A 57,671-nucleotide genomic window follows, 5' to 3' on the forward strand; every position below is an offset into this window, starting at 1 on the left:
ATTGTGTAATGAATTAGAAAAGACAATCGGTATAAGACTGCAGCTTAGTGAAATATTTGCTTTATCTACACCAAAACGTATTGCAGAAAGAATTGGAAGCTTACAACAGGATCGTTTTTCGGAAATACCGAAAATAGCTGAAGCAGAGTTCTATCCTATGAGTTCTGTTCAAAAGCGACTTTATCTTCTCAATGAGATAGTAGGTCCTAGTACTTCCTATAACATTTCGAATGTCATAAAATACGAAAACACTCTGGATAAAGAGCAGTTACAGGGAGCATTAGATAAGCTCTTAGAGAGAGAAGAAGTATTAAGAACCAGCTTCCATCTTATTAATGGAGAGCCAGTTCAAGTGATTCAACCAGATGCGAGAGTAGTATTGGAATACAAAGAAGCAGATACACTAGATATTCAAGATGAATATGATCGTTTTGTTTGCCCATTTAATTTATTCAAAGCACCTTTGATGCGGGTTAAGTTATTACAGACACCACAAGCTTCATACTTGATGCTGGATATTCATCATATTGTTTCTGATGGAGAAAGTCTGCCTATTATGATGAACTGGATAAGCGAGTTATATGAAGGAAATACTTTACCAATCCCAAGGCTTCATTATAAAGATTTCTCTGCTTGGCAAATGACTCAGGATATTACGAAGCAGGCGGCATATTGGAAAAACGAGTTCTTAGGCGAAATTCCAATACTTAATTTGAATACAGATTTCCAACGTCCTAAGAAAAAGAGCTTCAATGGTGCCGACGTAAAAACTAAGATTGAAGAACCAGTTTTTATGGAAATAAAAGAATTAGCGAAGAAGCATGGTGCTACGGAATTCATGACTATGTTATCAACCTTTATGATTCTATTGAGCAAATACAGTCAACAGGAAGAAATTGTAGTCGGAACTCCTGTATCAGGTAGAACCCACGTTGATACACAAGAAATGCTGGGGATGTTTGTAAACTCCTTGGCTATCAAAGGAAAAGTGAAACAAGAGGAGAGTTTTGAACAAGTATTGCTTGGAGTAAAAGAAAAATGTCTTCGTGCGTACGATAATCAGGACTTTCAATATGAAGACTTGGTTGAGGCAGTAGATGTAAAGAGAGATTTATCAAGAAATCCATTATTTGATGTAATGTTCATGATGCCAGAGAGTGAAATTATGTCTGGTTCAAAGAGCATTGTGAGTGGAACATGGGTACCAATGGAAGGAAAAGTAGCTAAGTTTGATCTGAATTTAATGGTAATACACACATCAGAGGGTTATGTGGTCAACTTAGAGTATTCTACAGATTTATTTAAACAGGAAACGATAAAGCAAATGCTGGATGATTATGTTTTATTACTATCAGAAGTTATAAAACATCCAGAAGAGCGTTTGCAAGAGCTACTTAAGAAAGAGGATGTTAAGAAAGAGGAGAAAGATTCGACCCAAGCAGAGCTTGATCATCGTGCCAATCATCTGGCACAGCAAGTTTCAGATTTGATGCGGGCATTGCAGCAAAGAGATCAAGCTTATTGGAAGGCAAAAGTAGACAATTTCCCGCATGCACCTCAGTTACCACTTCTTCCAAATGGGAATGCTGTAAACAACGCAACAGTAAAACGTTTAGAAACGAGAATTGCTGCGACAGACTGGGCGATTGTGAGAAACAAGGCTTTGGATAACAAAATTGCACCATCTGCGTTATTGTGCACAATATATGCGGAAGTTCTATTTAAATGGAGCAATCAATCCAATATGGCACTTAGCTTAAATCTGTTTAGTAATCAGCCTTTTCATCAAGATGGAATGTCTCTGATGGGGGATTTCGTATCGAAATTGTTGTTAGATATCGATTTATCATCTCATAGACCATTTTGGGAAAGAACTACTGAGATTCAGAATCGGTTATTTGAAGCGTTAGACCACAGATTTTACAGTGGGGTTGATTTCCTGCGTGATCTGGCTGAACACCGTGGTCAAGAAGGTCAAGCTATAATGCCAATTGTATTTACGAGTATGCTTCGTGACGAAGTAGATTTTTTCAATGCCAATATAGGTAGTAGGGGAGAATTGAAATACGGAATAAATCAGACCCCTGAAGTGTTTTTGGACTTCCAAGTTGCGGAAAGCGACGGACAATTAATTGTGACTTGGGATTATGCAAAAGATTTGTTTGATGAAGACATGATCAGTGCTATGTTTGAAACGTATCAACTTCGATTACAGCAAGTTATAGACAATAAACTTTCATCTATGCCGCTGCCTGTAACACAGTATCAACTACTGCTTGATTACAATCGTACACAAGGAGATTATGAAGGGGATTTACTGCAAAGATTAATAGACCAGCAATGCCAGAAGACTCCCGATGCTATTGCAGTCAAATTAGGACAGGATACATTGACCTATGGCGAGTTGGCGAGAAAATCCAATCAGGTCGCTCGTTATTTAGCAGAACAAAACTATGCGCTCAATTCTTATATTGGAGGTTGGGCAGAGAGACGAATTGAGACCATTGTAAATATGGTAGCTATTTTAAAAGCCGGCCATGCTTATATTCCTGTTAATCCGGAACATCCTGAGGAAAGAATAAAATATATCGTGGAACATAGTGATATCAAGCTCATGATTCATCCGGATTTATATGAAACAGAGAACCTTTCCACCTATAACGATGGCGCCTTAGAACTGTTAGAAGGCTGCCAGCAGGATAGAGCCTATGCTATCTATACGTCAGGAAGCACTGGACATCCTAAGGGTGTTGTGATCACCCATGAAGCAGTAGTGAATACATTATTAGATATTAATGAGAAATTCCAAGTAAATAGCGAAGATAAAATCATTGCCCTATCATCGATGAGCTTTGATTTATCCGTCTATGATATTTTTGGAGCACTCATTAGCGGAGCTCAGTTAGTATTAATTCCAGATCTTTTAGATATGGCCAGTATTCATCAGATCATGATCGAAGAAGAAATCACGATATGGAATTCGGTTCCGGCAATTATGGATATGTATCTAGAAAGCACAAAGCAAGACACGGTGCATAGCACTTCAGCAGAGCGCTTACGTATGGTGATGCTAAGTGGAGACTGGATTTCTCTTGGTTTGCCAGCGAAAATCAAAACAAGAATGCCAAAAGCACAAGTCATCGGGTTGGGTGGAGCAACGGAAGGCTCTATATGGTCCATATATTTCCCAATCACAGAAGTGAAGCCAGAGTGGAAAAGTATCCCTTACGGCTATCCGCTGAAAAATCAACAAATTTACGTACTGGATGAATGTGGGGAAGAATGCCCAGTAGGCGTACCAGGAGAACTGCATATTGGTGGAAAAGGAGTCGCCGTAGGTTATCTCAATGAAGAAGAGAAGACGAAGGCCGCCTTTATCAACCATAGATTAGGTTATCTGTACAAAACAGGTGATTATGGTGTCATGCGTCCGGAAGGATATGTAGACTTCCTGGGAAGAAAAGATAGTCAAGTTAAGATACGTGGACATCGTGTCGAACTAGGAGAAATAGAACACTGTATCAATCATTTGCCACATATTCACCAGTCCGTCGTCGCTGATTACAGTGATTCACATGGAGAGAAGCAATTGTGTGGGTATATTGTTGCAGATGAGACCGTAGAATTGGCAGAAATAAAAAGAGAGTTAGCCAAACATCTGCCTGATTATATGATCCCGGCACAATTCATACAGGTAGATGAGATTCCACTATCTGCAAATGGTAAAGTAGATCGTAAATTATTGCCGAACCCGGAACAGTTTATTGAAGAAACTAAGATGATAAGGGGTTATGAGGCACCAAAGACCCAGACGGAAAAATTGGTAGTAGAGGCATTTGAACATGTACTTGGTATGGAAAGAGTAAGTGTAAATGACAATTTCTTTGATTTGGGTGGATACTCGCTTAATGTAATCCGGCTGTGTAATGAATTAGAGAAGAGCACAGGGGTAAGGTTACCACTTAGAGAAATTTTTGATTTAGTTACACCAAAAAATATTGCAGAACAAATAAAAAACTCAAAGGAGAATACGTTTGAAGAAATACCAGAAATAGCAGAAGCAGAAAGCTATTCTATAAGTTCAGCTCAAAAGAGACTTTATCTTTTGGACCAACTAACAGGCCCTGGTATAACTTATAATATTCCTTTAGTAATCAAGCTTAAAGTTAAACCAGACAATGAGCGACTTCAGAGGGCATTGGATCAATTAGTAGAGCATGAGGAAATTTTAAGGACAAGTTTCCATATCGTGAATGGTGAACCAATTCAAAAAATTTCTTCAGATGCAAGAATTGTGCTGGAGCACAGTGAAGTAAAGACAGCAGATTCACAGTATATCCAAGATGAATATAATACTTTCGTCCAACCATTTGACCTGTCAAAATCACCACTAATGCGTGCAAAAATACTGAATACTCCAAGTGATTCATATTTATTCCTGGATATTCACCATATTTTATGTGATGCAGGAAGCATGCCAGTTATGCTTTACAAAATACAAGAGTTATATGAAGGAAGAGAATTGTTAACACCACGAGTACAGTATAAAGACTTTTCTGCTTGGCAAAATGCTAGAGATATCACAGAACAGGCAGCGTACTGGAAGAAAGAATTCTCCGGTGATATACCAGTCCTGGATTTAATCATGGATTATCCACGCCCTCATAAACAAAGCTTTAGAGGTGCTAATTTCCGAACACAGGTAGAAGAAAAAACGAGTATTAAAGTAAAAGAGTTAGCGAAGAAGTATGGTGCAACGGAGTTTATGGTGTTGTTATCCACCTTTTTCTCTATGTTAGGAAAATACAGTCGACAGGAAGAAATTATAGTAGGAACGCCAATATCGGGCCGAAACCATACGGATACCCAAAATATGTTGGGCATGTTTGTAAACACTCTGGCAATCAAAGGGAATGTGTGCGCTGATGATACATTTGAGGATGTATTATTACGTACAAAAGAGAAATGTTTACAGGCATACGATAACAAGGATTATCAGTTCGAGGATTTAGTTGAAGCAGTGGGAGTAAAGAGAGATTTCTCAAGAAACCCAGTATTTGATGTGATGTTTGTATTGCAGGACGATGAGAGAGAGAGTTATTCGGATCGTATTCATATTGGAACAAGGGAATCCGTTGAAGGTAGTATTTCTAAATTTGATCTTACCTTAACCATGATAAGTGATTCAGAAGGCTATAAGATTGATTTTGAATATTCTACAGACTTATTCAAACCAGAAACGATCGAGTACATGGCAAAACACTTCTTAACATTAATTGAAGGAGTTTTAATGTCTCCGGAAAAGAAGCTGCAGGAGATTGCCATGGTAGATCTGTACGAAGAAGCAAAAATATTGGATGAGTTCAATATGACGGATGCAGAATTCCCTCAAAATATGACGATTGTGCAGTTACTTGAAGAGCAGGCCGCCAGAATACCTAATAGTATAGCCATCACATTTAATGGACAACAGATGACCTATGCACAATTAAATGAACGGGCGAATGCTCTGGCAAGAAAGCTTCGAGAGGACTATAACATTCAACCCAATGACTTTGTGGTGATCTCAACAGAGAAGTGTTTGGAGATGGTGGTGGGTATATACGCTATTTTAAAGGCTGGAGCAGCTTACGTACCGGTTGATCCATCTTATCCAGAGGAAAGAATTAATTATATCATTAATGACTGTAAACCAAAGGTCGTATTATGCAGTACAAAAGAACCTGAAGTTGACATTCCTGTCATGCATCTTCATGATGAGGCAAATTATCAAATGGAATGCAGTAACCTTGTTCATGTAAATCACTCAAGTGATTTGATGTATGTTATTTATACCTCAGGTACGACGGGCCGGCCAAAAGGTGTTATGGTTCAGCATGTAAATGTAGTGCGATTACTCAAGAATGACAAGTTTAAGCTTGATTTATATGAAAATGATATTTGGGTTCAATTCCATTCTTATTGTTTTGATGTTTCGGTTTGGGAAATATTCGGAAGTCTATTGAATGGAGCAAAGCTTGTAATACCTTCTGAGGATACAGTAAAAGATGGATATGCCTTCGGAGAGCTGCTCCAAAAAGAAGCGGTAACCATCTTATGCCAGGTACCTTCACCATTCTATGCGTTGATCGATGCAACGACAGGACAAACCATAAATAGTTTACGATATGTTATTTTTGCAGGGGAGGCACTTTATCCAGCACATTTGAAGAAATGGCATGAGAACAATAGACATTGTCGTCTGGTTAATATGTACGGGCCAACAGAAACCACGGTATACGCTACTTATCGCGATATTGATGCTGAAGCCATCGAGAGAGGAATTAGCGATATAGGAATGCCACTTCCAACATTAAAGATTTATATATTAAATGGAAATGAACTTTGTGGAATTGGAGTTCCGGGTGAGGTATGTATAACAGGTGAGGGTGTATCTCAAGGATATTTAAATCGACAAGACCTGACAGACGAGAAGTTTGTACACAACCCATTTGGATCCGGAAAGATGTATCGGACAGGTGATTTGGCACGTTGGTTACCTAACGGAAACATTGAATATATTGGACGGATGGATGACCAAGCAAAAATCAGAGGATATCGTATTGAACCACGAGAAGTAGAAAGCCGTTTATTGGAGCTTGAAGGCATAAATGAAGCTGTAGTCATAGTGCGAGAAGACAAAAGGAATGAGAAATTCCTGTGTGCCTATGTAATAACTGAGACAGAAATAGAAGAAAAGGACGTTAAGATCAAGTTAAGTAAAGTATTACCAGATTACATGGTGCCTGCACATATTATTTCGGTTGATGCGATTCCACTTACAAGTAATGGGAAACTTGACAAAGCCTCATTACCACAGCCGCAGTATAAGTCAAAGGAATATATTGCACCACGAAACGAATATGAAACTCTGATCGTGCAGGCATTTGAGAACATTCTAGATATTGAAAAAGTCAGTGTAACTGATAGCTTCTTTGATCTAGGGGGATCGTCACTGAAAGCAGTGCTCTTGTGCAATGAATTGGAGAAGGCCATAGGAGTAAGATTGTCAATTAGAGATGTTTTTACTTTTGGTACGCCCGAGCAGATAGCGGGAAATATCGAGTCGATTGAGAGCGAGATGTTTGTGGCAATGGAACAAGCTTCAGCAGCTGAATACTACCCTACAAGTTCAGCTCAGAAACGACTCTATCTTCTGGACGAGATGACCGGACCTAATATTAACTACAACGTATCGGACGTTTATGCTTATGAAGAACCGCTAGATAAAGAAAGATTACAGAAGGCTTTGGATAAGCTGTTAAAGCAAGAAGAAATCTTGCGAACTAGTTTCCATGTTGTGGACGGTGAGCCTATTCAAACGATTTCTCCAGACGCAAGGGTTTTAATAGACTACAGCGAAGTGGACGAAATAGATATACAAACAGAATACGATAAATTTATACAACCGTTTGTTTTATCCGAAGCACCGTTGATGCGTGTGAAATTAATGAAGACAACAACGGCCTCCTATCTATTTGTTGATATTCATCACATTATATGTGATGGAGAAAGCCTGCCAGTTATACTGCAACAAGTGAACGAATTTTATGAAAATGATGAAACTGATCATGAATAAGAGGAGAACTTATGAATAAAAATTCTAACCGTGTTCAATATAAAGATTTCAGTGTATGGCAGAATTTTTATGACATCTCAAAACAGGAAGAGTATTGGAAGAGGGAATTCGCTGGTGAAATTGCTAGGGTGGATTTGAAGACGGATTTCCTCCGTCCTCAAATCCAGTCTTTCAGGGGAGACAATGTTGTAGCAAAGGTAAAGGAGCCATTAAGCTCAGGGGTTAAAAATCTAGCCCTAAAGCATGGTGCTACTGAATTTATGGTTACCCTATCTGTGTTCATTTTATTATTAGCCAAATATAGTCGCCAAAAGGATATTATTGTAGGAACTACCGTGTCAGGCCGAGTTCATGCAGATACTAAGGGTATGTTGGGGATGTTTGTCAATACTCTGGTGATCAAGGGAGAAGTTAGTCCGGATGAGACCTTTGAGCATTTGATATTAGCTGTGAAGGAGAAGTGTCTGCAGGCTTATGATAACCAAGAATACCAATTTGAAGATTTAGTTGAAGCCGTAGAGAAGAAAAGAGATCTCTCAAGAAATCCAATTTTTGATTTTATGTTCGGATTAAAAGAAAAGAAAAAACCGACGGAAATGCAAGGCCTATTGGGCGGAAAAAGTGCATTCATTAAAAGAAATGTCTCAAAGTTTGACTTATCCGTTCTGGTTGAATGTATGCCAGAAGGGTATGAGATAGATTTTGAGTATTGCACAGATTTATTCAAACAAGAAACGATTGAATATATGGCAAGGCATTATGTAACGCTGCTTGAGGAAGCCATAACACATCCAGGCAAAAAACTTAAAGATCTGCATATGCTTGATCTCAGAGAACAAGAGAAGATCTTGGTTGATTTCAATGCAACGAATGTAGAATACTCTCGAGAACAAACAGCTGTCAGCTTATTTGAGAATCAGGTAGAGAAAACAGCAGGAAATATTGCACTTAAATTTGATGATAATAAGATGACATATGCCGAGCTGAATGAAAGAGCAAATCAGTTGGCGCGAACTCTTCGGGATTTAGGAGTGGCTCCAAACGATCTAGTGGCTCTAGTGACAGAACGCAGCATGGAAATGATTGTAGGGATATTAGCCATCATCAAGGCAGGGGGAGCTTATGTACCCATCAATCCTGAATATCCAGATAATAGAATTCACTATATGCTGGAGGACAGTAGTCCAAAGATTGTATTGACGTATAAGAATAAGCTGCCAGGGAAGGTAGAGATACCAGTATTAGATTTAGAAGATGAGAATAATTATGCTAATGAAACGGACAATCTTTTGCACGTTAACAGGTCTAATGATTTAGTGTATTGTATCTACACCTCGGGTACAACTGGAAATCCTAAAGGAGTTTTAATTGAACATCGAAATGTGGTCAATATGTGGGTCACATATCAGGAGACATTTGCACTAAGCGACAAGGATACGGTGCTGCAATTTGCAAATATATCTTTTGACCAAGCGGTGGGAGATATCTTCCCTGCACTATGCAATGGTGCGGCATTATGCATTGTACCAAAACATTTAACCTATGATATGGAGCAACTACAAAAATATATCGATCGAAATAATGTTACAACAGCTTCATTGACACCTAAGTTAATAGACGGGTTGTGTGTTGACGCATTACCGACGCTTCGTTTGCTGGAGTCAGGTGGAGAGGCAGGTAGTCTAGAAAGCTTAAAAAAATGGGCGGAAAGAGTAGAAGTGCTTAACACATATGGGCCTACGGAGTCTACTGTAAATGCAACTAGTTTTAGAGTGAATACAGACTCTACTTCAATTTCCATTGGACGTCCGATTGCAAATACAAAGGTATATCTTCTAAATGAAATGGAGCTATGCGGGATTGGAATACCTGGTGAGTTGTGTATTGCAGGAGATGGTTTAGCAAGAGGTTATTTAAATCAGCCAGAATTGACAGATAAGAAGTTTATTAAGAATCCCTTCGGTGAAGGAAAACTGTACCGTACAGGAGATTTAGCACGTTGGCAGCCAGATGGAAATATAGAGTATTTAGGTCGAATAGATGAACAAGTGAAAGTCCGTGGTTACAGGATAGAGTTAGGTGAAATTGAAAGTGTATTAAGAAAGCAGAGTAATATTGCAGATGCTGTCGTTATTGTAAAAGAAGTTGGAAATGATGATATTCTCTGTGCATATCTCATTGCAGAAAAGGGGCAGGAACTAAGTATACCCCAAATTAAAGAAGCGGTAAGAGAAGAAGTAACAGAGTATATGATTCCTGCCTTTATGATCCAGATCGATGAATTTCCAATAACCATAAATGGGAAGCTGGATAAAACTAGGCTGCCAGAGCCAGATATGTTAGAAAGTTTGAACTACGTACCACCAAGTAATAAGACGGAGCAGGCAATCGTAGATGTATTTGGGGAAATTCTAGGAATATCTCCAGTCGGCATAGAGGATAGTTTCTTTGAACTGGGAGGACATTCGTTAAAAGCGACGGCAGCCATTAATGCCATCGAGAAGAAGACAGGGATTCGTTTGCCAGTCAAAGATATATTTAGTTCACCAACTCCTGTCATGTTGGCGAGAAAGATTGAGGCCGCGGGAGAAGGCGAATATAGTCCAATACCACAAGCAGAACAGAGAGAAGCTTATCCAGCATCCTCTACACAGAAACGATTGTTTATTCTGGATCAGATGGAAGGCAACAGTACTGCATATAACATGGCGTCAGCGCTAGAAGTAACGGGTAACCTTGATTTAGAAAAAATACAACAAGCCATAGATCGTCTGATTAAGCGTCATGAGTCGCTGCGAACAAGTTTTGTAATGACCGAAGAAGGAGCATATCAAGTCATTGCAGACGAGGTATTCTACCAAGTGGAATATGAAGAGACCGACAGCTACAGTGACGCTGACAGGGAACAATTTGTACGCCCGTTTGACATCGGAACAGCACCGCTCATGCGTTTTAAAGTAGTCAAAGAAAGAAATCAGAACAACTATATTTTACTATTTGATATGCACCATATTATTTCCGATCATCAGACGCTAAATATATTAATCGAAGATTTCTCACGATTGTATAACGGTGAAGAATTACAACCACTTGAAATCCAATACAAGGATTATAGTGAATGGATGCGTGGCAGAAACCTGGAGAGTCAGAGAAACTATTGGAAAGAAGTATTCAAAGAAGAGGCACCGGTTTTGGATTTGGTGACGGACTATCCACGTCCCAAAATCCAAAGTTACAAAGGAGCCCAAGTGTCTGTTCAGCTTAGCCAAGAGCAGAAAGCTGGCATTCAAAATATAAATAAACAACAGGGAACGACAGATTACATGACCTTACTGGCTGTATTTATGATAGAACTGCATAAATACAGCAGGCAACAAGATATCGTGGTAGGAACACCCATCTCAGGCCGAGTGCATCAGGACACCGAGACAATAGCCGGCATGTTTGTCAATACGCTGGCAATGAGAGGGTATCCAAGGGCTGAAAAAACGTTCTTAGAATTTTTAAGCGAGATCAAAGAGTTGGCATTGAATGCATATGAGAATCAAGAATACCCGTTTGAAGAATTGGTAGAGGAAGTAGAAGTACGCCGTGATCTGTCACGCAATCCGCTGTTTGACGTGATGTTTACCATGCAGAATAACGAGGAAATCCATCTTACGATGGGCGAAGCACAGGTAGAGATGCTGGGCATTCCTTTCATTGATGCCAAATTTGATTTGGATTTACAAGCTACAGCGTATGAAGAGGGGTACGCTTTAGATCTGGTATATTGCAGTGATTTATTTACCGAGACTTCAGCACAGGTCATACTGGAGCATTTTAAGGTGTTGCTGGACAGGGTGATTGCTAACCCTGAAATGAAATTGTCTGAACTCCACATGGTCAGTGAGGAAGAACAACAAAGAATACTAACGGTTTTCAATAATACCCATACGGAGTATACACAGCATCATACGGCAGTGGAACGATTCGAGAAACATGCGGAACAGACACCCGAGAAGACGGTAATCGAATACGAAACGGGAGTACTTCGTTATGGAGAAGTCAACCGCAAGGCCAATGCATTGGCATGGGAACTGATTTCGTTAGGTATTCAGCCCAATGATCGAGTGGCCATCATGACTACCCTGGAAGCGGAAACGATCATTGGCATTTTGGGCGTGCTAAAGAGTGGAGCCGCCTATGTCCCGATTGATCCAGCAACACCGAAGGAACGAATAGAGCATATCTTAAACGATGCAGCACCCAAGGTCATTTTAACAAGAGAGAAGACTATGGAAACGGAAGTCCCATTCATCTCGATGAATCTTGAAGATCTGGGTGAGAAGGAGACAAATCCAGCGTGTGCTGTTGAAAAAAGTGACATAGCCTATGTGATTTACACATCAGGAACGACAGGAAAGCCCAAAGGTGTGGCGGTGACACGAGGCAATCTGGATCATTACTTGTCGTATGCAGATCAAGAATACCAGAAGGAAGCTTGTACGACGGTATTAATTACAAGCTTAAGTTTCGACCTTTCCGTAACGTCCTTGTTCTTACCGCTGATTAGTGGTGGATCTCTTCTATTAAAGGGAGGAGACGCGGAGGAAAGGCTGCGTGCAGCATTCAAAGATAACAGGGTAACCTTCCTTAAACTTACCCCTTCCCATCTAAAAATGCTGGAAACCTATGCAGACGGCGTAGATGTCCCAAATTTAGAAGCGCTAATTGTCGGTGGAGAGGAGTTCACCACAGATACGGCGTGGAAAACGCAGAAGCTATTAGGAGACAGGGTCAAGATTCATAACGAATATGGCCCTACAGAGACTACCGTAGGATGCTGTGACTATGTCTATTCCAGCGAAAAAGATAAGGGTTTAAGTGTAGGAATCGGACATCCCATTGCCAATATGCAGCTCTATATACTGAATGAGATGGAGTTATGTGGTGTAGGCGTTCCTGGTGAGCTATGCATCGCAGGAGACGGAGTAGCCAAAGGCTATCTAAACCAGCCTGAATTAACAGCGGAGAAGTTTATCGACAATCCATATGGCGAAGGGAAGTTATACCGCTCTGGAGATTTGGCGAGATGGCTGCCTAACGGAGAGATGGAATACCTGGGAAGAATAGATGAACAGGTTAAAATCCGAGGATATCGGATCGAGTTGTACGAGATCGAGAGCGTTCTAAGGAATCAGCCGGGTATATCAAATGCGGCAGTCATTGCGTTGGAAACGAGAGGTGGCAAGAGCTTATGCGCATACCTAGTAGCGACAGACGGAACTCAGCAACTGGACATTTCTAAAATCAGGGGTGGGCTGAGAAAAGAACTGCCGGATTATATGATACCAGCATTCATGATGCAGATTGAGACAATACCACTGAACCAGAACGGGAAGCTGGACAGGAAAGCATTGCCTGAACCGGATGTTTTGGCGGGACGTGAATATATAGCACCTAGAACTAAAAAAGAGCAAGCAGTAGTCGAGGTATACGAAGAGATTCTGGGCGTGTCACCCATCAGCATTGAAGACAGCTTCTTTGAACTGGGAGGAGACTCAATCAAAGCAATTAGGGTGGTTTCAAAGTTGCGGCAACAAGGCTATGAACTTTCTGTTGCGGATTTAATGAATCAACAGACAGCAAGGCTGATCTGTGAAAATATGAAGGTGAGCAAAGTAAGTCAAGTGTATGAACAAGGAGAAGTCAATGGGGAAATTCCATTAATTCCGATACAACATGAATTTTTCAGCAAGAATCATGCGGTTTCAGGTCATTTCAATCAAGCGTTAATGTTAAAAAGTAAGGAAAGGTTTTATGTACCTTACTTGAAAGAGGCAATTGCTGAGGTCGTTAAACATCATGATGTGCTGAGGAATGTGTACCACGGACAGCGTCAAATCACGCTACCGATAGAAAAAAGCAAGTTGTACGACTGGTACGAGAATGATTATACCAACACAGAAGATGTAGCGAAAGAGATAAAGTGTGCAAGTAACAAAATACAGGCAAGCATAGATCTTGCGGAAGGCCCTCTGGTGAAAATAGGGTTGTTCCATACAGATAGTAGTGATCATTTACTGATCTGTGTACACCATCTGGTAATAGATGGAGTGTCATGGAGGATTATACTGGCAGATTTGTTTACCGGATATCGGCAGATGCAGGAAACGGGGAAAATCACATTGCCAAAGAAAACTGCTTCGTTCAAAGACTGGGCGGAGGCTCTGACGCAATATGCTGAGAGTGAAACACTCTTGGATGAGGCTGAATATTGGGGGAATATAGCAAAAAAATCGGAGAACACCGAGGCACTGAGCATTGGAACAGCGAGTGGCCGATACAAAACCAAAGTAGTGGAAATTAATTCTGAAACGACGAGGAAGTTGCTGTTTGAAGCAGGGAAGACATACGGAACAGAAATAAATGACTTACTATTGGCATCACTGGCAGTTGCGGTAAATCGATGGAAAAACACGAAACAGATAACCATAGAAATGGAAGGGCACGGTAGAGAGGCAATAGATAAAGAGATAGCCATAGACCGCACGGTTGGATGGTTTACGAGTGTATATTATGTGGTCTTGAAGACAGGGGCAACGGTAGAAGAAACAATCATTGAGACAAAAGAAGCCTTGCGTCAGGTTCCAAACCACGGACTTGGATATGGGGTATTGAAACATCTGGGTAACAAGGAAATACTTAGTATGAGTGCGGAAATAATGTTCAATTATCTCGGAGCACTGGATAACGAACTTGATAGCTATGAAGGTATATCAATGTCGGAAATGTCATTAGGCCGAAATATATCTGAAAAAAATTCAGAAAAAACAGGACTGTCTCTGAATGGAGCTATTTTGAATGGGCGATTAAGATTTGATTTGACATATGATATGGGACTGTATGCAGAAGAAGACGTTCAGGCATTTGTGTTGGCTTATGAAAGAGCGATTACGGATGTTGTCGAGACGAGTTTATCAAAACAAGGTGTGGTAAAAACACCATCGGATTATGGAATACCCGATATGTCATATAGGGAATTGAAAGGACTTGCGGTGACTGGTGAAATTGAAAAAATATACGGAATGACGCCACTACAGGAAGGAATTTTATTCCATAAATTGGTTGATAAAAGTGCGACAAGCTATGTGCTGCAGACAGTACTTAATATCCATAAAAATCTCAATATGGAAAATATGAGGACAAGTCTTGATATTCTAGCAGGAAAATATGAGGTATTGCGGACGAAAATATTGACAGATAGGGCTGAAAGGCCTTTGCAGGTAGTCGTACGGGATCGGCCCATAGAACTCCGTGAAATCAATGTTTACAGTCTGGAAGAAAAAGAAGTGTTAAAGAAGGCGGATATCGCACGCGGGTTTGATTTAACAGAAGATAGCTTACTGCGGCTTACAGTTTTGCGTATGGGGGAAAACCAATGTACGCTTTTGTGGACAAAACATCACATCATTATGGATGGATGGTGTACGTCACTACTGTTTCGGGACTTTATCAAGTATTACGAGCTGATAAACGGTGGTGCCAGCAGGGTACAGATGGAAAAGCTGTTGGAAGCAGAAAAGAAACAAATTTTACCATACAGCGAGTATATCAGATGGTTTGAGAAACAAAACAAAAAAGAAGCTCTTATGTATTGGAACAGGTTGCTGGAAGATTACAACTCCGTGATAACAGTCCCACCGTTGGGAATCGAGAATAATCAAGAAGCTGAATCTCGACTTGAGGAATTGGCGGTGTCGGGAGAAACAACAAAGGCGATAGAGAAAATGGCTAGTCAACTGAATGTAACGGTAAGTACTGTGGTTGAGGCGGCATGGGGGCTGTTGTTACAGAAATATAATGGAAGCAGAGACGTTGTTTTTGGTAAGGTTGTCTCGGGAAGGAACGCTAATCTACTAGGGATTGATCAAGCGGTAGGGTTGTTCATTAATACAATTCCTTCGCGTATAACGAGTAAGGATGGGCAAACAGTGAGCGAACTACTCAAGGGGATGCAGGCACAGGCAATCGAGAGCATGAAATACGAGTACAGTTCACTGACAGAAATGCAGAGCAGTAGTAGGATTGGAAACAATTTGATACAAACGCTGTTTGTATTCGAGAATTATTATGTTGACAAATCGGCATATGACGGAATATCTGGATTTAATATAGAACTGGAAAGTGAAAGGGAGGAGGTCAATTATGATATATCCATGACTGCGTTTATACAGGGAACTTTACAACTTGCTGTAATGTATAATTCGGGGAAATATGCATTAGACGAGGTAAGATGCCTTCTTGTTCGGATGTCGACTTTGCTTAAAATAATGGCAGCTAACCCCGAAATGAAATTGTCTGATTTAAACATGGTCAGTGAGGAAGAACAACAAAGAATATTAACCGCTTTCAATGATACACATACGGAGTATGCACAGAATCATACGGTAGTAGAGTTATTCGAGACACATACAGAACAGACACCCGAGAAGACGGTAATCGAATACGAAACGGGAGTACTTAGTTATGGAGAAGTAAATCGAAAGGCAAATGCATTGGCATGGGAACTGATTTCGTTAGGTGTCCAGCCCAATGATAGAGTTGCCATCATGACTTCACTGGAAGTGGAAACGATTATTGGAATTTTAGGCGTGCTAAAGAGTGGAGCCTCCTATGTACCGATTGATCCAGCGTTTCCGAAGGAACGAATAGAGCATATCCTTAACGATGCAGCACCCAAAGTCATATTAACAAGAGAGAAGAATCTGGAAACAGAAATCCCATTCATCTCTATGAATCTTGAAGATCTGGGTGAGAAGGAGAAAAATCCAGAGCGTGCCGTTGAAAAAGACGACATAGCCTATGTGATTTACACATCAGGAACTACAGGAAAGCCCAAAGGAGTGGCGGTTACACGAGGTAACTTGGATCATTACCTGTCATATGCGAATAAAGAGTACCTGAAAGAAGCTTGTACGACGGTATTAATTACAAGCTTAAGTTTCGACCTCTCAATAACTTCCTTGTATTTACCGCTTATCAGTGGTGGATGTCTTCTACTAAAGGGAGGAGACACGGAGGAAAGGTTAAGGGCAGCATTAAAAGATAACAGGGTAACCTTCCTGAAGCTTACCCCTTCTCATTTAAAGATGCTGGAAACCTATGCAGACGGCGTAGATGTACCGAATTTAGAAACACTGATTGTCGGTGGAGAAGAGTTAACAACAGATACTGCATGGAAAACGCAGAAGCTATTGGGAGACAGCGTAAAGATTCATAACGAATATGGCCCTACAGAGACTACCGTAGGATGCTGTGACTATGTCTATTCCAGCGAAAAAGATAAGGGTTTAAGTGTAGGAATCGGACATCCCATTGCCAATATACAGCTATATATACTGAATGAGATGGAGTTATGTGGCGTAGGGATTCCTGGTGAGCTATGCATCGCAGGAGACGGAGTAGCCAAAGGATATCTAAACCAGCCTGAATTAACAGCGCAGAAGTTTATCGACAATCCCTATGGAGAGGGGAAGTTATACCGCTCCGGAGATTTGGCGAGATGGCTGCCTAACGGGGATATAGAATACCTGGGAAGAATAGATGAGCAGGTTAAAATCCGAGGATATCGGATAGAGTTGTACGAGATAGAGAGCGTTCTAAGGAATCAGCCGGGTATATCAAATGCGGCAGTCATTGCGTTGGAAGCGAGAGGTGGCAAGAGCTTATGCGCATACCTAGTAGCGACAGACGGAACTCAGCAACTGGACATTTCTAAAATCAGGGATGGGCTGAGAAAAGAACTGCCGGATTATATGATACCAGCATTCATGATGCAGATTGAGACAATACCACTGAACCAGAACGGGAAGCTGAACAGGAAAGCATTGCCTGAACCGGATGTTTTGGCGGGACGTGAATATATAGCACCTAGAACTAAAAAAGAGCAAGCAGTAGTCGAGGTATACGAAGAGATTCTGGGCGTGTCACCCATCAGCATTGAAGACAGCTTCTTTGAACTGGGAGGAGACTCAATCAAAGCAATTAGGGTGGTTTCAAAGTTGCGGCAACAAGGCTATGAACTTTCTGTTGCGGATTTAATGAATCAACAGACAGCAAGGCTGATCTGTGAAAATATTAAGGAAGTAGCAAGAACTTCAGCGGATGTAACATATACCGATAATAATTGGCTTGAGGATAACCGTGACAGTGATTTGAGGATCGCCATCCAGAAGGAATTGAATCATTATGGAAACAATTATCTTAAAGCACGTTGTTTTTCAAATTGCCAATTACTAGCGGGTCAGGAAGTGTTTTTACGTCAAGATACTGAGGCTATCACTAACATAATAAGCATAGAAAGCAGTGCGAGAAGTGTTTATTTAGCAATAAAGAAGATAATTTCCATGCATGGTGCATTAAGAACAAAGCTCAATCAGAAAATGCGTTATTTAGAAGAATACGAATATACTGATGATTGGGAAATTCCAATTATGAAAGGTAGTTTAGGGTTATTATCTGTTGAAAATCTCCAAAAAATTGTTAATGAATTAGATTTTCTGGCAGATGGCAAGCTATTATCTAGATTTTTGATTTGTGAAATAGATGAGAATAATTGCTTGGTACTTAGTGCGATTCATCATCTTGTATGGGACGGATTTTCGCAAGATTTGTTACAGACTATGATTTATGAAGCTTTAACGAACAGATTTAACACGCAAAAAGAGTATTCTTATATAAATTATTGCAAAATAATTCAAAATCAAGTTAAGAGTTTAGAAATCTCTGGGGAGCAAGAGATGGAGATTGAAAAATATCTTGAAGTTGCTAAGAAGGCATCTAGGTTGAACTCTCGAAGAGATTCTAAAATAGTTACAAAAATTGATATAAAACTAAATGATTTACAAATCCAGAAATTTAACGAATATCCCAATGAAACAGCAATGGAATTCTTATCAGGGCTTATGTACAGTGATTTATTTGAAAAATTACCTAGAATACCATTTGCCATTATGGAACATAACAGAAACGATCTAAACAAGAAAATGTTGGGATTGTCTTTAAATTTGGATTATTTGATATTTGATATTAATACCAAAACGCAAGCGCAAGTTCTATTAGCATTAGGCAAAAATAGTGTTGATAAACGTGCAATTACAGAGAAGCTGTTGCTCATATCGCAAAAGTATGGTGTTGATTACATGATAAATCTAATTCCAATCATTAACTATCAAGGAATACTTCATAAATATGCAAGTAAAGATAGCATATTATCAGAGGAGATTTCTTTAGAAACAATGGTTGTAGATGGTGAAGACCTCGGAGTTGGAATGCACTTTTACACTCATAACGATATTCTGAGTGCCCGTGTTTCGGGTATTACAATTGAAGAAGAGCTCCTTAAGGATGTCATGAAGAATATTTAATGATGCCGGATCATGTGCTTATGCTCGTGGCGACCCCATCCAAAATATCTGAAAGGGGAAAGTACGCTATATATTCGAGAGCAATAAGCACATGATCTAGCAATAAACAATTGGAGTGTTAATTAAACATGCTCTAATTGAAATTAGAAACAAGAAGAGGGCTTATAGTATGAATGAAAAAATTTCAAAAAGCATATACAAAAAGAATATAGGCTTATTTATTTTGTCCTGCTTACTTGGTATCATGACATCTATTCTGTTTATTGCATTGGCAATTATACTACAAAAGTTTATTGATTATTCTATTAATAAAGATATTGACAATATCATTAAGGTGACTACTGTTTCCGTTATTTTATTGCCTTTAGGTGCAGTGGGAATGTATGTGGGGTATGCTGTTAAAAATTTATATACAAAAAGGGCAACGTTAAACCTGAAAAATACCCTTGTTGAAAATATTTTGCGGTTAGATATGAGAAGTTTCAACAAGGAGAGTAATGGAACCTACATATCACGATTGTCAAATGATATAACGATAATTCAAAACGATTATATAAAAGGGACCGTGGAAATATTTGTTCAGCTAGCTATGCTTGTAGGTGGAGTGCTTGCGATGTTTATCATTAATTCATTCCTTGCATTGAGTATATTACTCACTTGTATCATTCCACTTGCAGTTTCGAGTATATTTAATAATCGTATGCAAAAAGCACAAGGTGAAGTGGCTGAGCAAAATAAAAATTATGTATCTTTCATTAAAGATATATTGTCTGGAAATCAGGTTGTTAAGAGCTTTAACATCGAAAAGGAGATTTTTGAAAGGGCAAAGGCAAAGGCGAACAAGCAGGAAAAAGCAAAAATGGTATACGAAAATCTGTTGTCACTCATTATGTCACTTACTGATATTTCAACTTTTCTTGTTGCTGTAGTCATATTTATTGTGGGTACTCAGCAGCTAATGAAAGGAGAAATTACAGTAGGAGAGATTATGGCTTTTATTCAATTGTTAAATTGCGTAACAGTTCCCATTAATAGACTCATAACCGGTTTTACCAAAAGGCAGGCCAGTCGGGCTTTATTAATGAATTTCAATAAAATTGGAGAGGCAAAAACGGATCAAACTCAAAGAATTGATATCCCTAAATTCAGTAATAAAATTTCTCTAAATGGGCTTTCGTTAAGCGTAGATGGGAAAAAAATTTTAGATGATATTAATTTTGAATTTGAATATGGAAAGTCTTATGCCATTGTAGGAACAAGTGGGAGTGGAAAGACAACCTTATTAAAGATGTTGACTGGGTTTTATGATGGGTATGAAGGAAATATCAGGTATGACGGGGTTGATCTTGAGAAAATAAGTGATCAGTCCATTTTCCAAAATGTTAGTTTTATTCATCAGGACTGTTTTATCTTTGATGATACGATTGAACAAAATATTAAATTGTTTCGTGAATGTGACACAGATGAGTTTGAGCAAGTAATAAAGAAGAGTATGTTACAGAAATTGATTCATGACAGAGGCGGCTTTGATGTATTATGTGGAGAAAATGGAATCCATTTTTCAGGTGGGGAAAAACAGAGAATTTCTATAGCAAGAGCACTCCTGAGAAAATCACCTATATTACTTATGGACGAGGCGACTTCAGCGTTGGACAATCAAACAGCTAGTGACCTTGAGTGTATGTTAAGTGAAATGCAGGGCATTACGAGAATTTCCATTACTCATAGGCTGGATGAATCAATTCTTAGTGGATATGATGAAATTGTCTTATTGAATAATGGGAAAATTGAAGAACACGGCACGTATCATAAATTAATGGAAGCCAAACAAAGATTTTATGCATTGAGTATGTTGAGTAGACATAATAATGATCTTTTAATAGAGAAAGGTATAACTAGTCTTGTATTTTAAATCTTGTATAAGATGAAAGGGGTGTCGTACGGATGGAGCAAATCGCAGTTGTTGGGTGTGGCGGAATGATCGGTGAAGTCATCTGTAAGAACTTATGTAAAGACTTTATTGTTAAGGGCGGACAGCGGCGTGAACCTACAGCATTAATGAACCTTAATAATTTTAACTACCAATTCCTGGATGTTTCTGACTGGGAGAACTTGATTGCGTTCTGTACTGATTGTACGGTTGTCATTAATTGTGCAGGGCCTGAATTTATAATTAAAGATAGAGTTGCTCAGGCAGCTATGGAAGTAGGAGCAAAATATGTCGATGCTTCCAATGCTTTATTATTGAGTCAGGAGCAAATAGAGCTTAAAGCTAACGGTGTAAATTACATAGGAGCTGGTTTTTGTCCTGGAATTACAGGTCTGCTATTAAAACGAGTAATAAATCATTTATTAGACGAAACGAAGTATGTGAATTGTTATATTGGTGGTGCGGAACATTATACGAAAACTTCTATCTCAGATATATTAATGAGTGGCCATAGTGTAATTGGAAAAACAGATTCTTATTGGAGTGATCATTGTGTTAAAACGGAAAATATAAATATGATGAAGAAAGAATTTGTACCTGAAGTGGATGTCCCTGTCTATAAGAAACCGTATTTAAGTCAAGAGATCATTGATATTCTGGAAGTTAGTTCGGTACAAGAACTCCACTGGTACAATATAGCAGCAAATGATAATATTTTTCGTTTAGCAATGCAATTTTATCAAATGCAACTTGAGTCTTCGGTTGAAGAAGCCCTGAAAAAACTAGACATTAGTTTAGAGGAGCAACCTAAAGAGGAATGGATAGCTTTAGTCATTGATGCTACAGGAGTGAAAAATGGAAAGGATGTTAGGTGCAGATTGAATTTACAAATGGAAACGAGTTCAGAGTTAACGGGTACAGTGGCTGCTGAAATCGCCCGACAAGTTATTTCAAGTAATAGACCTAATGGTACCTACTGGGCTTATGAAGTACTTCCTATAGATTTTATGAATCAATATGTTTTTTCTAATAAGCATGATTTTTATGAGGAAAAGTATGTTGAAATAAAGAAATGATATGACTAGGTTACATGGCGTACATCCGATATTTATTGGATAGGGGGAGGACATTATAAAAAAGCTTTTACTTAAGAGATTACCGTTGATTTCACTTGGAGTTATAGCTTACATACTGACAAAATACGCGCAGAACCATCAGGATTGGGCGGAAAAATACAGTAGGTCTGTATATCCGTTATTGTCAAAAATAGTAGGATTTGTACCTTCTTGGGTCAAGTTTTCTGTTAGTGAATGGCTCGTCGTGTTGGTTGTGTTACTTTTTCTATTTTATATCGTTTATTATGTGCGCAAGGTTATCATGAGTAAAGGTGTACGTAGGATGGTAGTTTATCGTGGTGCTCTAGGAATAGTTACGATCTGTAGCGTGATATATTTTTGTTATACTATTTTGGGTGGAATAAACTATCACAGATATTCTTTTTTGTCTTATACCGAATATAAAGAAGAGAACTACAGCAAGGAGGAACTGGTCAAATTGAGTAAGTCGCTTGCCGTTGAAATGGAATTGGCAAGGGAAAAGTTAGCGGACACTGATCTTTTGGCTCAAGTACCAGAGGCTTTTGATTATTATGCACAACACGCAGTGTTCTCGATGCAAATGTTATCAAAGGAATATCCTATTTTGGAGCATTCTTTATACTCAACACCAAAACCAGTTGTGATGTCAAAGCTAATGTCGCATGCAGGGATAAATGGTATCTTTGTCCCTTTTACTTATGAATCCAATATCAATGTTAATGTGCCCGTTTTCTTGGTGCCTGCTACTATGGCACATGAATTGGCACATCAGAGTGGTTTCATGCATGAGGATGAGGCAAATTTTATAGCATATCTGGCATGTAAGCAGCAGGATGATCCAATGATACTTTACAGTGGTTTTTTTCTAGCATTTGATTATTCTATATCTGAGCTAAAGAAAGTGGATCCAGATCAGGCGTCTGATATAATGTCCAGTCTGTCCAAGGCGGTGCAGCATGATATAGAACAAAATGAGCAGTACCGGGATAAGTATGAGGGTGTTATTTCAAGTATTTCAAGAAATGTAAATGATGTATATCTGAAGGCAAATAATCAGACAGACGGTTTGAATAGCTATAGTGATATGGTGAATTTGTTGCTGGCAGAGCAGCGAGAGATAGAGAAGTACAATTAAATGTATCTTGAATACTTATAGGTTTATATAGTAATGATAGTGGGCCCAAGTTGAACATAGGAGTGAGTGAAATAAATAAAATAAAAGTATTTCCTATTCCATATGCTGGAGCGTCGGTAAATGCATATTATGAATGGAAAAAACTACTGCCGGATAGATATGAATTGTGTATATGTGAATTGGCTGGAAGAGGAACTCGATTCACAGAGCCTTGTTACCAGTCTGTTGGTGAAGCAAGTGAAGATATCGCCAAAAGAATAAGTGAACAATTAGAATATGACGATGAATATGTTATATTTGGACACAGCATGGGAGCCTTATTGACTTATGAGATATATTATAAACTTAAGCAAATGGGAACTAAGGAACCAAGGCATCTGTTTTTTTCTGGGCGAGATGCTCCACATATTTTTGAAAAGAGAGAAGACATTGAAAATATGACTAATGAAACTTTCTTGACAAAGGTGGAACAATATGGGGGAATACCAGAGGAGTTTTATACAAAAGAGATTATGGATATGTTTCTTCCGATTTTGCGAGCAGATTTTATAATTTTGGACAATTATAAGTTTCAGCCCAAAGCAGAAAAAGTAAGTTGTGGAGTAAGCGTTTTTTATGCGGATAGCGATTTTTCGACTCATATCAATGAAATGCATAAATGGAGTGAAGTTGTTGAAGGAAACGTGAAATTTCATAAGTTTAAAGGAGAACATTTTTTTTTGAATCGGTATCCTAATGATATTGTAAATACTATTGTTAAAGATACAGAGACTCAAAATATTTACCAGGCCACCCACCTGGATCGCCTGGAAATACGGGGGTAATCTCCCCCATTAATTCTATTTTGAATTAATTCAAATGAGAGAAACGTTAAAGTCTCAAGTAGTGGTGTAAAAAAGAACTGTGCCTTTTGACAAGGGAAGCCACGGTATGATTCTACTAAAGTGACGCGACTCAACTTTAGAAGGAGGATCAAAACCGTGGCTTCTATAGATAGAATCTCACTTTTGGAGCTGTTACGCAAGAGCGGAAATGAAGGCAATGTCGATTTTTTAAGAGAAGCAATGCAAGTGCTGGTGCAACCCCAGATGGAGGCGGAAGTAGTCCAAGACATTGGGGCAGAACGCTATGAGCGGAATACAGAACGTGTGAATCAGCGTAATGCATACCGCGAACGCCGGTGGGATACACGGGTGGGGACACTGGATTTGAAAATTCCTAAGCTTCGTAAAGGCAGTTACTTCCCATCCTTGTTGGAACCCCGTAAACGAGCAGAGAAGGCATTGTTGGCTGTGGTCCAGGAAGCGTATGAGCATGGCGTTAGCACACGCAAAGTGGATGATTTGGCCGAGGCAATGGGGATGAAAGGGATTAGCAAAAGCAAGGTCTCCCGGATCTGCAAGGAGCTAGATGAGACCGTATTGGCATTCAAAAATCGCCCTTTGGAGGGTGGTACCCGTATGTTTGGTTTGACGCTACGTTTCCCAAAGTACGGGAAGGTGGCAGAGTATACGGCATGGCATGGGTTGTAGCCATTGGCATTCGGGAAACGGGTGAGCGTGAAGAAGCCGTGAGTCTGCCATTCGCCTATTAGGAGCAATCCTGATGGAACAACAGATGAGTGGACGGTTTCACGCCGCTATTTCAGCCTGTAATCTGTGGCGAAGGTTACCGGGAAGGAATGGATTGTCAACATTAAATCAGACAGCTTTTTTAAGGGCTGCTTGGCGATACTGAACAGGCGTCATGTATCCCAGAGATCCATGAATTCGATGCTTGTTAAACCAGTTGACGTAGTCGTATAATTCCAACTGCAGGTGATCAAGGTTCTGGAACTCCATCTGATGGATAAACTCCGTTTTCATGACCTTGTACGTAGCCTCCGCCACAGCGTTGTCATAAGGACACCCCTTCGCGCTTAACGACCTACCGATCTCAAAGGTTTCCAGAAGCTCGTCCATCTTCTGGTTTTTAAACTCACTACCACGATCCGTATGAAACCACTTGATTTGGCTCAGGTCGCCTTCTACCGTAGCAAAGGCGCGTGAAACCAGAGCAGCGTCCTTATGTGGACCTGCACTATGGCCAATGATCTCTCGATTGAATAGATCAATGAGGACGCAAACGTAGTGCCAACGGTGCCCAACCTTCACATACGTCAGATCGCTAACGACGAAGCGCTTAGCTTCAGCCTGATCAAACTCACGATCTAACACATTCGCCGTTTCCGCCTCATTACAGGCCGTTTTGTGCGGCTTAAACTGGGCAATGGTGTGTAGGTGGAAACAAGGCCCTGCTCGCGCATGATTCGGCCAATACGTCGTCTGGACACGATGAATCCTTGTTCCTGGAGCTTGGTTTTGATCTTTCGTGTACCGTTGGCCTTTCGATTCTTATGGAAGATATCCACAATCATATTTGTTAACACATCTTCATTCGGTCTTTCTTTGGCTTCATAATAGTACGTACTTCTTGCGATTTGCAGGACGTTACACAATGCTGATACCGAGTATTTATCAAGGTTATTCCGAACGATAGCTACTTTCGTCCCATGATCAGCGCTGCTTGCTTTAGGATATCTACCTCCATCTTCAGACGCTGGTTCTCTTTTCGTAACGCGATCAGCTCGTTTTCTTCTGCTGAACGATTATCCTTTTCCTTAAAAGAACCCGTTGTCTGAGCTTGGTTGATCCAGCGGTCCAAAGCAGACGCTGTGAGGCCGTATTCCTCCACAATAGCTGCTCTGGATTTCCCGTTTTCATAGAGTTGCACCATTTGCTTTTTAAATTCGGCAGTGAAGGTTCGCCGTTGTTGTTTTGGCATTGTAGAGATCCGCTCCTTAGTATGATAGGTTTATTCTACATGCCCTTATTTTTTCTGTCCAACTAAGTGTAGCCGATCCAATGTACAACTGGGGATCTACATGCATCTATTCCCTTAAAGTAGCAATCGATTAAGGTAATTGATCTGCATTGGCATTTATAAAACAGGCTCTTGCTTTTTTTTTCAATTATTTCTATCAGGAGATCTCTTTCTTTCTTAGACTTACGGCAGTATATCAACTTAATTCGAAACAAAAAAAGAAAAATAATAGTGAAATTCATGGCCGGAAGTGCTTACAATTGACTTTTAGTATAAGTATAACGGAGGATATAGTAATGGAAGAACAATTATTAAGACAAATTGAAAGTATTGTTAAAAACAAAAAAAATACATTTGAAAGTGAAGTGACAGATATTTTAGAATCTATTACTTTTATTAAAATTATTGTAGCGATCGAAAAAACATGTGGTTTTGAATTTGATGATGATATGTTGCTATTATCGGAATTCCCTACTATTGGGTCATTAATAAATTATGTAGTCTCTAAAGTTGAGAGTTTAAACGTACAGATTAAAAATGTGTAAATTATATTTTGCTAGTGTAACAGATAGAATAGATAATCCAAAGTTTGAATTAATGCAAACGTTTGTGTCTAATGAAAAACAAGAAAAAATTAAACGTTATAGGTTTGATATAGATAAAAAATTAAGTCTATATGCCGAATTGCTTACAAGAACTATAATATGCCGTAATATGGATATTGAGAACAAAGATATTGTTTTTGATATAACTTACTATGGTAAACCTATGTTAAGAAGTGTTTCTAAATTTGAATTTAATATATCTCATACGAGAAATGCTATTGCTGTAGCTATTTCAGACTATCCAATAGGAGTAGATATAGAATTAATAAAAAATGCAGAGCTAAATATAGCAGAAAGATTTTTCAACAATAATGAGATTTCATATATTACTGAGAACACTTCTTATCAGGATAAGCGATTTTATGAAATTTGGACCAAAAAGGAAGCCTACATAAAGTGTATTGGAAAGGGATTATCAATGAACTTAAACTCTTTTAATTCATTAGATCATAAGATTCCCTCTTATTTTTACAATGTTAATCGAGCAGAATATGTGATTTCTGTTTGCAATGGTATGCGAGAAATCGAATTAATTGAATTATCAGAGCGAGATATAGAAGACCAGTCTTTATCTGTTTTATTATAAGGGGCTTGTTTGTAATGGCTCAATCATTTTTTCTTTAGTTTTATGTAAAGCCACACGTGTTGATTAACCAAAATTATACAGTATTTATTTGGTTTATTTGCCGATGGAATGCTAGTATTTCTGTCAAATAAATTCTCCAATCAAACGGCAGAGTATCACAAAGAAACAGGCGTGTGAAACCTGCGAATGACAACGGTTTGATATGTTTTTTCTTACTACCTTTTACGTGAAGAAATTTTAGTAAAACGTAGGCAATCATAGCTGCGAACAACTGATTGAACACCGCATTTGATGTTGTGCCAAATAGCACGGGAACGTTCAAATTCTGCTTAATCCAGCGGAAAAAGGACTCGATGGCCAACGCGATTTGTACATGGCGGCGATTTCTTCAGCTGTCACGTTCATCAAACTGGTCACGACACGCATGTCTTTCCCTTCGTAGTCGGTAAATTGCACGACACGATGGCGTTTTTTCGTCTGTTTTTGTGGCGTACCGATTGTGCACGTGAAATCAGCTGTCACATTTGAATCCGTGGGACGTGTGCCTTTTAGTGATTTCTTGCGATTCAATTGAACATTGTCTTTTAATCGGATAACAAAATGTTGCTTTTCTTTTTCAGTCACGTAGCGATCCACTTTATCAATTGAAAAATACGCGCGATCACAAACGAGAATAAAGCGTTTATCCTCAAGGCTTACGCCGATGGGACCGTCATGTTTGAGCCCTGTTGTTTCAACGATTTGAAGAGGCATCACTGTTTCGTTTGTGAAGCTGACATGCAGTTTTATGCCCGAACGTTCGCCGTGATAAACGGCCCATGGTAAACGTGTTTTACCGACAGTAATAGTCGTCGAATCAATTGAAAGAAGCGTTCTCGGCATCTTTAGCGTTCGACGTGTAGCTCGATTTAACTTGCCAACAATAACTTCGAAAATACGTTTCATAATGGCGTAATCTAGCGCTTTCATGTGTTTTGACAAGGATGAATGATCGACGGAAATGAGTCCAACACTCGGACCAACATCGGCTGCGTGACGCAAGCTTTTCCATTCATTTGTCGCAGCACTAATCAAATAAGAAATAACAGTAGAAACCGTGCATTTTCGGGCTGTATCGGTGTGGTTGAACTCCATTAAAATCGCCTGGAGCTCTGCTTCTGAAAAAAAGTTTTGAATCAATGTGTGGGACGTGGTATTCTTGTTCATGAGAGATTCCTCGTTTCGTCAATGTTGGTGTGGTAACTTACATTGTACAAGAGGAATCTCTCTTTTGCATTCATTTTTTGGTAGAATTTAGATAATCAACAGACGTGTTATTATATAAATCTAAAAAGATTTTGGTTTAGATTTTCTTGTCCCAATCAAGTTCCAAAAATAAAAATTTAGACTTTCTTTTCTTTGTACAGTTTGAATGTGTTTTGAAATATTATATTTAAAATAAATTTTATCAGTCGGAGAATCCTTCAATGATTGTTACTTAATTTTGCTTAATTATAAAAGTAATATTCAATAATTGTTTTAGGTAGGTTTTAGTAAGGAGAATTATGAAAAAAATTAAGAAAAAACATTGGAAATAATAAGCTTTCAGTTTTATTAATTATGAAAAATCACAATAGAAGAAAGGGTATCACCTTGTGGTGATACCCTTTTTGGTTGTGGGGGGCGGGATTAGTAGTAAATGAAATTTATATCGGTGATTATTCAAATATATCGACTTTCCGGCAAAAAACGACAACTATCGCAAATATTCTTTTTAGTTTCATAGACGGATAACTTGAATAATTATTTGATAATGGTTATCATTTAGGGAGTCTTTTTAATTTTGGAAAATGGAGGGAAGATATGCTACGTAAATTTTTTTCTTACTATAAACCGTATAAAGGTTTATTTATACTCGACTTTTCTTGCGCAGTTGTCGCGGGGTTACTAGAACTTGGCTTCCCGCTTATCGTAAATCAATTTATTGATAAGTTATTGCCAGGACAAAACTGGACGCTTATTTTATGGGCTTGTTTCGGTTTACTTGCAGTGTATATTTTAAATGCAGGCTTACAATATGTCGTTACATATTGGGGACATATGCTTGGTGTTAACATTGAAACGGATATGAGGCAGAAATTATTTGATCACATTCAAAAGCTATCATTCAGATTTTTTGACAATAATAAAACAGGTCATTTAATTTCACGTCTTACAAACGACTTAATGGAAATTGGGGAAATTGCTCACCATGGGCCAGAAGATTTATTTATCGCTGTTATGACTTTAGTTGGGGCCTTCTCATTTATGATGATGATCAACTGGAAGTTAGCGTTATTAACGTTCTTCGTCATTCCATTCCTATTATGGTTGGCACTTTACTTCAATAAAAAAATGACAGGTACGTTTAGACGTCTATTCTCAGACGTTGCTGATTTCAATGCATGTATTGAGAACAACGTTGGCGGTATCCGTGTTGTACAAGCATTCGGAAATGAAAAGTTTGAGAAAGAGCAATTTGCTGTAAACAATGCTCGTTTCCGTACAACGAAATTAATGGCGTATAAAATTATGGCGTTAAATTCATCGATTAGTTATATGCTCATGCGTCTCGTAACACTCTTCGTCTTAATATGCGGTACATGGTTTGTTCTGCAAGGTGAATTAACGTACGGTGGATTTATCGGATTCGTTCTATTAACGAATATTTTCTTCCGCCCAATTGAAAAAATTAATGCGGTAATCGAAAGCTATCCGAAAGGAATCGCTGGTTTTAAGAGGTATGTAGAGCTTCTTGAAACAGAGCCAGATATTGTAGACTCTAAAGATGCGATGGAAGTTAAACATGTACATGGTGATATTCAATATAGGAACATTACATTCGGATATGAAAATAAAGAACCGATTTTAAATGATATTAGTTTGAAAATACATGCAGGTGAAACAGTTGCTTTCGTAGGACCATCAGGAGCTGGAAAAACGACGTTATGTAGTCTATTACCACGTTTTTATGAACAATCGTCTGGATCGATTCAAATTGATGGTATTGATACAAAAGATATGACGTTATCTTCACTTCGTAAGCAAATTGGAATTGTGCAGCAAGATGTGTTCTTATTCTCAGGAACGATTCGTGAAAATATCGCTTACGGAAACTTAAAGGCGTCAGAAGCTGAAATTTGGCAGGCAGTAAAACGTGCGCAGTTAGAAGACTTAATTTACTCACAACCAGACGGTTTAGATACCGTTATCGGTGAGCGTGGTGTGAAACTTTCTGGTGGACAGAAGCAACGTCTAGCGATTGCTCGTATGTTCTTGAAAAACCCGCCAATTTTAATATTAGATGAAGCGACTTCCGCATTAGATACAGAGACGGAACTTGCGATTCAAAAATCACTTGCTGAACTATCTGTCGGCCGTACAACATTAGTTATCGCTCACAGACTTGCAACGATTAAAAATGCAGATCGTATCGTCGTTGTAAATAAAGATGGTATTGCAGAACAAGGTTCACATGATGAATTAATTGAGCAAGGCGGAGGATACAGCAGGTTATACGAAGCACAGTTCAGTTCGTAAATATAATTTCTACTGAATTAGCACATCATATAAGTAGATGGAAATCTCATATGGGAGGCTATAAAGTATGATTGTAACAACAACGTCTACAATTCAAGGAAAAGAAATTATTGAGTACATTGATATCGTCAATGGAGAAGCGATTATGGGCGCGAATATCGTTCGTGACCTTTTTGCCTCTGTCCGTGACGTTGTCGGCGGTCGTGCGGGTGCTTATGAAAGTAAATTGAAAGAAGCACGCGACATCGCAATGGAAGAGATGAAAACTTTCGCAAGACAAAAAAATGCAAATGCAATTGTTGGTATTGACGTGGATTACGAAGTAGTTCGCGAAGGGATGCTAATGGTTGCAGTGAGCGGGACTGCTGTTCGTATATAAAGTAAAAGGCCGTGCTGATGCACGGCTTTTTGTATGCTATGTCGAAGTTTCAATATTTCTTGGGAAATGCGGAAGGTCCCGTCGATATATAGGGAAGACATTAGAGTGCTTCTTTACATTTCCAGATTTGAACTAATACTGTTTCGTATTCTTGTTCGAGAGATGTGATGTCATCGTTTTTGTCAAACTTATTTCTATTTACTATTTTTGAAGTTATTATTATACAATTGTGCTTTTGCTAGCGCCTCAGCATCGTTTTTGATTTCATCCAATCCATTCGCATCTCCAATAACATAACCTTCAAATGATGAACCAACAAAATCAAAGATATATTGAAACTGGGAGATAAGCGGTAATGCTTTCAGCTTTGGATTGTCTCCGCCAACGATGACAACGTACATTTTTTTGCCTTTCATTTTTTCTTTGAAATGAAGGGATGTATCGCGTAAGCTTTGTGACCAGCGATCGACGAAGTTTTTCATATGACAGCTCATTCCATACCAGTATAGCGGTGTAGCAAAGATAATTGTGTCGTGCTCTAACATACGCTCGATTAACTGCTCGTAGTCATCATTTACAGGTTGGAATCCTTCTGCATCATGGCGCTGATCTATGATTGGGTGGACGATATGATCACGCAAGTAAATTTGTTCTGTTTCAATTCCATTAATCACCATATGTGTTAAAGCTTCTGTATTTCCGTTTTGTCTTGAACTGCCATGTATAACAAACATGTAATCATCCCTTTTCTTTTGCTTGTTTTAGGAGTGAAACGTGTTTTTGCAAATTCGTTTGAATGCTGGAAAGTAATGAGATTTGCTTCGTTACTTCATTGAGTTTATCTTCATAAAGCGTAAGGATACTGCTGCAAGGATTTTCGTACAGGTGCGGCTCTATTTCGAGGCAGCGCAGCATCCTTGCCGTCTCTGCTAAATTTAAGCCAATTTGTAAGTACATTTGAATAAGCTCCACTTTTTCGATGGCACTTTCATCAAAGTCACGGTAGCCATTTGCGAGGCGCTTAAAAGGGAGTAATCCCTTTTCTTCATAATGTCTTAGTGATCTTTCGCTAACCCCGGTTTCTTTTGATAACTCTCCAATTCGCAATGTGTTTCACTCCTTTTACATGTATTGTAAACCTTCACACTAATGTGAAGGTCAATGCTGTTTTTTCGCAAAAGAGTCTACATGATTTAAAAACACTTGAATAGCTTTAGACGGGATGAAGTATTTGCCGCGCACGATGGAGAATGGACGGATGAGTTGTTCATTTGGAACTTCGACGTGGAATAGCTCTTTTGCCAGTAACTCTTTCCGTACAGTCCAATCAGAAAGTATAGCGATGCCAAGCCCGGCACTAACTGCTTCTTTCACGCTTTGGATACTACTGAATGTAAAGAAGCGCTTCAATTTTAAATGGTGTTGATGAATAAAGCGGTCACTATAAGCACGTGTTCCAGAACCACTTTCTCTTAATACCCATACTTGATCTTGGAGTGTGCTTTCATTTATTTCATTTGTGCGGAGCAGTGGATGATTTGGCGGGACGACGAGCTTCATTTCATCTTGCATAAACGTTTCAACGTCCACGTCGGCGTATACGACTTGCCCTTCCACTAAGCCGATATCGATTTGATTAGAGCGAAGGCTTTGCAAAACGTCTTCTGTATTTGAGATAAAGGTATGAACTTCAACGTGTGGATTTTCATTCGCATAGTTAGCCAGTATTTTTGGAAGTAAGTATTCGCCAATTGTAAAACTAGCACCGATGCGAAGAGTTCCTGTTACAACGTTATGTAGCTCGTTAATTTCTTGCTTAGCATCTTCATAAAGAGAGAGCATTTGTTTTGCATGTATATATAATATGTTTCCAGCCTCCGTCACTTGGACGTGCTTTGGGGAGCGCTGAATAAGAGTAGTGCCAAATTCGTTTTCTAAGTTGCGTATGTGCATACTTACGCCAGGCTGTGAAAGGTTTAATAATTCTGCTGCACGGGAGAAATGCTTCTGTTCAACGACAGTAACAAATATTTTTAAAATGTCTACGTTCATGTAATGGGCTCCTTTCTTTTTCTATCATCTTATCATAAGTATTTCTGATGATAGAGATTCAATATTGATATTAAACTTATTATAGAAACTCTCTTATAATGTAAGTAGAAAGAACATGCATGTTCCAATACGATTATTGGAGTGGTACAAAGTGGAACAAACACTTGTTATACAAAAGAAGAAGGGCTTTGGATTTTCACAAGGAATTGGGATTACATTATTAATCGCAATTGCTGCGAAATATTTAGCAGAGCTTCCATTTTTAAATATTATGGGACAATTAGTGATTGCTATTCTAATTGGGATGGTTTGGCGTGCGGCAATTGGAGTTCCTCATGATGCGATTGCCGGAACGAACTTTGCGAGTAAGAAGTTGCTGCGCTTTGGGATTATCTTACTTGGAATGCGGTTAAATCTTGTTGATATTGCGAAGGCAGGGCCGAAAGTATTGGTCATCGCTGCCGTTGTTATTACATTTACGATTTTCGTTGTATATGGGCTAACGAAAGTATTTAAGGTAGAAAAGAAACTCGGAATTTTAACAGCGTGCGGAACAGCAATTTGCGGCGCGGCTGCGGTCGTGGCAATTGCACCGCAAGTGAAAGCGAAGGATGAAGAAACGGCAGTTGGGGCAGCAATTATTGCAATTTTAGGTACAATATTTACACTTATTTATACGCTATTATACCCAGTGCTTGGCTTCTCACCGTACGGTTACGGTGTATTCTCAGGTGCGACGCTGCACGAAATAGCTCATGTCATCGCAGCTGCGGCGCCAGGAGGAAGTACGGCTGTAGACATCGCAGTTATCGTGAAATTAACGCGCGTTGCAATGCTTGTGCCAGTAGCGATTTTAATTGGATTATGGTTTGGTAAGAGTGAAGGCAGCGAGGAAAAAAAATCGTGGCGTGACCTTCCAATTCCGTGGTTCATCTTCGGATTTTTAGCGATGAGTGCAGTGCATTCGCTCGGGGTTATACCAGAAGTTGTTGCCGGATATATTGTTGTCATTGCTTACATGCTTATTGCAATGGCGATGGCGGGTCTTGGTTTAAATGTAGAGTTTAAAACGTTCCGTAAGTTAGGAAGTAAGGCATTCGTGGCGGGGCTGATCGGCTCGGTTTTCCTTTCTATTCTTGGATACGTTCTTGTATATGTATTAGGATTTATGTAGTAGGACGAAGAAGCTGTTCCAAAAGATATTTTGGGACAGATTTTTTTATGTTTATAGTGCTACGGGTGTCGATATATTAAAAAAATAGGTGATATAAATTGAATTATGCTTGTACTTTGTTAGAGAAGGTGATCAGTGAAACGTTTTTCGAAAGTAAAGATATCTTTACTTATAACTGGAAAATATTTATAATTAAAGTAAAGATATCTTTACTTTCGAAGGTGGAGCCTATGGGTGTGAAAAATAAAATAAAAGAGTTAAGAAAGCAACATCATATAACGCAAGTTGAAATGGCAAAGGCGATGCAGGTGACGCGGCAGACGATTGTGGCGATTGAAAACCATCATTATAACCCGAGTCTAGAGTTATCCCTAAAAATCGCCAAATATTTTGGGGTGAAGGTGGAGGAAATATTTACCCTAGAGTAAGGGGAGAAAAAATGGAAGATACTAAAAAGTTATTTATCGGTGCGACTTTTGGATTGTTTTTGGGAGACATTGTAGTTCATATTATGAATCCGGCTATACCAATTTTACCGCTCGTAGTGAGTAACGTTTTAGCAATTGTATTTTTGATAGTGTATTCGTATTACAAAAAGCGTAAGTACAAAAAAGAAGAACTTCCAGATATAGATGAGCGAGTAAATGAAAACATAAAAAAGTATGTAAATGTCTCATTTGTATTCGCGTTTCTATTGCTTATTGTTTATATTGTTGCGAGTAAAGCAATAGGTAGAGCTGTTATACCAGTGCAAGAAATATTTATGATATGTAGTTCCTTATTTGCGGGTAGTCTCATCATAGGAGTCATGATAGGAAAACGGGCATAGAGATAGGAGGAATGAAAAATGCAAGATGAGTTTGAGAGATTTCAGTCAGATAAAGCGTTTAAATATGTAGGGTTATTTTTTACGATTAGTTTAGCGATATGGAGTTTATATAATTTAATTGTTGATGGAAATGCTGGTATGCCGTTTGTTTTATTTGTACTAGGGCAGTGGGTGTATTTTCTTGTGAACTATTGGCCGAAGTGGAAATATAGAAATCAAAAAGAGGTCGATCATGTATGAGTAAGCAAGATGTTATACGGTTCATAGGAAGTTTGTTTTTAGCGGGTCTTGTTTTAAATGTGAGTTTAATGATTTTAAGCATTTCGTGGGGAACTATTTTTATATCGAATGTAGCACTAATCATTTTATATAGTATTGCGGAATATAGAGAACAGAAGCGTTTGAAAGAAGAGGGAGTACCGTCGATTGATGAGCGAGTTGTGAACAAGATGAAGTCATATTTTACGATTAGTATTACAAGCTTCGTGTTCTTGTTCATTATGTATCTTTGTGTAAATAAGTATGTAGATAGGCAAGCAGTACATGTAAATGAGTTATTATATATTGCTATTTTTGGTTTATTAATAAGTATGGCATCGACGAGTGTGTTAGCAACAAGGAATAGATAGAAAAAGGGGAACTGGGATGGGATTACCGGTGTTATGTGTCGCTACGGCTATTTTTGCTTTGTTTTGGGGAATGCAGAACTTCTCTCGTTATCCAGTGCCAAGCATTTGTATTATGCTCGGTACTGTAGGTTTATCATATTATTTATTAGTTTCAGCTCATTATCATAAAACAGCAACGAGTGTTGTCGTTGGAGCACTTATTTTATTTTGTGGGCGCGCTATACAAAAGGGATTATTTCCGTAAAAGCTGTTTATACAAAGAGTATAAATAGCTTTTTGTATTTTTTTTACAAAGGTCTTGAAAGTTACGTAACGTCATCTTTTATAATGAAGGGGAAGAGGTGATGGTAGTGATTTCAATACAACAATTGACGAAAGAGACAGGGGTAACAGTACGTACATTACGTTATTATGATCAAATAGATTTATTAAAGCCAAGCGGGAAAACGGAGGGTGGACATCGGTTATATAGTGAAACTGATGTCATTCGACTACAACAAATTTTGTTTTTAAAGGAAATGGGATTTTCATTAAAAGAGGCTGCGAATATGTTAGTAAAAGGTGAGCTTAACTTAAAGGATTCTCTTGAAAAACAACTTCGATTTGTACAGGAAGAACAAAAGAAATTTAATCGAATGGAGCGTGTTTTACAAGCTGTTGTTTATTCGGTAGATGTGGAGGGAGAACTTGATTGGAAAGTTATGTTTGAACTCATTCAGCTTTCAAAACAGTCGTCTCGTATACGTGAAATATTTCAAAATGAAGTATTTTCAAAGGGAGAACAAAAATTGCTTTATAACTTGCCAAATATGAGTGAAGAAGATCCGAATGTTTTAGAATGGGTAGATTTATTAAAGCAATTACGTACTTTTATGAAAAACGGCAAAGAAGCCGCGAGTGATGAGGTACAAGGGGCAACGAAGAGATTAATGCAGAAGTGTTTAGAAATGGCCAATGGTGATGAAGCGTTTTTAGATAAGTTATGGGAAGTTAGAAAATCGAAGGAAGATTCACAGAAAATGAGCATGTATCCAATTGAAGAAGAACTTTTATTATATATGGATGAAGCTTTTCGTATATATGATGAAAAGGAGAGGGATAAATGAGTATACTTGCAGAATATCGTTGGTACTTTTTAATTGGGGCAGAAATTGTATTTTGGTTATCGGCTATCGGTTTCTTTTTACTTCGTTACGGATTCCGTTTGAAAAAGGCAAGTTTTATTATGGGGATTGTACTCCTCGTAAATGAAGTGTTTATTTTAACTTTAGGGATAGTGGACTATTATCAAACAGGGAAGTTCTCTAATTTTCAAATCATTACTGTAATTATTTTATTGTATGCAGTTTTCTACGGGAAAAAGGATTTGAAGAAGCTTGATATATTTGCGCAAAAGCTAGTTGCGAAATGGCGGAATGAACCAGCGCCTATTATTGAAGAACATATAGAATTAACAGGTATGGCCTATGCGAAGCAAGAAATAAAAAGTTGGATATTGCATCTTGTTTTATTCGTTGTTGTGCATATTTTCTTTTTCTTTCTGTACGGTTTTGTCCCGTTTGAACAATGGCGTAATTGGTTAGAAACGGGGATTATTTTAAATAAAACAGCTAATCGCGTTAGTCAAGTTTGGGCGATTATACTTTTAGTGGATACAGTTATTTCGTTTTCATATGTTCTTTTCCCGAAGAAGGAGAAAGGAAAAGAGAAGCTACTTTCGTAGAGAAAAGTAGCTTTTTCTAGTATACCAATAGTTTGTATAGGAGAGGGTAACAATAGGAAAAACAGGTTTTATATGCTTATTTCTCTTTAGTTTAGTAGCATGCTCACAACCTAACATTACAATTGATAAGAAGAATGATGTTGTTGTAAAGGGAACAGAAATTTCTAATCTAGATAAATTTGAAAAGTTCGTTTTGAATGTGGAACAAGGGGAAGTTGATAAAATAAGAATTGTACATTATACACATGAAGGTGATCCAGTTTTTCAAACGTTAGAGTATAGTGGGGCAGATATAATTCGTATATTAGATAATAGGCAAGATCGATTTGCTGGTAATCATACAGATATAGATGAAGATAGCTGTAAAAGGATTGTTAAAGAGCAGCGTGAATTACAAACGGCTTATAGGTTAATAGACTGTGTGAATGAAAATGGGCGCAATGGATATGATTTATTATATGTACCTAAAAAATAGAGTTAGTAGAGGAAGGAAGTTTTGGCTCCTTCCTTTTTCTATGTATATATTGTCGAAAGTTTTACCGAATATCTGTTCGTTTTCTTGGTTTTTTTATGAGCATTCGTGGTAAAATGGGAATACAGATTTTTTACGAGGAGGTCGGTTTTGTTTGGAACATCAATTTGAAATTATCTCAGCGTATTCCCCGCAAGGTGATCAGCCGGTAGCTATAGAGAAGCTTGTAGAGGGAATTAATAGTGGAAAGAAAAAGCAAGTGTTGCTTGGAGCGACAGGAACGGGTAAGACATTTACGATTTCAAATGTCATTAAAGAGGTGCAGAAGCCAACACTTGTCATGGCTCATAATAAAACGTTAGCAGGACAGTTATATAGTGAGCTGAAAGATTTTTTTCCGAATAATGCAGTTGAATATTTTGTTAGTTATTACGATTATTATCAGCCAGAAGCGTATGTGCCGCAAACAGATACGTTTATTGAAAAAGATGCGCAGATTAATGATGAAATCGATAAATTGCGTCACTCAGCGACATCTGCACTATTTGAACGGGATGATGTAATTATTGTTGCGAGTGTTTCGTGTATATATGGTTTAGGTTCTCCAGAAGAATACCGCGAGTTAGTTGTTTCACTTAGAGTTGGTATGGAAAAGGACCGCAATCAATTGCTTCGTGAACTTGTTGATGTACAGTATGGACGTAATGACATTGATTTCAAGCGTGGTACATTCCGTGTGCGCGGAGATGTAGTTGAAATCTTCCCAGCATCACTTGATGAGCATTGTATTCGAATTGAATTTTTCGGCGATGAAATCGATCGTATTCGCGAAGTAAATGCGTTAACAGGTGAAGTATTAGCAGAACGTGATCATGTAGCAATCTTCCCAGCATCTCACTTCGTTACACGTGAGGAAAAAATGAAGGTCGCTATTGAAAATATCGAAAAAGAATTAGAAGAGCGTTTAAAGGAATTAAATGATAATGGCAAGTTGTTAGAAGCGCAGCGTATAGAGCAACGTACACGTTATGATTTAGAAATGATGCGCGAGATGGGCTTTTGTTCAGGGATTGAAAACTATTCCCGTCATTTAACACTTCGTCCAGCGGGTGCAACGCCGTATACGTTATTAGACTATTTCCCGAAAGATTTCTTAATCGTTATGGATGAGTCGCACGTATCAGTACCGCAAGTAAGAGCGATGTATAACGGGGACCAAGCACGTAAACAAGTGCTTGTAGATCATGGATTCCGTCTGCCATCAGCTTTAGATAATAGACCGCTTACGTTTGATGAGTTTGAAGGGAAAACGAATCAAGTTATTTACGTTTCAGCAACGCCAGGACCGTACGAGTTAGAGCAGGCACCGGAAGTAATAGAACAAATTATTCGTCCAACAGGGCTTTTAGATCCACCAATTGATATACGACCAATTGAAGGGCAAATTGATGATTTATTAGGAGAAATTCAAGATCGCATTGCAAAAAATGAACGTGTATTAATTACGACTTTAACGAAGAAGATGTCAGAGGATTTAACAGACTACTTAAAAGATGTAGGAATTAAAGTGAACTATCTTCACTCTGAAATTAAAACGTTAGAACGTATTGAAATTATCCGTGATCTTCGCCTTGGTAAGTTTGACGTACTTGTCGGTATTAACTTATTACGAGAAGGATTAGATATTCCAGAAGTATCACTTGTAGCTATTTTAGATGCTGATAAGGAAGGGTTCTTGCGTTCAGAGCGTTCATTAATTCAAACAATCGGTCGTGCAGCACGTAATGAAAACGGCCGCGTTATTATGTATGCAGATCGTATAACAAGATCAATGGGAATTGCAATTGAAGAAACGCAGCGTCGTCGTACTATACAAGAAGCTTACAATAAAGAGCATGGTATTACGCCGAAAACGATTCAAAAAGGCGTGCGTGATGTTATCCGTGCAACGACAGCTGCTGAAGAGCCGGAAATGTATGAAGCGGCACCAGCTAAGAAGATGACGAAAAAAGAGCGTGAAAAGACAATTGCGAAGATGGAAGCAGAGATGAAAGAAGCAGCAAAAGCGTTAGATTTCGAGCGTGCAGCTGAATTAAGAGATTTACTATTAGAATTAAAAGCGGAAGGGTGAACAGAGTGAGCATAAGCAAGGATTTTATTGTCGTAAAAGGTGCTAGAGCACATAACTTAAAAAATATTGATGTAACCATTCCGAGAAATCAGCTTGTTGTTGTGACGGGATTGTCTGGTTCAGGGAAATCATCATTAGCGTTTGATACGATTTATGCAGAAGGGCAGCGCAGATACGTAGAATCGTTATCTGCGTATGCGCGTCAGTTTTTAGGACAAATGGATAAGCCGGATGTAGATACGATTGAAGGATTGTCACCAGCGATTTCAATCGATCAAAAAACAACGAGTCGTAATCCACGTTCAACAGTCGGAACGGTCACGGAGATTTATGATTATTTACGTTTATTATTTGCGCGAATTGGTACGCCAATTTGTCCGAATCATGGTATTGAAATTACGTCACAAACAGTAGAACAGATGGTAGACCGTGTACTTGAATATCCTGAACGTACGAAATTACAAGTGTTAGCTCCTATCGTTTCTGGGCGTAAAGGTGCACATGTGAAAGTGCTTGAAGATATTAAGAAGCAAGGGTATGTTCGTGTACGTGTTGATGGTGAAATGTTAGATGTATCTGAAGATATTGCGTTAGATAAAAATAAGAAGCATTCCATTGAAGTTGTAATTGATCGTATTGTTGTAAAAGAAGGAATTGCAAGCCGTCTTGCGGATTCTCTTGAAAGTGCATTAAAGCTTGGCGGGGGCCGAGTGTTAATTGATGTAATGGGAGAAGAGGAACTTCTATTTAGTGAACATCATGCTTGTCCGCATTGTGGCTTTTCAATCGGAGAATTAGAGCCGCGCATGTTCTCATTCAACAGTCCATTCGGGGCGTGTCCTTCTTGTGATGGACTTGGTTCAAAGTTAGAGGTAGATTTAGAACTTGTCATTCCGAATTGGGATTTATCATTAAATGAACATGCGATTGCGCCTTGGGAGCCGACAAGCTCACAATATTACCCACAGCTTTTACAATCTGTATGTAATCATTACGGCGTTGATATGGATATGCCTGTGAAAGATATACCGAAAGATTTATTTGATAAAGTGTTGTACGGAAGCGGTGAAGAGAAAGTTTATTTCCGCTATGTAAATGAATTTGGTCAAGTAAAGGAAAATGAGATTTTATTTGAAGGTGTTATTCCAAATATCGAACGTCGTTATCGTGAAACGAGTTCTGATTATGTTCGTGAGCAAATGGAGAAATATATGGCAGAGCAAGCTTGTCCGAAGTGTAAAGGTGGACGCTTAAAGCCAGAGAGTTTAGCTGTTTTCGTTGGTGATAAAACGATTGCTGATGTAACGAAGTATTCTGTTCAAGAAGTACAGGAATTCTTCTCGAATGTGGAGCTAACGGAGAAGCAACAAAAAATTGCTCATTTAATTTTAAGAGAAATCCAGGAGCGCGTTGGGTTCTTAGTGAACGTCGGTTTAGATTATTTAACGTTAAGTCGTGCCGCAGGAACTTTATCAGGTGGTGAGGCGCAGCGTATTCGTTTAGCGACGCAAATCGGTTCTCGTCTGACTGGCGTACTTTACATTCTTGATGAGCCTTCTATCGGTTTACATCAGCGCGATAACGATCGTCTTATTCGTACGTTGCAAGAGATGCGTGATTTAGGGAATACGTTAATTGTCGTTGAACATGATGAAGATACGATGATGGCTGCTGATTATTTACTTGATATCGGACCTGGTGCAGGTATTCACGGTGGTCAAGTTGTATCAGCGGGGACGCCAGCTGAAGTGATGCAAGATGATAATTCGCTAACAGGGAAGTATTTAAGCGGTAAAGAGTTTATTCCGGTTCCACTTGAAAGACGTAAAGGTGACGGACGTAAAGTGGAAATTATCGGTGCAAAAGAGAATAACTTAAAGAATGCAAAGATGTCATTCCCGCTTGGTACGTTTGTAGCGATAACGGGTGTATCTGGTTCCGGTAAAAGTACGATGATTAATGAAGTACTATATAAATCATTAGCACAAAAGTTATATAAAGCGAAAGCGAAGCCAGGTACTCATAAAGAAATTAAAGGTCTTGAGCATTTAGATAAAGTAATCGATATCGATCAATCGCCAATCGGGCGTACACCACGTTCTAATCCAGCGACGTATACAGGTGTATTCGATGATATTCGTGATGTGTTTGCACAAACGAATGAAGCGAAAGTGCGTGGATATCAAAAAGGACGTTTCAGCTTTAATGTAAAAGGTGGACGTTGTGAAGCGTGCCGTGGTGATGGGATTATTAAAATCGAAATGCACTTCTTACCAGACGTATACGTTCCGTGTGAAGTTTGTCATGGTAAACGTTATAACCGCGAAACGTTAGAAGTGAAGTATAAAGATAAGAACATTTCTGAAGTGTTAGGGATGACAATTGAAGATGGAGTAGAGTTCTTCGCTAATATCCCAAAAATTAAGCGTAAACTTCAAACGCTTGTAGATGTAGGTCTTGGTTATATGAAATTAGGACAGCCAGCTACGACGTTATCTGGTGGTGAAGCGCAGCGCGTGAAGCTAGCTTCTGAATTACACCGTCGTTCTACTGGGCGTACGTTATATATTTTAGATGAGCCAACGACTGGTTTGCATGCACATGATATCGCGCGTCTTCTAGAAGTGCTGCAACGCCTTGTTGAAAGTGGCGAGACAGTTCTTGTTATTGAACATAATTTAGATGTAATTAAAACAGCTGATTATATCGTTGACCTTGGACCAGAGGGCGGAGATAAAGGTGGGCAAATTGTTGCTTCCGGAACGCCAGAGCAAGTAGTAAAAGAAGAACGCTCGTATACAGGTAAGTATTTAAAAGAGATTTTAAATCGCGATAAAGCAAGAATGAAAGAGAAAATAAAAGAAGTAGAGTTATCTCAATAAGTGTATTACGAAAAACCGAGTGGAAATGACACTCGGTTTTTCGTTCATAGGGGGAAAAGATGGAGTTTACAGATGTTTTAAGAAAGAAAAACATGAAGGTAAGAGAGTTTCAAAGTTGGGGTGTTTATTTTCGGAAGCGCTGGGAGGATAACTTTGCAAATCATGTAAGTGATGAGGAAAAGGAAGACATCTTTCTGTATGGTGATAAGTATGCATGTGGGTTTCTTTGGCACATATTTAGTTATGAGAAAAAGAAGTGTTTAGAGGGTGAAGAAGCGGAGCGTGCGTTTCATAATGAAGCGAAAAAGGAGTGCTATATATTCTATCAACATTGTGATGACGTACTACTAATAAAAGATGCGAGTTTATTACATATCGAGGATATATTACGGGAGACGTATGATGCGTATAAAGGCGATATCTATATTGTAGACAAAGATTTTACTTGGACCTTTGTGAAAACTCATGAACATAGATGGTATGGCCCTTATTTTGCGAGGAAATGTTAGTAGGTATACAAGCAGGAAGAGTAGAATAAGTTGATATAAGTGTTTGCATGATACTTGCGTTTATAATCTATTAGCGTATGATGAAATATATATGTCAAAAGGATGTGTAAGAAAATGAGATGGATTGTATCACTTCTTGTAAATAGCGTTGTGTTAATCGCTGTATCGGGACTTTTAAAAGGGATTGCGCCAGACGCGTTTTACGTAGCAAATATACAGACTGCAATTATTGCGAGTATTATCTTAGCTGTTTTAAATGTGTTCGTAAAGCCATTTTTAATTTTAATTACGCTACCAATTACTGTTGTAACTTTCGGCTTCTTCTTAATTGTTATTAATGCGATTACGTTAAAAATAGCAGATTCATTATTAGGAGATGCTTTTAATATATCAGGATTTGGTGTAGCGATTGTTGCGGCAATTTGTATTTCAATTTTTAATATGATTATTGAAAAGGCAATTGTGGAACCTTTATATGAAAAAAAGAGAAAATGACAAAAAGAAAAACATTTCATGATGTGTATGAAATGTTTTTTTCTATTTATTAGAAACCGTATTTCTTGTTTCCAGAAAAAAGTGGTACAATATCCGATAGAATGGAATTTTACATCAAACGAGACTGAACCCGCAGCGGAGTGGAGGTTTATACATATGCCGAAAGTAAGGACAAAAGATTTAATTGAACAATTTCAATTGGAGTTAATCAGTGGTGAAGAAGGTATTCATCGTCCAATTGATACAAGTGATTTATCACGACCTGGAATTGAAATGGCAGGGTTTTTTACATACTATCCAGCAGATCGTGTGCAGCTTCTTGGTAAAACGGAGCTTACTTTCTTTGACACGTTAACGTCAGAGCAAAAACAAGAGAGAATGAAAGCGCTTTGTACTGAGGAGACGCCATGTATTATTGTAACTCGTAATCAAGATGTACCAGATGAGTTATTACAAGCATCACGTGAATCAGGTATGCCTTTATTACGTTCTTCTCAAACGACAACGAGATTATCAAGTCGTTTAACAAATTATTTAGAAGGTAAGTTAGCACCAACAACAGCTGTACATGGTGTGTTAGTAGATATTTACGGTGTTGGTGTTTTAATTACAGGTCAAAGTGGTGTCGGTAAAAGTGAGACAGCTCTTGAGCTTGTAAAGCGTGGTCACCGTCTTGTTGCGGATGATAGTGTAGAAATTCGTCAAGAAGATGAAGACACATTAGTAGGAAGCTCACCAGATTTAATTGAGCATTTATTAGAAATTCGTGGTCTAGGTATCATTAACGTTATGACGTTATTCGGTGCAGGGGCAGTGCGAAATTATAAGCGTATTACACTTGTTATTAATCTTGAAATTTGGGATCAAAAGAAAAATTACGATCGCTTAGGTCTTGATGAAGAGAAGATGAAAATTATTGATACAGAGCTTACGAAGATTACACTTCCAGTTCGTCCTGGTCGAAACTTGGCTGTTATTATTGAAGTAGCAGCGATGAACTTCCGTTTAAAACGTATGGGAGTCAATGCAGCACAGCAGTTCTCTGAACGATTAATGAGTGCAATTGAGTTAGGAAATCAGGAGTAAACTTTGGAGAGGGAGGTCATATACATATGCTGTTAGCTTCTGTACCACAGCTTGACCGTGTAGCTATCCAACTTGGGCCGTTTCCTGTGTATTGGTACGGGATTATTATCGGTACAGGTGTGCTATTAGGTCTTTGGCTGGCAACTCGCGAGGGAGAAAGGCTAGGTATTCCAAAAGATACATTTGTTGACCTTGTATTAATTGCAGTACCGATCGCTATTCTATTTGCGAGAATGTACTATGTTATTTTTGAATGGGAATATTACGCACAAAATCCGAGTCAAATTATTAATACTCGTCAAGGTGGTTTGGCGATTCATGGTGGTTTAATCGGGGCTGTTATTACAGGGATTCTTTTTGCGAAACGACGCGGGGTTTCCTTCTGGAAGTTGGCAGATATTGCTGCGCCAAGTATTTTACTAGGACAAGCAATTGGTCGATGGGGAAACTTTATGAACCAAGAGGCGCATGGTGATGAAGTAACGAGACAGTTTTTAGAAGGACTTCATTTACCGGATTTCATTATTAATCAAATGTATATTGAGGGTGTGTACTATCACCCAACGTTTTTATATGAATCATTATGGAATTTTGCAGGTGTCATTTTATTACTTGCATTACGAAAAGTGAATTTACGACGCGGGGAATTATTCTTCACATATTTAATTTGGTATTCAATAGGGCGCTTCTTCGTAGAAGGCTTACGTACAGATAGTTTAATGTTAGGACCACTTCGTATCGCACAAGTAATGTCAATTGGACTTGTTGTTATTTCTATTATTTTCATTATCGTGAGACGAAAAATGGGGCAAGCTGATAAAAGATATTCGGAAAATTAGAGAAAAGTAGCATCTTATTATAAGATGCTGCTTCTTTCATATTCAGGAAAGAGAAGGGACTAAGGCAATGAGAATAAATACAGTGTTATTTGATTTAGATGGAACTTTAATTAATACAAACGAACTTATTATTTCTTCTTTTTTACATACGTTGCATACATATTATCCAAGTCAATATAAGCGTGAAGATGTATTGTCATTTATTGGCCCTTCTTTACATGATACTTTCAGCAAGATTGATGAAAACAAGGTTGAAGAGATGATTACATGTTATCGTCAATTTAACCATGATCATCACGATGAATTAGTGGAAGAATATGAAACTGTATATGAAACAGTTCAAGAGTTGAAGAAGCAAGGTTATAAAGTTGGTATTGTTACAACGAAAGCGAGACAAACAGTTGAGATGGGATTAAAGTTGTCAAAGCTTGATGAATTTTTTGATGTGGTCGTGACAATTGATGATGTGGAGCATGTGAAACCACATCCAGAACCACTTCAAAAAGCGCTTGAGTTATTAGATGCGAAACCGGAAGAAGCATTGATGGTTGGGGATAATCACCATGATATTGTTGGCGGACAAAATGCGGGCACGAAAACAGCTGCTGTCTCATGGACGTTGAAAGGTAGAGCGTATTTAGAGGCTTACAAGCCGGACTTTATGTTAGATAAAATGAGTGATTTGCTATCGATTTTGTCTGATATGAACCGTTCATAAAGGTCCAAGTAAGTTAGTAGGGGGCTGTTTCCCTACTAACTTACAGTTTCACTTTTTAGTAGAGGAGCGAGTTAAGTGCGACGGACAACGCGCTATCCTGTTTCGGGAGAAAATTCATTATGGAATGTGTATAAAACAGTTTCTTTTTGGAAGGTAATGAAAAACTTTATTATTATCCAAATTGCGCGTTATACACCATTTTTATCCGTCAAGAATTGGTTGTACCGTACATTTTTACGGATGAAAGTCGGAAAGAAAACATCAATCGCGCTTATGGTAGTGCCGGATATTATGTTCCCAGAAAAGATAACTGTGGGAGAGAATTCAATTATCGGCTATAATACAACGCTTTTAGCACATGAATATTTAATTCGTGAATATCGACTTGGAGAGATCGTCATAGGAAATGAAGTGATGATTGGAGCAAATACGACTATATTACCAGGTGTGAAAATTGGGGATGGCGCGATTGTTTCAGCTGGCACACTTGTTCATAGAGATGTCCCAAGTGGTGCTTTCGTGGGTGGAAATCCAATGCGTTTTATTTATACGAAAGAAGAAATGGATGCTAGAGAAGGTTGATGCTAAAAATGTAACATTTCTCTTCTTTTTTAATGAATAAAAAGGAAATAATTGAGTATAATATACTGTTTTGTTTTTTACGGAATCGTTTATACTTATAGATAGAAGAATGTGTGAACGAAGAAAACAAAAAACTGGAGGATATATGGGGAAAAATCAAGGAATATATAAGGAGAACGGACAAGTTATCTCTTTTAATCAATTATCGGACTTCTTTTATAAAAAAGGGATGAGGGCTTACAAAGGACAGAAATTGCAAGATGCAATTAAATATTTTCGAAGAGCGGCACAAAGTGAGAAGGAGCCGTTTATTTTATGCCAATTAGCAACAGTATTATCTGAGGCTGGTGAATATCAAGAGTCGAATCAAATCTTCTTTAAGCTTGTTAGATCTAATCCAGAACTTGAACAATGCTATTATTTTATTGCAAATAATTATGCATATATGGGGCTATTTCAGCAGGCGAAAAAGTATGCGGATCGCTATTTAGAAGTTGCAGAAGAGAAGGAATTTGTAGAAGATACATTAGAATTACTTGAAATTATGGAAGAAGAAGCGATGGGTGAGGAAGAGATTGAGGATGAAGACGATCTAATTGTTATGCAAGAAGAAGCGAATCGTTATATTCGTAACGGACAATTGGAAGAAGCAATTGCTACATTGGAAATTGTTACAAAAGATTATCCGGAATTTTGGTCGGGTCATAATAATTTAGCCATTGCACATTTTCAATCTGGTAATGTAGATAAAGCTCTGAAGTTAACGGAAATGATTTTAGAGAAAAATCCTGGTAATATACATGCGCTTTGTAATACGCTTATTTTCCTATATTCAATTGGAGAGCATAAACAAGTAGAAGCGTTAGCGGAGCAGTTAGTTTCAGTATATCCGATTTCGTTCGAGCATCGTTTGAAACTTGGAACGACACTTGCAACAATTGGTCATTTTGAGCCTGCATATAAATGGTTCAAAGTATTAAAGCGTCAAGGATATGAGGGAGACGTTAGTTTTTATTATTGGTTTGCATATTCTGCTTATATGGTGAAAGATCAGCAAGTAGCTGAAAAAATGTGGCAGCATGTTGTAGAATTGCACCCTGATAAAAAGGGAAAAGAACCGTGGAATGCGCTGAATTTAGCAGATGAAGGACAAAACGTATTATTTGAAGAATTACGAAAATCATTTCAACAAAGTGCGACGCTAGAGGAACAAATGCTAGCTTTATATTTAATGAATGAATTGTCAACGCCAGAGAAGGTGGGATTCTTCTTTGATGTAACGCAGGCGAAGAACGGTGTTCCAATCGTATCGCAACTTGCAAAGTATTTCTTTTTACTTAATAGCCATAAGAGCATTCCAGCTGATTTACAGCAATTTGAACAGTGCGCGCAAATTGCGGATGCTTTATATAATTATACGAAAAAAGATGATGAATTAATCGAAGAGTGTTTACAATTTTGGTTTTGTACGTTCATACGTTTATATACATCTGGGGCAGTTTTTACAAATGTATACGGCTGGTCAGCTGCTGTTGAATATATTGTACGCAGCGAACAAGGAAATAAGATGACACAGTCGGAGCTTGGGGATGTATATAATGTATCTGTAGCGACTGTTCGAAAGTATGTGCAGGCTGTTAAACGTACGCACACATAGGGTAAGCAAATCATTGGGAAAAAAATGATGCTAACAGTATAATGAGGGTAACTTAATTGTGTAGGAATGAATAGGAGTGAATAGTGTGTCAGAAGAAAAAATTTATGATGTCATTATTATTGGTGCAGGACCAGCTGGTATGACAGCTGCAGTATATACATCTCGTGCGAATTTAAGCACATTAATGCTTGAGCGTGGTATCCCAGGTGGCCAAATGGCAAACACAGAGGATGTAGAGAACTACCCAGGTTATGAGTCTATTTTAGGACCAGACTTATCAAATAAAATGTTCGAGCATGCGAAGAAATTTGGTGCTGAATATGCATACGGTGATGTGAAAGCAGTCATCGATGGTAAAGAATACAAAACAATTATTGCTGGTAAAAAAGAATATAAAGCACGTGCAATTATCGTTGCAAGCGGTGCAGAGTATAAAAAAATTGGTGTGCCAGGCGAAACAGAACTTGGCGGCCGTGGTGTATCATATTGTGCAGTATGTGATGGGGCTTTCTTTAAAGGAAAAGAACTTGTAGTTATTGGTGGTGGAGATTCTGCTGTTGAAGAGGGTGTATTCTTAACACGCTTCGCATCAAAGGTAACAATCGTTCACCGTCGTGACACTCTTCGTGCACAGAAAATTTTACAAGATCGTGCTTTCCAAAACGAGAAAGTTGATTTCATTTGGAATCACACTATAAAAGAAATTAACGATGCAAATGGTAAAGTGGGAAGCGTAACACTTGTAGACGTAAACAGTGGAGAAGAGAAAGAAGTCAAAACTGATGGCGTGTTCATATACATCGGTATGTTACCACTATCAAAACCATTTGTTGAACTAGGTATTACAAATGAAAATGGTTACCTTGAAACAAATGAGCGTATGGAAACGAAAGTTCCTGGTATTTTCGCAGCTGGAGATGTTCGCGAAAAAATGCTACGTCAAATTGTAACTGCAACAGGTGATGGTAGTATCGCAGCACAAATTGCACAACATTACGTAGAAGAATTATTAGAAGAACTAAAAACAGTATCAGAAAAATAAGGGATAATATGCCTTTTGAGAAGAAAGCTACCGATAGGAGCTTTCTTTTTTTTATGAAAATGTCAAAGTTTTGTCAAAAAATATTGGGATTATAAGCTTTCTTATTGATATACTGGACTTTACGGAAAAATCACTATAAGAAATGAGGAATTTATTCAGTATGGAATGGCGTAATATATATCGTGGATTTTGTATGGGCGTTAGTGATTTAATTCCTGGTGTGAGCGGCGGTACAATCGCTGTTGTGTTAGGGATTTATGAACAATTGCTTGCGGCAATTAGTGGATTCTTTAGTCGCGAATGGAAAAAACATTTAGGGTTTTTAATTCCCCTTGCAGCTGGTGTGGCAGCAGCGTTTTTAACGTTAAGTCACGTTATTAAATATTTACTTGCAAATCATTATGAACCGACTCAATTTTTCTTCCTCGGTTTAATTATTAGTATATTACCGATGTTAATGAGAGAAGCTGATGCAAAGTCGTCGTTTAAAGGTAAGCACATTGTTTTATTAATAGTTGCAGCAATTCTTGTTGCGATCACAGCTTTCTTTAAACCAGATAAGGCAGCAGATCCAATTACGACGTTAACAATTTTAAATGCAATTGGTTTATTTTTCGCGGGCTGGATGGCTAGTATGGCTATGTTGCTTCCTGGAATTAGCGGATCATTTATTTTATTAATTATTGGTGTGTATCCGACAGCAATTAATGCTTTAACTACACTGAACTTACCTTTAATCGTAGTTATCGGTGCTGGTGTTATGGCGGGGTTTGTTGTAAGTAGTAAAGGAATTAGTTTCTTGTTAGATCGTTATAAAAGTATGACATTTGCGGCAATTATTGGACTTGTTATCGGCTCGATTGTAATTGTGTTCCCTGGTATTCCAACTGGAGGATTTTCAATTATAAGTTCAATTATTACCTTTATTTTAGGATTTGCGATTGTTACTTATTTCGGTAAGAAATAAGGACTTTAATCCCCTTGGCGATAAAAATCGTTAAGGGGATTTTTCATGCTATTCATTGAAAGTCTAGGCATTTACATTGCTTGTTCTAGAAAGCTTTTTTAAAATTGTTGAGTAGCATGTGCTTAGCGAAAGAGGACTGGCTCCTTCGTTGTAGCAAACTGTTTTTGATAGTATAATGAAATGAGTATGCAGTGAGCAATTTACTGCAAGTAGCTGAGGTGAAGAAACATGCAAAGAGTGACAAACTGTGTGTTAATTAGAGATAATGAAGTACTCTTACTCCAAAAACCTCGCCGAAATTGGTGGGTTGCACCAGGCGGGAAAATGGAGCGTGGTGAGACAGTAAGAGATTCCGTTGTTCGCGAGTATCGTGAAGAAACAGGTATTTATTTAAAGAACCCAGCGTTAAAAGGGGTCTTCACCTTTGTCATCCAAGAAGGTGATAAAGTTGTTTCTGAATGGATGATGTTCTCCTTTTTAGCGACAGATTTTGCAGGAGAAAACAAACTAGAGAGCGAAGAAGGCATCATTGGTTGGCATACATTTGACAAAATTGATGATTTAGCAATGGCACCAGGAGATTATCACATTATTGATTATTTAATTAAAGGAAATGGCATAATCTACGGTACATTTGTATATACCCCAGATTTTGAGTTGCTTTCATATCGATTAGATCCGAGTTAAACCGTCAAGGAGAGGATACGATGACAGAGAATAATGATATAAAAATGGTAATTATTACAGGAATGTCTGGAGCTGGAAAGACAGTAGCTTTACAAAGTTTTGAAGATTTAGGATATTTCTGTGTAGATAATTTACCACCGATGTTATTGCCGAAGTTTATTGAACTTATGGCGGATTCAAAAGGGAAAATGAATAAAGTAGCACTTGGCGTTGATTTACGTGGCCGAGAGTTTTTCGAACATTTATGGGGAGCACTTGATGATTTATCAGAACGTACATGGATTATTCCTCATATTTTATTCTTAGATGCGAAAGATGGCACGCTTGTAACTCGTTATAAAGAAACGAGACGTTCGCATCCACTTGCACCAACTGGTTTGCCGTTAAAGGGAATTGAGATGGAGCGTGGCTTATTAACTGATATGAAGGCACGAGCGAATATTGTGCTGGATACATCGGATTTAAAACCGAAAGAATTACGTGAAAAAATTGTTCATCTGTTTTCAACTGAAACTGAGCAAGCATTTCGTGTAAATGTTATGTCGTTTGGATTTAAGTACGGTATTCCAATTGATGCAGATTTAGTATTTGATGTTCGTTTTTTACCAAATCCATATTACATTCCACATATGAAGCCATTAACAGGACTAGATGAAGAAGTTTCATCGTATGTGCTGAAATTTAATGAGACACATAAGTTTTTAGAAAAATTGACGGATCTTATTACTTTCATGCTGCCTCATTATAAAAGAGAAGGCAAGAGTCAACTTGTAATTGCAATTGGATGTACAGGTGGACAGCATCGTTCTGTTACGCTTACAGAATACCTTGGGAAACATTTGAAACCAGAGTATAGCGTTCATGTATCTCATCGTGATGTGGAGAAGAGAAAGGGCCATTAAGGGATGAAAAAAGAGAGAAAACCTAAAATTGTTATCATGGGAGGCGGTACTGGACTCTCTGTTTTATTACGAGGATTAAAACAATATCCAGTTGATATTACAGCAGTTGTTACAATCGCTGATGATGGTGGCAGTTCAGGTAGATTACGTGATGAGCTCGAAATTCCACCCCCAGGTGACATTCGTAACGTACTTGTTGCGTTATCAGATGTAGAGCCGCTGGTGGAAGCTTTATTTCAGCATCGTTTCACAACGGGAGACGGGCTGAAAGGTCATGCGTTAGGAAATTTATTATTAGCGGGTATGACCTCGATTACAGGAGACTTCTTCCATGCGATTACGGAAACGAGTAAAGTGTTAAATGTCAGAGGACGTGTGTTACCTGCAGCGAACCAAAGTGCGGTACTTCATGCGGAACTAGAAGATGGAGAAATTGTAACAGGTGAATCAAAGATTCCTTATTCTAGGAAGAAGATTAACCGCGTCTTTTTAACTCCAGAAGATGTAGAGCCGTTACATGAAACGTTGGCTGAGATTAAACGAGCTGATTTACTTGTTTTTGGTCCAGGAAGTTTGTATACGAGTATATTACCGAATTTAGTTGTTAACAAAATCGGGGACGCTGTTCTTGCTGCAAAAGCGAAGAAGGTATATGTGTGTAATGTTATGACGCAAGCTGGTGAAACGATGGGATATACTGCGTTTGACCATGTGCAGGCGTTACATGATCATTTAGGTAAACCATTTATCGATACTGCAATTGTAAATAACCGTGATATTCCTTGTGAATTACGTCAGTTGTATGAGGAAGAAATGTCGGCACCAGTTGTAGTAGATGAAGAGCGTTTTACAGAGAGCAATATTGATGTCATTCAAGATCAATTAGCGAAGTATGATGATCGTGTTGTAAGGCACGATACATTAAAACTAGCTTCTATTTTATATTCACTGTTGTAGATGTGCGTTGCCTCGTTTGAGGTAACGCTCATCATTTCATATAGGACAAGATTTTTGTTCCAAAGTAATCGTATAAGGAGGTGTTGACTGTGTCATTTGCATCAGAAACAAAGAAAGAGCTAACGAATCTTGAGGTGAAGGAATGCTGTGAGAAAGCAGAATTATCAGCGTTACTTCGAATGAACGGATCGCTTTCTTTTTCAAACCGTCGTCTATCTATCGATATTCAAACGGAGAATGCGGCAATCGCAAGAAGGATTTATACGCTTTTGAAAAAAGGATATGACGTGACGGTAGAATTACTTGTTCGTAAAAAAATGCGATTGAAGAAAAATAATGTATATATTGTGCGGCTTGTTGAGAAGTCTCGCGAAATATTAGCTGATCTTCATATTGTTCGAGACGACTTTTCGTTAATTCGAAATATATCCCAGGAATTAATCGAGAAGAAATGTTGTAAACGATCATATTTACGAGGTGCATTTTTAGCAGGTGGTTCAGTAAATAACCCAGAAACATCATCTTATCATTTAGAGGTCTTTTCGTTATATAAGGAACATAATGATGCTATATGTGAATTGATGAACGGATTTGATTTAAATAGTAAGACGTTGGAAAGAAGAAAAGGGTACATTACGTATTTAAAAGAAGCAGAAAAGATTACGGAGTTTTTAAATATTATAGGCGCTCATAATGCACTTTTAAGATTTGAAGACATTCGAATCGTTCGCGATATGCGTAATTCAGTAAATCGTTTAGTGAACTGCGAAACAGCCAATTTAAATAAAACAATTGGTGCAGCGCTAAGGCAGATTGAAAATATCCGTTATATTGATGAGACAGTTGGCCTTGATATATTACCAGATAAACTGCGAGAAATTGCACAATTACGAAGAGATTATCAAGATGTAACATTGAAAGAGTTAGGCGAGATGGTATCCGGGGGGAAAATTAGTAAATCGGGTATTAATCATCGTTTGCGTAAAATCGATGAGATTGCAGAGAAATTACGCGCGGGGGAAGCGGTAGCAAAAAAATAAGAGGTTAAAGGGGAAATGGAGCTGTGGTTCAAAAACGAGTTAAGGTTTCATTAAAAAACGGTTTACAAGCACGTCCGGCTGCGTTGTTTGTACAAGAGGCCAATCGCTTTCATGCGGATATCTTCATCGAGAAAGATGGAAAGACAGTGAATGCAAAGAGCATAATGGGGATTATGAGCTTAGCAATTGGAACTGGTAGCATGATAACAATTACAACAGAAGGTTCAGATGCAGAAGAAGCTTTAGAAGCATTAGCTGCATATATACAATAAGAAGCTATCGCGCATGTGCGATAGCTTTTTTGTTTTGTTATTTGGTGTTGGGAGTCGGGTATGTAGGGGGCGCGTGCTTGTCGAGGATTGTCGGTAAGTCGATAAGTTGTGTCGAATCGTCGATATATTAAAATAATCGCCGATATATTTAGGGGTATACTAGGTGGGATATGTGAGCGGGGAACAATATATAAAAGAAGCGCCCAATTATAGAGCGCTTCCGCTTTTAATTATATCCAGCTTCAGCGGCTAGAATGGTCGGTGGCTTCGCTTCTTCCGACGAGGTAAAAAGCACCTCTTTGTCAGAAGCTCCATCCTCCTCCCATTCTGAACGAGCCGCTTCCGCTTTTAGTTATATCCAGCTCCAGCGGCTAGAATCTCCGGTCGTTTCGCCCCTTCATTCGAGGCAAAAAGCGCCTCGGAATCAGGGGCTCCATCGCCCTGCGATTCTGAACGAGCCGCTTCCGCTTTTAAGTATTAACGATTTGTAAAGATCTTATCGATTAAGCCGTATTCTAGAGCTCTTTCAGCTGTCATGAAGTTGTCGCGGTCTGTGTCGCGTTGTAGTACTTCAAGTGGTTGACCTGTGCGGTCAGCAAGAATTTGGTTTAGTTTTTCACGTAAGAATAGGATACGTTTTGCAGCGATTTCGATTTCAGTCGCTTGACCTTGTGCTCCGCCAAGTGGTTGGTGAATCATTACTTCACTGTTTGGAAGTGCATAACGTTTTCCTTTTTCACCTGCTGCAAGTAAGAATGCACCCATAGATGCAGCCATACCGATACAGATTGTTGATACTTGTGGTTTAATAAATTGCATTGTATCGTAAATTGCCATACCTGCTGTGATAGAACCACCAGGGCTATTGATGTAGATGTGAATATCTTTTTCTGGATCTTGAGATTCCAAGAATAAAAGCTGGGAAACGATTGAGTTAGCTACGTTGTCATCAATTGCACTACCAAGCATAATGATGCGGTCTTTTAATAGTCGAGAGTAAATATCGTAAGCGCGTTCTCCACGATTTGTTTGTTCAATTACTGTAGGAATTAAATTCATCTGTTATTTCCTCCTTCTAAAGCTTTCTTAGTCTTATAATACAATTATGGTCAATAAAGGTCAAACGAAACCACTTTAAATCAAAAAAATATGTAGTTGTACCATGAATTATTCGCTATGTTTTTGAAATTCCCTGCTTATGTATCTTCAACATCATAACCGAATTACATAAATTTAAACGTCATGAAATCTGTAGTAAAAAGAAAAGAACGCCTTTTTACTGAAGCGTTCTTGTGATATCTATTCTTTTAAAAGATAGGTTACTTTATTTAAAATCTTTTCGATGTGTTTCGCATTTTTACTATACATTTCGCTCGCTGATTTCGACTTTGTTTCTAGGGAAAATAGTTCAAGATCAGCATGACATTTTTTTAAAGATGCTAATAATAAAGGCTTGTTTTGAGGAGAAGGCATTTGTAGTTTGTCATTATAAATGTCGATAGTAAGTTGTCCGTATGAATCCACTTGACCGAGAAAGACATTTTCAATAACAACACCGAGCTTTTCTAGTTCAGAATGTAACCAAGCGCGGTTATGTCCACTAGAGGATAGAGGTTCATCTAAGACATTGCCATCCATAATAACAGTTTGTGGTTCTTTTTCATTCGGTACTTTTAAGCCAACGTCTTTTGCTGTAAGTGGTTGGCGATCTTTCTTCAATAATACATTTAATTCTCCGCTCGGTTCTAAGACAGCAAATTCAACTTCAGCTATACTGAATGCACCATTTCCTCTAAGAAGTTCAAGTAACTCATCACTTGTGTATTTTTCTTTCTTTAAATTATCCTCAAGTACTTTGCCATCTTTTATTAACACTGTAGATTTTCCTTCAAAAAAATCTCTAGCAGTTTTGTTTTTCAAGGAAAGAATTCCAACGAAAAAAGGTACCGAGGCGAAAATAAGTATTGCAAAGACACCATGGAAAAACTTTTGATCAAGCCCTGTAGCTATTTGAGCAGCGATATCACCGATTGTCATTCCCGCTATGTATTCAAAAAAGGAAAGCTGAGAGATTTGCCTTTTTCCTAAGCACTTTGTAATAGTGAATAAAATAATTAATATGAATACAGAGCGAAGGATGACAAGTGTCCATTCCGGTAGGTGAGACATAGTCATTTCCTCCAGTCTACTTAAAACCCTTTATATTGAGGTTCTTCACGTTCTAATACTGAAACTCTATTCTGTAAATCAGCGATGATGCTGTCCATTTCTAACATACATTCATGAAATACGCGTTTTGATTCCGCGTCCTGTGAATTTAGTGAAAGGGAACTTAAGCTTGCTTGAGCTCCCCGTACACTAGCAAGGCAAGTTTTAACGCTAGCGATAACTGTCATACGAACACCTTATCCTTTCGGTTTGAATAGCAAAGCTCCAATGAAGCCGAAAATAATAGCTGCGGATACGCCGGCGCTCGTTACTTTAAACATGCCGGTAATGACGCCAACGATGCCGTGTTTTGCAGCTTCTTCCATTGCGCCGTGAACGAGGGCATTACCGAAACTTGTAATAGGTACAGTTGCCCCGGCTCCAGCAAAATCAATTAATGGTTCATACAAATTGAAGCCGTCTAATATAGCACCGGCAACAACGAGTGTTGCCATTGTATGAGCGGGTGTTAGCTTGCCGACATCAAACATAAGTTGTCCGATTACGCATATGAGTCCGCCAATGACGAAAGCCCAGAAAAAAATCATTGCGTTGCACCTCCAAATTCAATCGAAACGGCGTGAGCGATACACGGAATCGTTTCTTCTTGTTGGAATGTAAGTGGAGATAGTAAAGC

General features: G+C 38.5%; 43 protein-coding genes and 4 pseudogenes (2 of these 47 cut by a window edge). 36 read left to right on the top strand and 11 right to left on the bottom strand.

Annotated elements, in window-relative coordinates:
- The 7 genes and pseudogenes from ACSG5Z_RS21880 to ACSG5Z_RS21910 form a co-directional block, all read left to right on the top strand.
- On the top strand, window positions 1-7,618 hold the final stretch of the coding sequence (locus ACSG5Z_RS21880) for a non-ribosomal peptide synthetase (protein WP_435712097.1). It extends 9,482 nt beyond the left edge of the window; the window shows 7,618 of its 17,100 coding nt (coding positions 9,483-17,100); the start codon falls outside the window, past its left edge; it ends in the stop codon at window positions 7,616-7,618.
- An 11-nt stretch (window positions 7,619-7,629) separates the two neighbouring features.
- On the top strand, window positions 7,630-19,029 hold the full coding sequence (locus ACSG5Z_RS21885) for a non-ribosomal peptide synthetase (protein ID WP_435712099.1): 11,400 nt from the start codon (window positions 7,630-7,632) through the stop codon (window positions 19,027-19,029).
- Between the two features lie 169 nt (window positions 19,030-19,198).
- Window positions 19,199-20,941, top strand: coding sequence for an ABC transporter ATP-binding protein (locus ACSG5Z_RS21890; RefSeq protein WP_098221768.1), 1,743 nt, complete (start codon window positions 19,199-19,201; stop codon window positions 20,939-20,941).
- Window positions 20,942-20,973: 32 nt separating this feature from the next.
- Window positions 20,974-22,035, top strand: coding sequence for a saccharopine dehydrogenase NADP-binding domain-containing protein (locus ACSG5Z_RS21895; RefSeq protein WP_000434926.1), 1,062 nt, complete (start codon window positions 20,974-20,976; stop codon window positions 22,033-22,035).
- A gap of 85 nt (window positions 22,036-22,120) precedes the next feature.
- Window positions 22,121-23,191 (top strand): DUF3810 domain-containing protein, encoded by a 1,071-nt coding sequence (locus ACSG5Z_RS21900; RefSeq protein WP_016512206.1) that lies wholly within the window; start codon window positions 22,121-22,123, stop codon window positions 23,189-23,191.
- A 50-nt stretch (window positions 23,192-23,241) separates the two neighbouring features.
- Entirely contained in the window at window positions 23,242-24,015 is a 774-nt protein-coding gene (locus tag ACSG5Z_RS21905) for a thioesterase II family protein (protein WP_435712103.1), read from the top strand.
- Window positions 24,016-24,171: 156 nt separating this feature from the next.
- A pseudogene (locus ACSG5Z_RS21910) lies at window positions 24,172-24,755 on the top strand (IS256 family transposase); the annotation flags it as partial.
- A gap of 136 nt (window positions 24,756-24,891) precedes the next feature.
- Here ACSG5Z_RS21910 and ACSG5Z_RS21915 read toward each other — a convergent pair.
- A pseudogene (locus ACSG5Z_RS21915) lies at window positions 24,892-26,014 on the bottom strand (IS3 family transposase).
- 335 nt (window positions 26,015-26,349) lie between these two features.
- Here ACSG5Z_RS21915 and ACSG5Z_RS21920 point away from each other — a divergent pair.
- Together ACSG5Z_RS21920 and ACSG5Z_RS21925 are read left to right on the top strand one after the other, a co-directional pair.
- Window positions 26,350-26,598 carry an acyl carrier protein gene (locus ACSG5Z_RS21920; RefSeq protein ID WP_097846375.1) on the top strand — a complete coding sequence of 83 codons (249 nt, stop codon included), beginning with the start codon at window positions 26,350-26,352 and terminating at the stop codon, window positions 26,596-26,598.
- A complete protein-coding gene (locus tag ACSG5Z_RS21925; RefSeq protein ID WP_000335226.1) occupies window positions 26,591-27,244 on the top strand; it encodes a 4'-phosphopantetheinyl transferase family protein in 654 nt (217 codons plus the stop codon). Before ACSG5Z_RS21920 ends, ACSG5Z_RS21925 begins: the two co-directional genes overlap by 8 nt.
- A 63-nt stretch (window positions 27,245-27,307) precedes the next feature.
- On the opposite strand, the pseudogene ACSG5Z_RS21930 reads toward ACSG5Z_RS21925, so the two are convergent.
- A pseudogene (locus tag ACSG5Z_RS21930) lies at window positions 27,308-28,450 on the bottom strand (IS4 family transposase).
- A 636-nt stretch (window positions 28,451-29,086) separates the two neighbouring features.
- Here ACSG5Z_RS21930 and ACSG5Z_RS21935 point away from each other — a divergent pair.
- Complete coding sequence (locus tag ACSG5Z_RS21935) at window positions 29,087-30,802, top strand: ABC transporter ATP-binding protein (protein WP_046960076.1); 1,716 nt, start codon at window positions 29,087-29,089, stop codon at window positions 30,800-30,802.
- Between the two features lie 67 nt (window positions 30,803-30,869).
- A complete protein-coding gene (locus ACSG5Z_RS21940) occupies window positions 30,870-31,181 on the top strand; it encodes a heavy metal-binding domain-containing protein (protein ID WP_000637523.1) in 312 nt (103 codons plus the stop codon).
- Window positions 31,182-31,281: 100 nt separating this feature from the next.
- Here ACSG5Z_RS21940 and ACSG5Z_RS21945 read toward each other — a convergent pair.
- The 4 genes and pseudogenes from ACSG5Z_RS21945 to ACSG5Z_RS21960 all read right to left on the bottom strand — a co-directional run.
- Window positions 31,282-31,359, bottom strand: a pseudogene (locus ACSG5Z_RS21945) (macrolide transporter); the annotation flags it as partial.
- 16 nt (window positions 31,360-31,375) lie between these two features.
- On the bottom strand, window positions 31,376-31,915 hold the full coding sequence (locus tag ACSG5Z_RS21950; RefSeq protein WP_435712106.1) for a flavodoxin family protein: 540 nt from the start codon (window positions 31,913-31,915) through the stop codon (window positions 31,376-31,378).
- Between the two features lie 4 nt (window positions 31,916-31,919).
- Window positions 31,920-32,288, bottom strand: coding sequence for a MerR family transcriptional regulator (locus ACSG5Z_RS21955; protein ID WP_435712107.1), 369 nt, complete (start codon window positions 32,286-32,288; stop codon window positions 31,920-31,922).
- Between the two features lie 51 nt (window positions 32,289-32,339).
- Window positions 32,340-33,233: a LysR family transcriptional regulator gene (locus tag ACSG5Z_RS21960; RefSeq protein ID WP_046955577.1), complete on the bottom strand. Its 894-nt coding sequence runs from the start codon at window positions 33,231-33,233 to the stop codon at window positions 32,340-32,342.
- 151 nt (window positions 33,234-33,384) lie between these two features.
- Between ACSG5Z_RS21960 and ACSG5Z_RS21965 the strand changes: the two genes are divergently transcribed.
- From ACSG5Z_RS21965 to ACSG5Z_RS22085, 25 genes are all read left to right on the top strand, one after another.
- Window positions 33,385-34,407, top strand: a complete 1,023-nt coding sequence (locus ACSG5Z_RS21965; RefSeq protein WP_000438417.1) for a YeiH family protein — start codon at window positions 33,385-33,387, stop codon at window positions 34,405-34,407.
- A 230-nt stretch (window positions 34,408-34,637) separates the two neighbouring features.
- Entirely contained in the window at window positions 34,638-34,835 is a 198-nt protein-coding gene (locus ACSG5Z_RS21970; protein WP_000538359.1) for a helix-turn-helix transcriptional regulator, read from the top strand.
- Window positions 34,836-34,846: 11 nt separating this feature from the next.
- Window positions 34,847-35,236: a hypothetical protein gene (locus tag ACSG5Z_RS21975; protein WP_088080852.1), complete on the top strand. Its 390-nt coding sequence runs from the start codon at window positions 34,847-34,849 to the stop codon at window positions 35,234-35,236.
- An 18-nt stretch (window positions 35,237-35,254) separates the two neighbouring features.
- Entirely contained in the window at window positions 35,255-35,476 is a 222-nt protein-coding gene (locus ACSG5Z_RS21980) for a hypothetical protein (RefSeq protein ID WP_029440982.1), read from the top strand.
- Window positions 35,473-35,865: a hypothetical protein gene (locus tag ACSG5Z_RS21985; protein ID WP_046955579.1), complete on the top strand. Its 393-nt coding sequence runs from the start codon at window positions 35,473-35,475 to the stop codon at window positions 35,863-35,865. Before ACSG5Z_RS21980 ends, ACSG5Z_RS21985 begins: the two co-directional genes overlap by 4 nt.
- Window positions 35,866-35,881: 16 nt before the next feature.
- A complete protein-coding gene (locus ACSG5Z_RS21990) occupies window positions 35,882-36,109 on the top strand; it encodes a hypothetical protein (protein WP_046955580.1) in 228 nt (75 codons plus the stop codon).
- A gap of 100 nt (window positions 36,110-36,209) precedes the next feature.
- The gene (locus ACSG5Z_RS21995) at window positions 36,210-36,971 is read left to right on the top strand and encodes a MerR family transcriptional regulator (protein WP_435712110.1); all 762 of its coding nucleotides are present in this window, start codon (window positions 36,210-36,212) and stop codon (window positions 36,969-36,971) included.
- Window positions 36,968-37,588: a hypothetical protein gene (locus ACSG5Z_RS22000; RefSeq protein ID WP_435712112.1), complete on the top strand. Its 621-nt coding sequence runs from the start codon at window positions 36,968-36,970 to the stop codon at window positions 37,586-37,588. Before ACSG5Z_RS21995 ends, ACSG5Z_RS22000 begins: the two co-directional genes overlap by 4 nt.
- A 52-nt stretch (window positions 37,589-37,640) precedes the next feature.
- Complete coding sequence (locus ACSG5Z_RS22005) at window positions 37,641-38,063, top strand: DUF4362 domain-containing protein (protein ID WP_080377658.1); 423 nt, start codon at window positions 37,641-37,643, stop codon at window positions 38,061-38,063.
- A gap of 151 nt (window positions 38,064-38,214) precedes the next feature.
- Entirely contained in the window at window positions 38,215-40,191 is a 1,977-nt protein-coding gene (gene uvrB / locus ACSG5Z_RS22010; protein ID WP_048542497.1) for an excinuclease ABC subunit B, read from the top strand.
- Between the two features lie 11 nt (window positions 40,192-40,202).
- Entirely contained in the window at window positions 40,203-43,073 is a 2,871-nt protein-coding gene (gene uvrA / locus ACSG5Z_RS22015; RefSeq protein WP_137035905.1) for an excinuclease ABC subunit UvrA, read from the top strand.
- A gap of 59 nt (window positions 43,074-43,132) precedes the next feature.
- Complete coding sequence (locus ACSG5Z_RS22020; protein ID WP_435712113.1) at window positions 43,133-43,582, top strand: DUF4275 family protein; 450 nt, start codon at window positions 43,133-43,135, stop codon at window positions 43,580-43,582.
- A gap of 114 nt (window positions 43,583-43,696) precedes the next feature.
- Window positions 43,697-44,077: a phage holin family protein gene (locus ACSG5Z_RS22025; RefSeq protein WP_001267308.1), complete on the top strand. Its 381-nt coding sequence runs from the start codon at window positions 43,697-43,699 to the stop codon at window positions 44,075-44,077.
- Window positions 44,078-44,233: 156 nt separating this feature from the next.
- A complete protein-coding gene (gene hprK / locus ACSG5Z_RS22030) occupies window positions 44,234-45,163 on the top strand; it encodes an HPr(Ser) kinase/phosphatase (RefSeq protein WP_226640901.1) in 930 nt (309 codons plus the stop codon).
- A gap of 26 nt (window positions 45,164-45,189) precedes the next feature.
- Window positions 45,190-46,002, top strand: a complete 813-nt coding sequence (gene lgt, locus ACSG5Z_RS22035) for a prolipoprotein diacylglyceryl transferase (protein WP_435712114.1) — start codon at window positions 45,190-45,192, stop codon at window positions 46,000-46,002.
- Between the two features lie 67 nt (window positions 46,003-46,069).
- Window positions 46,070-46,720 (top strand): pyrophosphatase PpaX, encoded by a 651-nt coding sequence (ppaX, locus tag ACSG5Z_RS22040; RefSeq protein WP_435712116.1) that lies wholly within the window; start codon window positions 46,070-46,072, stop codon window positions 46,718-46,720.
- A 75-nt stretch (window positions 46,721-46,795) separates the two neighbouring features.
- A complete protein-coding gene (locus tag ACSG5Z_RS22045) occupies window positions 46,796-47,302 on the top strand; it encodes an acyltransferase (protein WP_435712117.1) in 507 nt (168 codons plus the stop codon).
- 145 nt (window positions 47,303-47,447) lie between these two features.
- Window positions 47,448-48,959, top strand: coding sequence for a tetratricopeptide repeat protein (locus ACSG5Z_RS22050; protein WP_048542490.1), 1,512 nt, complete (start codon window positions 47,448-47,450; stop codon window positions 48,957-48,959).
- Between the two features lie 85 nt (window positions 48,960-49,044).
- Window positions 49,045-50,001, top strand: coding sequence for a thioredoxin-disulfide reductase (trxB, locus tag ACSG5Z_RS22055; RefSeq protein WP_435712119.1), 957 nt, complete (start codon window positions 49,045-49,047; stop codon window positions 49,999-50,001).
- A gap of 160 nt (window positions 50,002-50,161) precedes the next feature.
- Window positions 50,162-50,968, top strand: a complete 807-nt coding sequence (locus ACSG5Z_RS22060) for a DUF368 domain-containing protein (RefSeq protein WP_000455195.1) — start codon at window positions 50,162-50,164, stop codon at window positions 50,966-50,968.
- Window positions 50,969-51,196: 228 nt separating this feature from the next.
- The gene (locus ACSG5Z_RS22065; RefSeq protein WP_001190080.1) at window positions 51,197-51,655 is read left to right on the top strand and encodes an NUDIX hydrolase; all 459 of its coding nucleotides are present in this window, start codon (window positions 51,197-51,199) and stop codon (window positions 51,653-51,655) included.
- Between the two features lie 20 nt (window positions 51,656-51,675).
- Window positions 51,676-52,557: an RNase adapter RapZ gene (gene rapZ, locus ACSG5Z_RS22070; protein ID WP_000138461.1), complete on the top strand. Its 882-nt coding sequence runs from the start codon at window positions 51,676-51,678 to the stop codon at window positions 52,555-52,557.
- A gap of 3 nt (window positions 52,558-52,560) precedes the next feature.
- The gene (gene mgfK, locus ACSG5Z_RS22075) at window positions 52,561-53,514 is read left to right on the top strand and encodes a gluconeogenesis morphogenetic factor MgfK (protein ID WP_435712123.1); all 954 of its coding nucleotides are present in this window, start codon (window positions 52,561-52,563) and stop codon (window positions 53,512-53,514) included.
- An 89-nt stretch (window positions 53,515-53,603) separates the two neighbouring features.
- Window positions 53,604-54,554: a DNA-binding protein WhiA gene (gene whiA / locus ACSG5Z_RS22080; RefSeq protein WP_000006569.1), complete on the top strand. Its 951-nt coding sequence runs from the start codon at window positions 53,604-53,606 to the stop codon at window positions 54,552-54,554.
- Between the two features lie 23 nt (window positions 54,555-54,577).
- A complete protein-coding gene (locus ACSG5Z_RS22085; protein WP_000250305.1) occupies window positions 54,578-54,826 on the top strand; it encodes an HPr family phosphocarrier protein in 249 nt (82 codons plus the stop codon).
- 477 nt (window positions 54,827-55,303) lie between these two features.
- Here the strand turns inward: ACSG5Z_RS22085 and clpP are convergent, their stop codons facing one another.
- The 5 genes from clpP to spoVAD form a co-directional block, all read right to left on the bottom strand.
- The gene (gene clpP / locus ACSG5Z_RS22090) at window positions 55,304-55,885 is read right to left on the bottom strand and encodes an ATP-dependent Clp endopeptidase proteolytic subunit ClpP (protein ID WP_001049163.1); all 582 of its coding nucleotides are present in this window, start codon (window positions 55,883-55,885) and stop codon (window positions 55,304-55,306) included.
- Window positions 55,886-56,125: 240 nt separating this feature from the next.
- A complete protein-coding gene (locus ACSG5Z_RS22095) occupies window positions 56,126-56,995 on the bottom strand; it encodes a DUF421 domain-containing protein (protein WP_435712126.1) in 870 nt (289 codons plus the stop codon).
- A gap of 20 nt (window positions 56,996-57,015) precedes the next feature.
- Window positions 57,016-57,222 (bottom strand): DUF1657 domain-containing protein, encoded by a 207-nt coding sequence (locus ACSG5Z_RS22100; RefSeq protein ID WP_002167398.1) that lies wholly within the window; start codon window positions 57,220-57,222, stop codon window positions 57,016-57,018.
- A gap of 9 nt (window positions 57,223-57,231) precedes the next feature.
- Window positions 57,232-57,582 (bottom strand): stage V sporulation protein AE, encoded by a 351-nt coding sequence (gene spoVAE / locus ACSG5Z_RS22105; protein WP_000575919.1) that lies wholly within the window; start codon window positions 57,580-57,582, stop codon window positions 57,232-57,234.
- Window positions 57,579-57,671: the end of a stage V sporulation protein AD gene (gene spoVAD, locus ACSG5Z_RS22110; RefSeq protein WP_087983063.1), read on the bottom strand. The gene runs 924 nt beyond the window's last position; only the last 93 of its 1,017 coding nucleotides appear in the window; its start codon lies beyond the right edge, outside the window; the stop codon is at window positions 57,579-57,581. Before spoVAD ends, spoVAE begins: the two co-directional genes overlap by 4 nt.

This window comes from Bacillus pretiosus (assembly GCF_051294775.1).
Classification (GTDB): Bacteria; Bacillota; Bacilli; order Bacillales; family Bacillaceae_G; genus Bacillus_A; species Bacillus_A wiedmannii.

Coding starts and splice junctions, on each gene's coding strand:
- ACSG5Z_RS21890 (WP_098221768.1), top strand. CDS start 19,199: ATGAATGAAAAAATTTCAAAAAGCATATACAAAAAGAATATAGGCTTA.
- ppaX (WP_435712116.1), top strand. CDS start 46,070: ATGAGAATAAATACAGTGTTATTTGATTTAGATGGAACTTTAATTAAT.
- ACSG5Z_RS22025 (WP_001267308.1), top strand. CDS start 43,697: ATGAGATGGATTGTATCACTTCTTGTAAATAGCGTTGTGTTAATCGCT.
- mgfK (WP_435712123.1), top strand. CDS start 52,561: ATGAAAAAAGAGAGAAAACCTAAAATTGTTATCATGGGAGGCGGTACT.
- ACSG5Z_RS21985 (WP_046955579.1), top strand. CDS start 35,473: ATGAGTAAGCAAGATGTTATACGGTTCATAGGAAGTTTGTTTTTAGCG.
- ACSG5Z_RS21925 (WP_000335226.1), top strand. CDS start 26,591: ATGTGTAAATTATATTTTGCTAGTGTAACAGATAGAATAGATAATCCA.
- ACSG5Z_RS22065 (WP_001190080.1), top strand. CDS start 51,197: ATGCAAAGAGTGACAAACTGTGTGTTAATTAGAGATAATGAAGTACTC.
- ACSG5Z_RS21980 (WP_029440982.1), top strand. CDS start 35,255: ATGCAAGATGAGTTTGAGAGATTTCAGTCAGATAAAGCGTTTAAATAT.
- ACSG5Z_RS21975 (WP_088080852.1), top strand. CDS start 34,847: ATGGAAGATACTAAAAAGTTATTTATCGGTGCGACTTTTGGATTGTTT.
- ACSG5Z_RS21895 (WP_000434926.1), top strand. CDS start 20,974: ATGGAGCAAATCGCAGTTGTTGGGTGTGGCGGAATGATCGGTGAAGTC.
- ACSG5Z_RS21990 (WP_046955580.1), top strand. CDS start 35,882: ATGGGATTACCGGTGTTATGTGTCGCTACGGCTATTTTTGCTTTGTTT.
- ACSG5Z_RS21920 (WP_097846375.1), top strand. CDS start 26,350: ATGGAAGAACAATTATTAAGACAAATTGAAAGTATTGTTAAAAACAAA.
- rapZ (WP_000138461.1), top strand. CDS start 51,676: ATGACAGAGAATAATGATATAAAAATGGTAATTATTACAGGAATGTCT.
- ACSG5Z_RS21970 (WP_000538359.1), top strand. CDS start 34,638: ATGGGTGTGAAAAATAAAATAAAAGAGTTAAGAAAGCAACATCATATA.
- hprK (WP_226640901.1), top strand. CDS start 44,234: ATGCCGAAAGTAAGGACAAAAGATTTAATTGAACAATTTCAATTGGAG.
- clpP (WP_001049163.1), bottom strand. CDS start 55,885: ATGAATTTAATTCCTACAGTAATTGAACAAACAAATCGTGGAGAACGC.
- ACSG5Z_RS22100 (WP_002167398.1), bottom strand. CDS start 57,222: ATGACAGTTATCGCTAGCGTTAAAACTTGCCTTGCTAGTGTACGGGGA.
- ACSG5Z_RS22020 (WP_435712113.1), top strand. CDS start 43,133: ATGGAGTTTACAGATGTTTTAAGAAAGAAAAACATGAAGGTAAGAGAG.
- ACSG5Z_RS22000 (WP_435712112.1), top strand. CDS start 36,968: ATGAGTATACTTGCAGAATATCGTTGGTACTTTTTAATTGGGGCAGAA.
- ACSG5Z_RS21995 (WP_435712110.1), top strand. CDS start 36,210: ATGGTAGTGATTTCAATACAACAATTGACGAAAGAGACAGGGGTAACA.
- ACSG5Z_RS22050 (WP_048542490.1), top strand. CDS start 47,448: ATGGGGAAAAATCAAGGAATATATAAGGAGAACGGACAAGTTATCTCT.
- ACSG5Z_RS21950 (WP_435712106.1), bottom strand. CDS start 31,915: ATGTTTGTTATACATGGCAGTTCAAGACAAAACGGAAATACAGAAGCT.
- spoVAE (WP_000575919.1), bottom strand. CDS start 57,582: ATGATTTTTTTCTGGGCTTTCGTCATTGGCGGACTCATATGCGTAATC.
- lgt (WP_435712114.1), top strand. CDS start 45,190: ATGCTGTTAGCTTCTGTACCACAGCTTGACCGTGTAGCTATCCAACTT.
- ACSG5Z_RS21935 (WP_046960076.1), top strand. CDS start 29,087: ATGCTACGTAAATTTTTTTCTTACTATAAACCGTATAAAGGTTTATTT.
- ACSG5Z_RS21885 (WP_435712099.1), top strand. CDS start 7,630: ATGAATAAAAATTCTAACCGTGTTCAATATAAAGATTTCAGTGTATGG.
- ACSG5Z_RS21960 (WP_046955577.1), bottom strand. CDS start 33,233: ATGAACGTAGACATTTTAAAAATATTTGTTACTGTCGTTGAACAGAAG.
- ACSG5Z_RS22060 (WP_000455195.1), top strand. CDS start 50,162: ATGGAATGGCGTAATATATATCGTGGATTTTGTATGGGCGTTAGTGAT.
- ACSG5Z_RS22095 (WP_435712126.1), bottom strand. CDS start 56,995: ATGTCTCACCTACCGGAATGGACACTTGTCATCCTTCGCTCTGTATTC.
- ACSG5Z_RS21940 (WP_000637523.1), top strand. CDS start 30,870: ATGATTGTAACAACAACGTCTACAATTCAAGGAAAAGAAATTATTGAG.